Origin of the sequence: Acinetobacter sp. EKM10A, assembly GCF_011075215.1 — a bacterium.
Taxonomy (GTDB): domain Bacteria; phylum Pseudomonadota; class Gammaproteobacteria; order Pseudomonadales; family Moraxellaceae; genus Acinetobacter; species Acinetobacter baumannii.
The window spans coordinates 57672-111855 of record NZ_JAALLK010000011.1 but is presented as its reverse complement, the minus strand read 5'-3'; the positions used below and the strand labels follow the sequence as shown (position 1 = coordinate 111855).

Sequence of the window (54184 nt, the reverse complement as noted above, 5' to 3'; positions counted from 1 at the left end):
TAACTGTTTTTCAACAAGTTTCTATCTGCATCACCGCCGATGGATGTGCATTATAGACCATTAATAACCCTTTGCAACCCCTTTTTATAGCAATTCATATTAAGCGGTCGTTTTTTACCCAAAAATGATAAAAATATTCATTTTTTATATAAACACGGCTGTAAAAGCAGCAATTTATCGAGCATTTTTTCGTTTTGATTCTTTTCTTGCCATCTTAAAGGTCGACAATCAATGTATTCACAATATCCACCTTCTCCTTGAAGACATTGATCATTCCAACTTAATTGATAACGAAAACTTCCTATGTATCCAGCAGCTAACCCAAATTTGTAATCACCACGACTTTCACCATAGAGTTCAAAAATAACTTTTTCATTTTTTTTACATTGCCAAGAAAACTCTCTTGGTAAATACATTTCTCGCCCATGCGGTGTTTCAACTTTTGGATAAACCCGGTGGATGTGGAAATTAACATCTTCGGTAAACGTGACGGGCTGCTTTCCTAGTTCTTGAATATCTAAACGTGAAAATAGAATGATATTCCACTGATTTCTTATTTGAGAAAGTGTAACTTGAGTTGTTTCATTCAAATTAATAATTTGGCAGGTATAAAAACATAAAGATAAAAAAGGTAAATGTAAGGCCCGAGCATGTTTAAAACGGCCTAATCCATTGACCTCATATTTCTGTCCTTTATATAAAATCTCACCTTCACAGTGGCACAAAATAGACCAATAGTCAGATATTCCCCACTGCAATGCTGATGAATTCGAAATATCGGAAGGAGTTTGGACGATTAAATCACAACTCATTTCAGAATCGATTCGTCTAAGCTGAACTCTTGGGATTTGCCACTCAATAAGATCAGTTTTATCGAATTGATACCGACTAGGATTAAGCTGACATTGGCGTCGAATGGAATAAGTTTTTAAGTGCCCTACACTATGTAAGCTATTGCTAACCAGTACGGTTGCTGTATCAACTGCAGAAGTCACAATACTATTTGCATTATAGCAAAGAGGGATTCTAGGCTGACCGATTAGACTAATGTAATTAAAGTAACGAAGTGGTGCAGGCAGGTTAGGGAGAATTAAACCTTGATAGACAACTTTAAAAAAACCTCTAGCGGGCTGATAGACAACTCCCCCATTTGAGTTGAGGCTCAGTTGCTGTAATTGATTTTTTTCACTTATCAACTTAGGCATACCGAACCTCATCTAATTTTATGTTTTGATGGTCTCGTTATTTTTTTTAGCTAAAAGTGTGGTAACAAAACCTGATAGAGCATAGATGATTGATACAATCAAAATACCCATTGGAATATTATAAGTGATTGCTGCAAAAATCAGTACTACTGGCAACATAACTACAAAAGGAACACGCTTACGATCCATTTGCTTAAATGAGTAATATTTAATATTAGAAATCATAAGTAGTCCCACAACCACCATGATAACCGCATTAATGGTTTGAATAGCAATATCGCGTAAATCAAAAATGAACGGATAATCACGAGCTACCCATACGAGTGAAATAATGATAATCGCGGCGAGTGGGCTAGCAATACCAATAAAATAACGCTTATCAACCACTCCAATCTGAACATTAAATCGTGCTAAACGGAACGCGGCACAAGCGGTATAAACAAAACAGCATGCCAAACCGATACGGCCTAAGTCATGTAGACTCCAGCTATACATTAGCATTGCTGGCGCTACACCAAATGCTAACAAATCTGATAAAGAGTCATATTGCTCACCAAAAGCACTTTGGGCACCAATAGCTCTGGCAACGCGTCCATCTAACCCATCAAATAATGCTGCAAGAAAAATGGCATAAATCGCTTGAGCAAATTCGCCATTCATACTTGCAATAATGGAATAGAAACCAGACAACAAAGCGGCTGTCGTGATTAAGTTAGGCCAAAGGTAAATACCTCTGCGCTTCACTTTTTGTCCTTCCGGATTATCTTCTTCTTCAACCACTTCGAACGTAATCCCATCAAAAGAATGTTCATTATGAGTTAAATCTTGCTCTGGTTTAGGCGCATTTGTCATTATTTTCTATTCCAAACATGTGCATTGATTTAGATTAATTATTACTCACCCACTAACCAACGTACAGCGGCATGACCACCTGTTTCTTGCATACGTAAGTGAGGGAATAACCATTGTAGGGCTTGATCTGCTTGTTCGGAGAACTGCCAAGGTGGGTTAATTACTAATAATCCACAACCATTCAAACCTACAGGTGTGTCATCTGGCCAAACACAAATTTCACAGATTAATTGACGGCGAATTCCAGTTTTAAACATTTTCTTTTCAAAACGTTCAATCATTGCGCGATCTTTAATTGGATACCAAACCGCGAAGACACCTGTTGGCCATTTTTTATAAGCGCTTTGTAAAAGTTCAACCAATTGCGGGAAATCCTTACGCTCTAATTCGTAAGGTGGATCAATCATCACTAAACCGCGCTTTTCCTTTGGTGGAATTACGGCAAGCAAGCCTTCATATGCATCACGCTCATGCAAACCTGCACGTTTATCATGAATGTTATGGCGTAATTGTTGAAATACATCACGCTGCATTTCAAATATTGTAGCCTTATCAATTTCACGCATACCTTGCAAAGCAAACCACGGAGAGCCCGGATAACTTCCCTTACCTTCTTGAGCACGTAATTCTTCTACAAGTTTTAGGTATTGCTGGATGGCTTCAGGAGCTTGGCGCTTTTCCATGTCAGAAAGCTGTACAAGACGATGAATACCTGTTAGGAATTCTCCTGACTTTTGTGCAGGTGCCTGAGATAGATCATATTTTCCTGCACCTCCATGCGTATCGATATAACGATAAGGTTTATCTTTAGCATTTAAACGGTTGAGAAGCTGTAGCAAAAGCACATGCTTCATAACATCTGCAAAGTTGCCCGCATGGAAATGGTGACGGTAATTCATGTTGACTTTAATTCCTCAATTCAACGATTAGTTTAACATGAAAAAAATATTCTTTCGTAAGGTTGTGATCATCTAAAATAAGGCTGCTTGATTTTCTTACGATCGATATGAGGTTATATGCACTCTCAACCGCTTCCTGACTGCTGGAATCTGGACCAGATTTTAGATGACTTAAACGCCCATGGTTTCGCAATTGTGAACCACGCTTATTCTGCTGAATATCATACTCATGTTGCCAAAGAGTGTAGCCATCACTTTGATGAGTTTCGAGAAGCGGGTATTCAAAATGGTGTGGTGAGTACGATCCGAAGCGATCATATTTTATGGATTAACGAATCTCTTCCTGTGGCTGAGCAGCATGTAGAAACATTAACTTCATTTTGCCAGCATCTAAATCAAGCTTTCTTTTTAGGGATTAAAGAAGTAGAAGCACATTTTGCCTGTTATAACCCGGGTGAATTCTACGCATTACATCGAGATAATCCTCAGCAAAAAAATGATCGTATTATGTCTACCGTTTATTATTTACACCCTCAATGGCAAGATGACTGGGGTGGACAATTACGCTTACAAGATAAAAACAATATTTGGCACATTATCACACCAGAGCCTAATCGCTTAGTTATATTCCAGAGCAATTTGCTTCATGAAGTTTTAGTTTCTAAACAGCAGCGCCTCTCTATTACTGCTTGGCTTCGTAGCGGAAACTCAATTTGGGTTTAAAATAAAGCTCTTTAAATTTCTTAAACGGACCCGATATAAAAGATATTGATTAAAAAGGCGAAGGCGTATGTCTATTGAAACAAAAGCGATTGTGTCCAGAATTGGTGAAACAGACCAACTCTATTTAACTGAGAATACGCCCGAGCTTGCTTTGGAGCGTGCAGAATTACGTATGCAGCTCGTTACGTTAAGCCGTGTTCGCCAAGAACAAATACACTTCTTGCAAGAAGCCATTGTTTTGCTGGAACAAGCTCGTATGGAATATGAAGAGATGCCAATGAGTTTGTATTTAAACCTATCGCTGCATTTAGCTAAAGCTTATATGCTTTATTTTGAGTTAAATAAGGAAAAACGTTTTGCGCTGATTGCTCAGCAAATTTTGAAACCTCTAGCTCATCATCAACATGGCGATATATATTTTTTCTTGGCTTATGCGTCAGCAGCACAGCAAGAGTCTGCACTAACTCGTCATTGGCTCACAAAATATTTATCAACTGCTCAATGTGATCTTGAGTTGCTTCATGAACATCCTATATTTAATCCGGTACGTCATGAACCATGGTATAAAAATTTAATTAAGTTAAGAACTCACTAACTTATTAATGAAAAAGGCCTGTTAACTATAACAGGCCTTTTTCATTTGTTATTTTTTCACACTATCTTCATGTAATTGCTCATTCAGCTCATCAATAACTACAATCCACTCATCATCTTTTTCCCAATGACTTTTTAAAAAATCACTTTGACCTTGGGACCAGAAAGAGGCCTCATGTAACTTCTGTTCAGCCGGCAATTGATGCGTTCTGATAAAATTTTCAATACTTGCATCATCAGAATCTAAACCCAATTGCTCAAATAAAAGTTGTAATGTCGGTTGTTGTTCAAACATTGTTATTCTCCCATGGCTTCTTTTCAATAATCTAACAACAATAGATGTGAGTTGCATATCTATGCCTATATTTTCTTGTTGTTTTTTGTGTGTTCTTATTAAATTTCACATATAAAAAAGCACCCTACAAGAGAGTGCTTTCCAACTCATCAAACTGATGAATTATTTTACCATGTCAGCAATTGCTGCACGTTCTTCTTCAAGCTCGTTTAGAGTGAAGTTGATACGCTCACGGCTGAATTCATCGATTTCTAAACCTTGAACGATTTTGTATTCACCGTTTTCAGTTGTTACAGGGAAACCGAACATAACGCCTTCAGGAATACCATAAGAACCGTCAGAAGGAACACCCATAGTTACCCACTTGCCGTTTGTACCAAGTGCCCAATCACGCATATGGTCGATTGCAGCGTTAGCAGCAGAAGCAGCAGAAGACAAACCACGCGCTTCGATAATCGCAGCACCACGTTTACCAACAGTTGGAAGGAATACGTCTTTGTTCCAAGCTGGATCGTTGATCTTGTCTTTTAAGCTTTCACCATTTGCAGTTGCAAAACGGTAGTCAGCATACATAGTTGGAGAGTGGTTACCCCAAACTGTTAATTTTTCGATGTCAGCTACAGCAACACCAGCTTTTTGAGCAACTTGAGTCAACGCACGGTTGTGGTCAAGACGCAACATTGCTGTGAAGTTTTTCGCTGGAAGATCTGGAGCAGATTTCATCGCAATGTAAGCATTCGTGTTTGCAGGATTACCTACAACTAATACTTTAACGTCACGGCTAGCAACTTCGTTTAATGCTTGACCTTGGCCAATGAAGATTTCGCCGTTAACTTTTAACAAGTCAGCACGTTCCATACCAGGACCACGTGGACGAGAACCTACCAATAACGCATAGTCAGCATCTTTAAATGCAACTTTAGGATCATCAGTCCCGATCATGCCAGCCAATAAAGGGAAAGCACAGTCATCAAGTTCCATCATTACGCCTTTAAGCGCTTGTTGTGCTTTTTCAACTGGAACTTCAAGCAATTGTAAAATAACAGGTTGATCTTTACCTAGCATTTCACCGCTTGCGATACGGAATAATAAGCTGTAACCAATTTGACCTGCAGCGCCAGTCACGGCAACACGAACGGGTTGCTTCATGTAATTGTCTCCAATGAGTGTCCTTAATCGGGTTAAGTAGCGATTCTACTTAACCAAATCATCATAAACGGCAAAGATTGTACTCTAAAGAAGTGGCAGATGCATGTAAAAGCGACTCATTTTCACCAAAAGTCTGATAGAAAATACAAATTAATCTTTACAAATAGATTCAATGTATGGTCAGCATTTTTTTATGAAATGATCATTGCTCTTAATAACTGCCTTTAATGGTAATTTCACTTGGGCAATTAGAGACAACGTGATTTGAGCATTGCTTATATTGACCATTTACCGTGTAACAAACTTTAACTTCTGTTAGTACGACATCAGAGCGTGAGAGCTGACAAGTGAAGCGAATACCATTTTGAGGTAAGCTCGGATTAAGCTTGGTAAATTGTTGACGTAATGTAGATTGCTGCATTTCCACATTAGTAGAGCTGGTTAGATTAGCAGGTATTTTTAAACGTTCAGCAAAGTTAATAATCGTACGGAAATATTGACTTGCATTCATAGGCACACAGCCACCCACACTTCTCCAGAGTTGCACACGAGCATTATTGTCGGGCATCACCCGAGCGACCACCTTAGCTTGCAGTGGTGACAGTGTAGCTGAGCTTTGTGTTGAACAGTCAGTTCTGGTGGTTTCAGGCATTAAACCAGTAATCGTAAGCGAATATCCTTCAAGACATTTACGCTGCTTTTGTTTAGAAGGATCTAGCGCACAAATAGCAGGCGTCATCTGTACATGCATAACATAACCTTGCACGTTAACAGGTTCCGCATGTAAAACAGAACTCAACAAACCAACGCTTGCACAGATGATCCACCATGCAAGTTGCGATATTGATTGAAGTCCTAGGTCTCTATATTTCATTTAATTAAAACTTGGTTATGCCAATTAAAAGAATGTTCCATCATTCATCATCTAAAACTAAGGTGATGATCGCGTTGGAATGACTTTCATACGTTGTATTAATGATTGAGCACCTTGACCTAATATCACTCCATAATGCGTCGCATTCGTCATGACATGCTTGACATAATCTCTGGTCTCAAGCAATGGAATGGTTTCTGTATATTGATCAGCCTCAATCGGTTGATAATCAGGTTGCCAACGTCTTGCCCGATTCGGCCCAGCATTATAACCTGCCGTTGCTAAAACAGGGTTATTACTTAATTGCCCTTGAATCATCGATAAATAAAATGTCCCATAACGAATATTGGTGTTCATTTCACTTAACGCTGCCGGATTATATGTTTCTCCCATCTGGCGAGCAATCAACTTTGCCGTATCTGGCATAATTTGCATAAGTCCACCAGCACCTACATGAGAGCGTGCCGAGGTAACAAATCGGCTTTCTTGACGCATTAAACCATAAGCCCAAGCAGGATCAATTCCAGCATTGTAACTATGGCTTACGACATTGGTCTTATGCGGGGTCACATAACGATACGTATCATTATGTTTATTCGTTGTACGATCTGCCGCATAAATCGCGCGGTCATACCATCCCATATCATGAGCACGTTTTGCCGCCGCTAATAGTAATCCATCATCATGCTGAAGATATGCTTGACGAACAGCCCAGTTCCACTCTCGGTTAGTATAGGTTGGGTTGGCATTAATCCGTCTTAAAGTAAATGCACGATTAAAGTGAATATTTTGATCTAGACGGCGTAAATCACTTGCAGTTGGCTCATCATTATACGGCTGATGATTATATCGTACGCCTAAACGGTCTTTTGCAAGAAGGTTGTGATAATCATCCCCACTTTCAGCTAATTTTTTATAAATACGTTGTGCCGTGTTTTTAGAATTACTATCGCCACGTTGCTCTGTCGCACGCGCTAACCAATATTGCCAGCGATCTTCTTGTTTTTGTGAAACCGACATACTATCAATTGCACGAATTAAACTTTCCCAGGCACTAAAACGAATAGCTTGTCGTGCATAAATTTCAGCTTCTTCAGGACTTAACGGATAGCCATAACTTGCGTCAAAATATTGAAGGACTTCACGGTTAAAGTTGTTTTTCATTACCGTAGTTCCACCAATATAGGCTACGGTTCGATAGAGATACTTTTGCACGCTCTCTGGAGTACCTTGCGCTACACGCTGTACATTTGCAAAAGCATTACCTAAATCATTATTTGCTAAACGACCTAGTGCAAAAATTAAATAGGCATAATCTACATCATTGGTTTTTGGTGCTGACCACAAGTAATTCAGTGGATTCGCCTGAATCTGATTGAGCTGAGCCAAAGACAAATTCAAACTCAAAGTCTGCGCTGTAGCAAGCGCCTGTCCAGATAAACCTGCACGTAACTGTACCCAAAGACGCTGCTGCTTGTCTTGTGTACTCATTAATGGACTAGACAGCATCATACGGCCAAGTCCAATACATGATTCTGGTTGCGATTCAGTGGCTAACCATACATCTTTATATTCAGCAAAAACTAATGCATCACCACTTTTAGCTCTCACCTGCGCTAAAGCACAATTTTCGGCTTGGTCAGGATTCGAAACATAAGGCAAGATTGGTTGTGCAGATGCAAAGTCAGCTTGTTTAACTTTTTCTTCAACATAATCCGCGGCCAGCTTTTCTGCCATAGCAGACTGTGGATAGCGCTGTGCGAAGCTTACAATTGATGTCGGCGATTGAAAGCCTAAATTTGTGTTTAATTTCCAATATTCAGGATAGTAGCCCAACACATCATTTTGCATTGCAAGCTGATATTGATCTAACAATGCAGTATTACCACTATTGGCGGCATTTAGTGCATCGTTAAATTGTTCTTCTGCAGCATAAGATAATGAACAACCAAGTAAACACACAGCTCCTAACCAGCTACGATGTGCATATTTATTTTTCATCACACGACTCTTGTTTGATGAGCTCTTTTTACCTGGTCTCATAAATGCGTTAAATCCTGACTATCCACCTTTAGGCATAGTTTAATTATTCTTCATGCTTTCTTTTGTTGTGTTATGTAACTATCTGATTCAACATCATTAAAATTCATGTCATTTGTCTCCATAAATCATGTGTAGCTTATGGGAGTTTATTGTTATCTGTTCTGCTCAAAATACTGCTATAATGATTGGTTTGACCCGTTTTGGGTCATTTTATTATTTAACTAGATCGATCTGTTAGGAGCCTGCATGACGGTTCAAACCTTCATTCCCAATGGTGCCAAAGCTGCCTCAGAAAACACTGTTACCCAGCCAACGCACACCACTGATGTTTCAATAAAGAAACTATATATTGAAACTCAAGGGTGTCAGATGAATGAGTATGACAGTCACCGTATGGCAGACCTTTTGGGGGATTCTCATGGTTATGTGTTAACGAATAACCCTAATGAAGCAGACATTCTGCTCATGAATACTTGCTCTATTCGTGAAAAAGCACAAGAGAAAGTATTTAGTGAATTAGGCCGTTGGCGTAAACTAAAAGAACAAAATCCTGATCTTGTTATTGGAGTGGGTGGATGTGTTGCTTCTCAAGAAGGTGACAATATTCAAAAACGTGCACCTTATGTCGACATGATTTTTGGTCCACAAACCTTACACCGTTTACCGCAAATGCTTGATCAACATCACGCACAAGTGGAAAAGCCAAAAAAAGAAAAAATTAAGCTCGTTGACATTTCATTCCCTGATATTGAAAAATTCGACTTCTTACCTGAACCACGCGTAGAAGGTTTTAAAGCATTCGTTTCTATTATGGAAGGTTGCTCTAAATACTGCTCTTTCTGTGTTGTTCCATACACTCGTGGTGAAGAAGTTTCACGTCCACTTGATGATGTTCTTGCAGAAATCGCAGGTCTTGCTGAAAAAGGTGTCCGTGAAATCAGCTTACTTGGTCAAAATGTAAACGGATATCGTGGCGAAACATTCGAAGGTGGCATTTGTACCTTCCCTGAATTGTTACGACTCGTTGCAGAAATTCCAGGTATTGGCCGTTTACGTTATACAACTTCACATCCACTTGAGTTCTCTGATGAACTTATTCAGTGTTATGAAGATTTACCTCAAATGGTTTCACACTTACATTTGCCAGTACAAAGTGGATCTAACGATGTACTCAAAGCAATGAAGCGAAATCACACGATTGATGTATACATCGATAAGATTGCCAAGTTACGCAAAATACGCCCTGATATGCATTTATCGAGCGATTTCATCATTGGTTTCCCTGGTGAAACGGATGAAAATTTTGCAGAAACATTGCAATTTATCAAAGACTTAGACTTTGATCATTCTTATAGCTTTGTTTACTCAAAACGCCCAGGTACACCAGCATCTGACTTACCAGATACAACCCCTGAACACGTTAAAAAAGAACGTTTAGCACAAGTTCAACAAGTCATTAAGCAATCTAGTATTGAAAAAACTGACGCAATGCTTGGCAAAATTGAACGTGTACTTATTGAAAAAGTATCTGATCAAGACCCTAATATTTTAGTAGGTACAGCAGACAATACACGTTTAGTGACTTTTGTAGGCGATGCATCGTGGGTTGGTCGTTTTGCAGAGATTGAGATTACTGAAATTAAAACTTTAAATTTAGTTTACGGCGAACTCTTGAATCTTGAGCCTGACGTGGCGTAATGTAGAGGTATTCTAAAGTCTACTGAAAGGTTTTCTCTTGACTGCAGCGATTCGACGTACCGTAACATTTCCTGAAATTTCAATGGAACGTTTAAAGAGCATCTTGGGTGCCTATAATGGGCACCTTAAGCAAATTGAACAGCGTTTAGATGTCAAAATTACTCATCGTGGAGATGTTTTTTACATAGATGGTGAGATAGATGCTGTTGGGAGAGCCGAAGCGTTATTGCAACGACTCTACGAAGAAACAGAGGCGTCCCAACAAATCAGTGCTGACCTGTTACACCTCTTGATTCAATCTTCGCAAACTGAACGAAACTTTGAACTAGTTGGCGAAGAAATGGATGAGCATGATGCGCCCATGGATGTCTATTTCCAGACTCGAAAAGGTCGCATTAATCCACGTGGTGCCAATCAAAAACGCTATGTACAACGTATTTTACAAAGCGATATTTCTTTTGGTGTAGGCCCTGCTGGTACAGGTAAAACTTATTTAGCAGTTGCTGCCGCAGTGGACATGTTAGAACGTAATGAAATCCAGCGCATTTTACTTGTCCGCCCTGCGGTAGAGGCAGGAGAAAAGCTCGGTTTCTTACCTGGTGATTTAACCCAGAAAATCGACCCATATCTACGTCCTCTTTACGATGCCCTTTACGAAATGCTGGGCTTTGAAAAAGTAGCCAAGTTAATCGAACGTCAAGTGATTGAAGTTGCACCACTTGCTTATATGCGTGGTCGTACTCTTAACCATTCATTTGTGATTTTGGATGAAGCTCAAAACACTACACCAGAACAAATGAAAATGTTCTTGACCCGTTTAGGTTTTGGCTCTCGTGCAGTGATTACAGGTGACATTACCCAAGTAGATTTACCTCGAGGCCAACAATCTGGTTTGGCACACGCTCTTCGCGTACTTGAGAACATTAAAGAAATTCATATTACCCGTTTCCATTCCCGCGATGTAGTACGCCATCAACTTGTTCAAAAAATTGTTGAAGCTTATGAGGGGTGGGATGGTGAACAACAGCGTCTTAATGCTGAAGCACGTGCTGAACGTAAAGCACGCCAAGAAGCATTAATTGCTGAAAACGATACAGCAGCAGACTTGCAACATCAGGATGCTTAAGGATTCATTTTGAAAATCAGTTTAAGTTTACAACAAGACTTTCAATCCCCTGAGTTAGAGCTCAAACGAGCTCAACTCAAAAAAATTATTGAGACAACTTTACGCCACGTTGGCTATAAAGAAGATTGCGAAATTGGTATCGCATGTGTTGATTTGGAAGAAAGCCATCAACTTAACTTGCAATATCGAGAGAAAGATAAGCCAACTAACGTTCTGTCTTTTCCAAGTGATATTCCTGAAGAAGTTTTACCAATGCTCGACGCATTACCGTTGGGTGATTTAGTAATTTGTATTCCAGTGGTATTACAAGAGGCTTTGGAACAAAAGAAAACCGCACAAAATCATTTTGCGCATCTTTTAGTTCATGGGGTTCTACATTTACTTGGTTATGACCATGAAACAAGTGATGAGGATGCTGAAGAAATGGAAGGTTTAGAGATCGAAATCTTAGCTAAACTCAATATTGCCAACCCATATCAGGAATAATCAAATTCCCTCATACGATTAAGAACGCAGTCAGCTTCTTAATACATTTTAAAAATGTGGATATCCTAAAAGTTATCCACATTTTTTCATTAATGAACTTCAAATTCAGCTTCAGCTGGATCAAAACGCCATGTACGAATAATACGAAGTTCCGAAATATCTTTCATATTTGCATCAAAACGGCCAAACGGCGCTCCACGCCGTACCGATGCCTTTGCTGCTTCATCTAGAACTGGATGACCTGAGCTTTCAAGCAAACGAATTGCACGAATTCCCCCTTGAGCATTCAAAATTACCATAAGGCGAACTTCACCTTTTAACTGTTGCTGTTTCGCTTCTTCTGGATAATAACGGTTGCCATAAAGCTCTACTTTTTCACGAAATTTATCTAGATAAGCTGCCGACGCATCTTTCTTGGCTTGAATACCATCTACTGTTTTTATTTTTTGTTGGCGACTAAAATCTTGCTGACGTTGTAAATACTGAGCTTCAAGACTCGCTACCATGGCAGCTTTTGCCTGAAACTGACTTTGTAATTGTTCAAGTGCTTTTTTTCTTTGGCTCTCCTCTGCTTGTTTCTGCCAACTCAATACAGTCATGAGTACTTTTTCTTCAAATTTAAGTTCTCTTTGTTGCTGCACTTTTTCTAAAGTTTCTAGCTGAGCTTCTCCTGTTGAAGCATCACTTGGCATAGGCGCTGGAGAGTTACTCGACATCCGATGAGCTGCCCGAAAAGCTCCTGAACCTTGTTGATCGGCTTGAGCTAAAAAGTCTGCATGCTTGATTACATCTTCAGTAGGATGAATCGATATTGCAATTTCTTTAGTCGATTGTTCTGATGGCGCAGGCATCGCAAAATGGATGAGCAACACAAAAATATGCAGTAAGATTGCTAATATTATTGCAGCGATAAAGACTCGGTCTTGCCACCAATAATAAAAAGGCTCTATGGATAGACTTCTTTTTTTCAACATAATCTTAAAAGCATATAGATGCCTTTTCCCCACGGTATTACCGAATAAAACATAAACTGATATTCAAATATGGATAAAAGTGTGATTCACTTCAAATATTGATATTTATCCATTTTCATTTTGTCAAAATGTATCAATTAAATTTGTTACACTGCAATATCAAAACCTGTTTTTTATCATAATAAAGATTGTGTGGATTCTTTAGTAAATCATCTTCTGGAAGTTCTTTTATGCAAACGCTATTTTCCTCATTAGTCAAACGTCTTCATAAAGTCTACCGAAAAGCTGAAGCCTTCATTGAGGAAGAAAGAGATTTTACATTATCGCAAACTTTTCTAAATGCGACCTTAGAACGCTACGTGACTAATAATGTCGAGTTTTTAGATGATCTACATGCAGATCTTTATCATGACTGGTTAAGACTCTATGCCACAATGCATGTTAAAGGTTTAGAGACCACTTTGTCGGTCGACTTAAAACTTATCCAGATGGAATTTAATAAAGAACAACAACTTATTGTTTTTGAGCAAATTAGTAACACACAAATTGTAGAAGCTAAATATAAAAATTTCTGGCAAAAAATTGCTGTAAAAGCGGCTATTTTTTACTATCACAAAATTCTAAAAAAAGATCCACTAGGCATGATTCTAGAGCGATTTGATGTAGCCCAAGAAAAAGATGACTTGATCTTCTTAGACCTTAACCGTTGGTTTGCTAAAAAGGCCAGTATTATTGAAACTTTAGGCAAGGTTCATATCAACTATGCACGAGTACGTGAAGCAGAATTAGTTGTCTTTGGTAATGTTAATCTCGCTGCTTTACTTTCCCGTGATCAAGATGATGATTCTGAAGATGAACTTGAAGACACTGAAATTACGCCAATACAGCAAAAAGATGTATAACAACAGTATGAACTAAAGAAATTCACTGTTAAAAAACACAAAGAGATTACATATTTAGCATAAATCCTGATTTTTTCTCCATGATCAACAGGCATAATATGCAAAAGTCATAGATGCATCAGCACTGACCTATCAGTCTGTACAAGGATATTTACTTATGGCAACAAAATTTCTGAAATCATTCAGCATCGCAACTGGTATTTCGACAACTTTGCTTATTGCAGGTTTCTCTAGCCATGCACTTGCCATGAGCCCATTTCAGGCAAATTATCAGTTTACCTACAATAATAAAGGTATGGGTTCAGCGACACGTGCATTGAGTCAACAAGGCAATAATTGGACTTATCAATTCACAGCAAAAGCAGGTGGAATCGCTTCTGCAAGTGAAACAAGTAAATTTAGTTTTGCAAACGGTAAAATTGGTTCACAAAGCTTTAGTCGTACCAGTAAAATTTTGATTCATAACAACACAATGAATATTAATTTTAATCCTGGCAATAAGACTATTAGCACGAAAAAAGACGATAAAGCGCGCTCATTCGCTTGGCAGGCAGGTGTACTTGATGAGCTAAATGCAGAATTACAGATTCGTGAAGATTTAAAAAATGGTTCACTTAAATCGTCTTACCCTCTAGCCGATGCAAAAGAAGTTGAAAATCGTCGTTTTGTTAAACAAGGCAACGAGAAAATTAAAACCTCTTATGGCACATTTGATACCGTGAAAGTTGTTTTACAACATAAGAAACCTGAGCGCAGCACAATTTTCTGGCTAGCTCCGAAATTAGACTACCTTCCAGTCAAGGTTAGTCATATTGATGGCAAAACATCTTATGGTTTGTTATTAACAAGTTATACAGGTAAAACGAATTAAAGCTTGCATTTTTTCGGATGCTTTTTAAAATACGCATTTGCTTTAAAAAGCATCCGTCTAGAGGATTCTCCCGTGCACGCACTAGAACAGAAAATCTTAACAGAAGGTATCGTTCTATCTGATCAAGTGTTGAAAGTCGACGCTTTCTTAAATCACCAAATTGACCCTGTACTCATGCAGCAGATTGGTAAAGAATTTGCCGCTCGCTTTAAAGATGCAGGGATTACCAAGATTATTACCATTGAAGCTTCAGGTATTGCGCCAGCAATCATGGCAGGTTTAGAACTTGGTGTACCTGTGATTTTTGCTCGCAAATATCAATCGCTTACTTTAAAAGACGATTTATACCGCGCTAAAGTGTTTAGTTTCACTAAACAGACAGAAAGTACCATTGCCATTTCAAATAAGCACATCAACTCAAGCGACAAAGCCTTAGTAATTGATGACTTCTTAGCAAATGGTCAAGCTGCGCTTGGTTTGATTGACTTAATTCATCAAGCAAATGCAGAAGTTGTAGGTGTGGGTATTGTGATTGAAAAATCATTCCAACCAGGCCGTGATTTATTACTTGAAAAAGGTTACCGCGTTGAGTCATTAGCGCGCGTTCAATCACTTGCTGATGGCACAGTAACTTTTGTAAAAGAATAAAATAGTTTAAATAAAAAAGAGCGGAAACCCGCTCTTTTTTATTGCCATAAATTTAAGAATAAAGTTTTTTTACGATTTCGCCTAAACGCTTCCCTTGAGCTTCACATAAAATTTTTTCATCTTGGCTTAAACTTTGATCATGTCTTGGACCGCTCACGTGGCTTGCGCCATAGGGAGTCCCACCTGTTTTAGTATTCGACAAAGCCGGAATAGAGTTTGGTAATCCTAAAATCATCATACCATGATGAAATAATGGAGGTAACATCGTTAATAACGTACTTTCTTGCCCACCATGCATTGAACCAGAAGAAGTAAAAACGCATGCTGGCTTATTATGTAAAGCACCATTTAACCAAAGGCTTGTAGTCTGATCCCAAAAATATTTCATTTCGCTCGCCATATTACCAAAGCGAGTTGGAGACCCTAGCGCTAGGCCTGCACAATTGGCCAGTTCCTCTAAAGTACAATAAATATCACCTTCTTCAGGAATGATTGGCTCAGCTTCTGTTACCACTGTTGCAATATTAGGTACTGTGCGAATTTTTACATTCATACCTGCCGATTCAACACCATTCGCAATAAGGTGCGCCATTTCTTTAGTTGAACCATATTTACTGTAATAAAGCACAAGAATGTAAGGTTGCATCGGTTTCACGAATTTTGTTAAAAAGAACACTATACGGTATTTTTTGTTTTTTTGACGTAGCCAATTTTATGAAATTCTAGAGGTGATTGATTTTTAAGGGCACAGTAACAAATATCGGTAAAAGCTTTTTACTACCTTTTGTTACGATGATACATACAGAACTTTCAGAATACTTTTTTATTCTTTAGGTTAAAGTTTACCCACATCAACGATAGTGTTCTCAACCGAATACACTGGTGAATATCAATCACCCACATCATGATTAAAAAAATCGGGATAGATGACGCATGTTAGAACGTTTTTTGAAGAAGCTTCCTTTTTATAACAAGACCTGGTTTCAATTTATTTTATTCGTAATTAAGCGTTTTGAAGCGGATCGTTGCCGTGAACAAGCCGGCTCCCTCACCTATACGACTCTTTTTGCCGTTGTACCTATGTTAACGGTATTTTTAGTTATTATTTCTTCAATTAAGGCATTGGAACCTGCCAGACAACAGTTACAGCACTTAATCTACAGTAATTTTTTGCCTAAAAGTACGATTGCTTTTGATAAAGCTCTTAATGCTTTTACCGAAAAGTCCAGTAATTTAACTGTAATTGGTGTGCTATTCCTCTTTGTCACAACAGTTTTAATGCTTACTTCAATTGAAACCGTTTTTAACCGAATATGGCGAGTAAAAGAAACCCGTAGCGGTATTGTAGGCTTTATGCGTTACTGGACCATTATTTCGCTTGGTCCAATTATTTTAGGCAGTGCATTTGTTATTTCATCAACTGTTGCTTCCATGAATTTATTGAGCAATAACTTCACAGGTTATCAACTTGATGGCGCCTTTTTACTCTGGCTTATTTCTTTTGTTCTCACAATTTTAGGTTTTTTTATTTTATATTGGACTATTCCCAACCGCACAGTTCCCCTATATGCAGCAGCAATTGCTGCATGCTTAAGTGCTGCATTATTTGAGACACTCAAAAATTTATTTAGCTTTGTTATGTCAAATTTCACCAGTTATGAAATCATATATGGTGCGTTTGCAGCAGTACCTATTTTCCTATTATGGGTCTTCTTATCTTGGAATATTGTATTGCTTGGTGTCGAGGTAAGTTTTGCTCTTACCGCTTTTCATTCAGGCAAAGAGCAAAAAAGACATCCGGTTTTAATGCTGCTCGATATCTTGGAATTATTCTATAAAAAGCAAAAACTTGGTGAAAGCGTAAGTGATAAAGAAGCATTAGAAATTTTAGGTCGTGGTGAAGTTGGTCGCTGGCCTGCTTATGTTCTCTTACTAGAAGAGCAAAATCTGGTTAAACGTACCGATAAAGATGAATATGTTTTGGTCCGCAATTTATCTCAAGTCGACTTTTGGAGCTTCTTCACTGCACTGCCTTATCCATTACCTTTACGTCAGGATGTATCAAATGTGCATGATGATGACGAATGGATGGAAAAAATTGGCCCAGCTTTAGTAGAGTCTAATGATTATTTAGCTGCAAAGCTCTCTATTCCACTTTCAACAATTTTTGAAGAGAAATAATACTCAACTAAAGTCAGGGCTTAGCTGCTGTTAGCTTTGCCCTGCTTTAGGCTCATGATGACTATTCCTGACAGCACTAAAATACTTCCAAAAATAAATTTAATTTCTAGTTTTTCCTCTAATAACAAAATACTAAATAACACACCAAATAATGGGGTTAAAAAAGAAAATATCCCTAATCGTGATGCAAGATAATTTCTTAATAACCAAAACCATAATAGTAAACTTGCAAAAGATACGATTAAAGTTTGAAAGCTTAAGCTTAGGATCGTTAAAGTGGTGAAATGAATTGTTGTTTGATTTGTTAAAAAAGCGATTAGTAAGAGTAGAACAAAACAGCCAAATAGTTGATAAAACAATGTTTGAGTTGCCGGCGCTTGAGCTAAAGGAGATAAACGAACAATAATTGTACTGAGTGCCCATGCAAGCCCAGCCATAAGTGCATATAAATCGCCTAACAAAACTTGTGCTAGAGCTGGCGCATTTGTAGCTGTGGTTGTTGGGTAAAATGTAAGAATGATCCCCATAAAAGCCAGAGTAATGCCACCCCATTGCACTCGATTCAGACGTTCAGTAGGAAATTTCCAATGAAGCCCTAATGCAACAAAAATTGGAGCGGTATACAGTAAAACTACTGTATGAGAGGTAGAGGTAAACTTTAAGGCTTGGGTGACGAAATAAAATTCTAATGAAAAAAATAAAGCAACAAGAGCGCCAGCTTTGCATTGTCTATAAGAAAATAGATGAATCGAATGATCTCGCCACAATAAAGGTAAAACTAGAACAGCAGATAAGCCGGAACGTAAAGCGATTTGCATAATCGGCGAAATATCTGGTGCTGCTATTTTCAGAACCACCTGTTGCAGCCCTAAGACCATACATAAAAGCACCATTAAAGCCGAAGCTCTGGTATCCAGATTTTTGCGCTCTTCCATTTAGCACCTTTATTTATAGCGAAAAATCTGACTATAGAACTGTCTTATTTAAATGATATAGTGAAAAACAGACAAGACATAAGTAATTTCAGGCAATTTTCAAAGATGAAAAAATCAGCTCAACGTGTGCAGGATTTTCAGGAAATTCCGGCTCATAACGCAATTCCTGATTTGCTTTGGTTCCGTGTTCGTAATGCACCCGCAGAAACGGTTTATCCTCAACATGCGCATGCATGGGGTGAGTTTATTTATGCGTTTAGTGGTGTACTCGAAGTTAATATTGATCAAATTAATTATTTAACCCCGCCACCTTATGGTATTTGGCTTCCTCCTTATACCAAACACAGTGGTATTAACCGCAACGAAGTGACTCATGCAACTTTATATGTTCATGAAAGTCTGTGCCAAAAGTTACCACAGAAAGCCGGTATCCTATTAACATCCCCACTTGTACCTGCTTTACTCGATCACTTGAGGCAAAACCCACAAGATGAAACCCAAGTCGAATATATACGCCTACTCCAAGTTTTATTAGATCAACTCATACAGGCTGAATTAGTGGGTAGTTATTTACCTACAACAGATCATCCAGCTTTAGCAAAAATTCTAAATGATTTACATCAATGCCCTGCCGATAACAGCACCTTGCAAGAATTAGCTGAACGAATAAATATGACTGAAAGAACATTGGCACGTTACAGTCAAAAAGAGCTGGGAATGTCTTTACATGAATGGAGGCAACGATTATAAGTAATGAAAGCAATGACCATGCTTAATCAAGGAAAAACCATAGAAAGTATCGCTTTTGATTTGGGCTATGCCAGCGCATCGGCATTTATTTATATGTTTAAACGTTGGATGGGTTTTACCCCAGACCAGTTCCGAAAGCTCTATCAATAAATTAATTTTGAGTATAATAAAAAACCCTATTATCCGTTTAATAATAGGGTTTAAAGTTTAATAACTTAAATAAAATTATGCTTTAACAAAAGTTTCCCAAACAAAATCTTGAGTAGCCCCTTTCAAAGTCATTTTTAGCTGATCGCCAGCATTTAATGGCCCTACACCTGCGGGTGTACCCGTCATAATGACATCGCCTGGCTCAAGTGAGAACACCTGATTAATATCTACTAAAAGATAAGCAATATTAAACATGAGCAAAGCAGTATTACCGTCTTGACGTAATTCATCATTAATATGGAAAGTAAATCTAGTCTCTTCCCAGTTCGTAATTTCACTTACATCTACCCAGTCTGCAAGCACACATGAACCATCAAAAGCCTTTGCTCTTTCCCAAGGTTGGCCTTTATCTTTTAACTCATTTTGTAAGTCACGTAATGTTAAATCCAATCCTAAAGTCACTGCACCAATAGCCTGCAATACTTTTTGCGGATCAGTTTCTCCTTTTAGTGGCTGATCAATGCGTAAAACAAATTCACATTCGAAATGACAACTACCCCACGCAGGATCCCATGAAATGCCTTCATCTAAACCAATCAAACTACTTGGTGGTTTGATAAATAAAACCGGACGTCCTGGCATTGCATTGTTCAGTTCTTTTACATGATCAGCATAACTTCTGCCCACACAAACGATTTTTGAAGGACGTGTTTTCATGAAGCTTCCTTTATTGTTGCGGCTAATAATTCCAATAACTTATTTCTTAAATGTATTTTCAAATATAGTTTGATCTGAGGCCTGAGCAAATGCACGTTTCGGTACAATGATGACCGTTTTATTTTTAAGCTCAAGCATATAAGTCAGCTTGCCTTTAGCAAAAGTCTGCACTTCACTATACTGTACAGCTTGTTTACGCCCAGCAGCATAGAGCTCAAAATAATCTTGATATAAATCGATTCCTTGCTCGCTCTTACCAAATTGATAACGTACAAATTGACGTTTAAACATCATAGGTAAAAGCCAGTAGCGCATTAGACCTTGCATAACCAAGAAAAAAACGCCTAAAGCAACATAGTAGCGGCCAACACCTGAAAAGCCTAAATATAAGCCCCAAATAATAATTGCAATACTAATAACAGGTGTCAAAAACCGTGTGAATTGCTTCTTTCCGAATGTCACCAAGCCAAATCCGTCTTGAGACTCTTCTAAATTTAAATAATAACGTAAAGATAAAGCGCTTTTTTGCTCGGTCATCACAATGTATCAATATTGAATAAATCGAAACTATTAGAGCATATTCATCTACGCTTTAAAATGAATCAAAAGTGATTTTTTATTTTTGCTTTAACTGTAAAGCTTTTATTAGTACAAGCTACTTATGCGTTTCATATATAGAACGTAGATTCATATTTATAAGGCTTATTTCATATTTTTAAATTTATAGAATGCTTCTATTGTCTCTTTTCGTGGAATTCGTCATGTCTTTCTTTGCAAAACTATTTGGCTTCAAACAAAAAACAACAGCTCAAGAAGATGTGGCTTTGAAAGCTGCTCAAGAGCTAGAACCTTCAAATGAAACCTCTTTTATAGAACTTATTAAAAACCGCCGCTCTATTTATGCAATTGGCAATAACTTAAGCCAATCAAATGATGAGATTGAAAAGTTAATTCAAGAAGCAATAAGACACAGCCCTTCAGCTTTTAACTCTCAATCATCTCGCGCTGTGATCTTATTTGGACAATCACATCATAAATTCTGGAATACAGTTCTAGAAGTTTTAAAAACCATTATCCCAGCTGAAGCGGTATCTGGAACAGAACAAAAAATTCAAAGCTTTGCAGCAGGTGCAGGTACAGTTCTGTTTTATGAAGACCAGAGCGTTATTAAAAGCTTACAAGAGCAATTTGAACTTTATGCTGATAATTTTCCGATCTGGTCAGAACATTCAACAGCAATTGCTCAATTTGCAGTTTGGAATGTATTAGCTGAACAAAATATTGGTGCTTCATTGCAACACTACAATCCAATTATTGATGAGAAAATTAATACCTCATTTAATATCCCAGCAGAATGGAAACTAAGAGCTCAGCTAGTTTTTGGTTCTATTGAAGGCGCAGCAGGTGAAAAAGCTTTTATTGATGATGAAAGCCGCTTCAAAACATTCGGCTAATAAATAGCTTCGAATTTAGATTTTTTTAAAGCTGGTTATCACAAGTACCAGCTTTCTTTATTAAAAAAATATAAAAAATAGGCACAAAAAAACCGCTATATCTAGCGGTTAATTCTTCAAGTGGTGCGCTCAGAGAGATTCGAACTCCCGACCCCTTAGTTCGTAGCCAAGTGCTCTATCCAGCTGAGCTATGAGCGCGTACTTGATGGAGGGCATTATACGCAGTTTTTTCATTTTAGAAAGACATTTTTCATCTTTTTGTCATCAAGCGTCTAGTTCTTAGCCATAATGAAATATTTAAGTAGATTAGCTTCAAAAAAGTCGAGATGATTGCCTATAAAATGTATTTGAAATATTTTTTTTCAATTAAAGTTCTCTATTTCCCATATCTAATTTGGGCATTTTGGCCAAATTGACAGGAACAAAAGTCTAGTTTTTTAGTCAGGATTATATAAATAAAATATTTCTACTTATGCAAAAGTCTTTTTATAAATAAAATTAGTTAGCTTTAATATTCATAAAAAATAATAAAAAAATAAAGAAAAAATGTATTCATCTATAAAGAATATATTATAAAAAAAATTATTATTTTTATGTCTAAATCTAAAGAATAACTAATTGTCAAAATATTATAAGTATCAATTTATTTGAGTAGAAATATGCATTGACACTTTTTGAGATCTACACAATACTAATTTTTAATTATTGCGATACATATCTCAATAATTGCGTAACGCAATATATAAATACTTACTTAAAAATACATAAATACACAGGAAATAGACCACCATGTTCTTACTGAAAAATCTCGTCTCTTCAATATCAAAAGTTACTCAGGACCTGGGTAATATTGTATCGATAACCCCTGTAGTAAATACAGGTTCCTCTGTTAATGTAAATGTTTCTGATATCAACATTGCTAATGTTTCAACAACAGGCTTACTTTCTAATGTGATTTCAACTGTAACCGATACAGTTTCACATACAACCACAGACTTAGTTTCTAATGTAGTTGGTACCGTAACAGGTACTGTAGGGTCTACAAGCCCAATTGATACTGTAACCAATATTATTGGCGGCGTAACGGGTGGCGTTACAGGCAACCCTCTTGAAGTTGTTACTGACATTATCGGCGGAGTAACGGGTGGTGTTGTCGGCGGAACTTCTCCAATCTCTCCAGTTATTGATGTTGTTCAAGGCGGCATTGATATTCTTCAAGGCATTGAAAGCTTAAAAACTGAAATTATTAATACAGGCATTGAAACTGTAGCTGATGCAGTTATTGGTGTATTACCTCAAGCTGAGCATCCAGTTTCTGAAATTGCAGACCTTGGCACATTAACTTTTGAAACTTCTCGTGACACAGTCAATGGTGCTCTTGAAGTTGTTTCTGATTTAGTCGGTGGTGATATTCAAGGCGCTACTGAATCAGCGACCGGTATTCTCGATACGCTTATTACAAATGGCACAACTGCTACAGGTATTGTTACTGGTGTGGTTGGAAGTGTTACTGATGTTATTGGTGGCGTAACTGGTGGTGTTGATGGCAACCCACTTGAAGTGATTACAGATATTATCGGTGGTGTAACTGGCGGTGTTGATGGCAACCCACTTGAAGTGATTACAGATATTATTGGCGGTGTAACTGGTGGTGTTGGTGGTGATAACCCTCTTGGCGTAGTAACTGATATTATCGGCGGCGTAACCGGTGGCATTATTGGTGGCGATACATCTCCTATTTCTCCAGTTATTGATGTTGTTCAAGGTGGCATCGATATTCTTCAAGGCGTTGAAAGCCTAAAAACTGAAATTATTAACACGGGTATTGATACAGTAGCCGACACTATTATTGGTGTATTACCTCAAGCTGAGCATCCAGTTTCTGAAATTGCAGACCTTGGCACATTAACTTTCGAAACGTCTCGTGACACAGTCAATGGTGCTCTTGAAGTTGTTTCTGATTTAGTCGGTGGCGATATTCAAGGTGCTACTGAAAATGCAACCGGTATTCTAGGAACACTTATTCAGAATGGTTCAACAGCGACTGGAATTGTTACTGATATTCTTGGTGGCGTAACAGGTACTATCGGCGGCGTAACTGGTGGTATCGGTGGTGACAATCCGCTTGGCGTAGTAACTGACATTATCGGCGGCGTTACTGGTGGTATTGGCGGTGACAATCCTCTTGGCGTAGTAACTGACATCATCGGTGGTGTTACTGGCGGTATCGGCGGTGATAATCCGCTTGGTGTAGTGACTGACATTATCGGTGGTGTTACTGGCGGTATTGGCGGTGACAATCCTCTTGGTGTAGTAACTGACATCATCGGTGGTGTTACTGGCGGTATTGGCGGTGACAATCCTCTTGGTGTAGTAACTGACATCATCGGTGGCGTTACTGGTGGCATTATTGGTGGTGGAACATCTCCTATTTCTCCAGTAATCGATGTTGTTCAAGGCGGCATCGATATTCTTCAAGGGGTTGAAAGCCTAAAAACCGAAATTATTAACACTGGTATTGATACAGTTGCGGATACAATTATCGGTATCCTTCCACAAGCAGAACATCCAGTTTCTGAAATTGCAGACCTTGGCACATTAACTTTCGAAACGTCTCGTGACACAGTCAACGGCGCTCTTGAAGTTGTTTCTGATTTAGTCGGCGGTGATATTCAAGGCGCTACTGAATCGGCTACCGGTATTCTCGATACGCTTATTACAAATGGTACAACTGCAACTGGTTTAGTAACTGAAATCATTGGCGGAGTAACAGGAACTATTGGTGGCGTAACTGGCGGAGATAGCCCACTAGGATTAGTAACTGATTTACTTGGTGGTTTAACTGGTAGCGTAGGCGGCGACAGTCCGCTTGGCGTAGTCACTGACCTTCTCGGCGGTTTAACTGGTAGCGTAGGTGGTGACAGTCCACTTGGCGTAGTCACTGATCTACTCGGCGGTTTAACTGGTGGTGTTACTGGCGGTACAGACAACCCTATCGGTATCGTAACGGATATCGTTGGAAGCTTAACGGGTGGTGTTACTGGTGAAGGCAGTTTAGATGTTATTTCTAATTTGCTAGGCGGATTAACTGGTGGTAGCTTACTCGGTGGTGTAACTTCTACAGTATCTAGCGTAACAAATACAACGCATACGATCGTACCGACATCATTACTTACTGATAACTTCCTAGAAAACTCTTTCAATACTGTTTAATAATTACAAAGAAAGCCACTTTATATAAGTGGCTTTCTTTTTTAATATATTTTTAAATATTAATTAATCTCTTGCCATTTATAATATTTTCTATGAGCTAACTCCAACATTGCATAATCATTAGGTGTATCACCATAAGCATAGATTATAGGATATTGAGTTAAGTCATATTTATTTTTTATTCTATTTACTTTTTCTAAATAACCACAATCACCATCAATAAAATAACCTGTCAAAATACCATTATCTATTTCAAGTTGATTACAGATAACATCCAGATCTAAAGATTTACACCAAATTTCCAAGTAAACACTTAATGAAGCAGATACAACAACAACAACCTGATCTCCCTGTTGTTTATGCCAGAGAATGCGTTCTAAAGCATTTTCACGAATACAGGAAGGAATTACTTTTTTAGCAAACTCTTGTCCTTTGTATATCAAAGAAGCTGCATCATAGCCGATATATCCCACTTGGCAGAGCTTAGTACGGATCGTTTTATCCGTTACCCACCCAAGCTTATAACCCGCTATATAAGGTGCAAGACGGATGCCACCTAATATTTGAGTTTTTTTACTCAAAGAAAATTTAAGGAATAAACTGAAGGTATCATTATGGGTGATCGTGCCATCAAAATCGAATAAAGCCAGATTCATTTATCGTTATCTCTAATATAATTAAAAAGTTATAAAATTTAGATTTTTAAAAATTAATAAACAGCAGATACAAAAAAACCGCTATAAAAGCGGTTAATTTTTCAAGTTGGTGCGCTCAGAGAGATTCGAACTCCCGACCCCTTAGTTCGTAGCCAAGTGCTCTATCCAGCTGAGCTATGAGCGCGTAACTTGTGTGCTTTTCAGCGATTTGTTCGATTTTACTTGGTGCGCTCAGAGAGATTCGAACTCCCGACCCCTTAGTTCGTAGCCAAGTGCTCTATCCAGCTGAGCTATGAGCGCATTAAGTAAATGGCGGTGAGAGAGGGATTCGAACCCTCGATACCAGTAATAGGTATGCTTCCTTAGCAGGGAAGTGATTTCAGCCACTCATCCACCTCACCGGAACGAGCCGCCATAATACAAACTAAAACTACATTGTTCAAGTCATGATACTGAAATTTTCTTGTTTTTTCGTTCAATTAAATATTTTTTAAACAATTTTCGTATTCTTTTCGCCTTTTTCAATCAAACGCTTGTTAAGATAGATATTATTTCTTTATTTCAACACAGTAGTGCATAACACATTATTGCAAACCTGAACGTGCAGTTCTGGTCTGCATGTCTTATGCTAAACCTATCTGCCAAGCATGAAACCAAACGACATGACAAAAAACTGGGTTGACCCCGAAGCAAAAGCCGAAGCTGAACGTTATGACAATCCTATTCCAAGCCGTACTCTTATTTTAGATACGTTGGAACAATTGCAAACACCGCAATCTCATGCAGAACTTGTTGACCATTTCCATATTCAAGATCAGAAAAGTATTGAAGCCTTAAGTCATCGCTTAAGTGCTATGGTTCGTGATGGTCAACTTATGAAGGATGGTTTTAAGTTTCAGTTGGTGGCAGACCAACCTACCTATGAAGCAACTGTCTATATTAATAGTAAAGGTTTGGGTACAGCACATATTGATGGTCAAGATGATTTGTTATTACCTGAGCGTGAGTTACGTTTAGTCTTTAATGGTGATCGGGTCCGTGTTCGGCAGACATCGGTAGATCGCAAAGGTAAACCGTGGGGTTTCATTACCGAAGTTATACAGCATCGTGTAAAACAATTAATTGGTAAATTATCAGTACATGACGGCGAATATTTTATTCAGCCCAACAATCCAAATCAGCATCAACCTATCCCACTAGAAAAAGAATTGGTTGAACATGCTAAAGCAAATGTCGGCGATATGCTTCGTGTTGCTATAGACACTTACCCAACCCGGGAAGAATTTGCAACGGCACATATTATTCAGTCTATGGCAGATAAAGCCGATACTGAAATTATTATCCCGCAGACCATTTTAGAGTTTGGTTTGCCTTACGAATTTTCAGATGAAGTTATAAAAGAAGCTGAAAGTTTCAAAGAACCTGCTGAAAAAGATCGCGAAGGTCGAGTTGATTTAAGAGACTTGGCACTTGTCACAATCGATGGTGAAGATGCGCGAGATTTCGATGATGCAGTATATGCGGAAAAACGTCCTGGTGGTGGTTACCGAGTTGTCGTTGCAATTGCCGATGTGAGCCATTATGTACGTTTAGATTCGGCATTAAATGAAGAAGCTGAAGAGCGCGGCACTTCGGTTTATTTCCCACATTTTGTTTTACCAATGCTACCAGAAGCATTATCAAATGGATTGTGCTCACTTAACCCACACGTAGATCGTCTATGCATGGTCTGTGACCTAAAACTTTCTCGTACGGGTCGTGTTACAGGTTATGAATTTTATCCGGCAGTCATGCATTCAAAAGCACGTTTGACCTATACACAAGTAGGACAATATTTTGAAGGTGCAACTGATGCAATTCCAAAAGATCGTGATATTCATAAATCGCTAAATACACTTTTCCAGCTTTACCAGACTTTGAAAAACTTACGTGTTGATCGTCATGCAATGGAGTTTGAAACCATTGAAACTTATATGACCTTTGACGAGTTAGGTGGAATTAAAGAAATTTTACCTCGTACACGTAATGATGCTCATAAGCTTATTGAAGAGTGTATGTTGCTTGCCAATGTAGCAGCAGCAGAATATGCCTTAGAACATGATATTCCGATGTTGTATCGTGTACATGAGGCACCTGAATTCTCACGTATTCAAAAAGTAAAAGATTTTGTAAAACTATTGGGTTTACCTTTCCCTGACCAACCAACTCAGGCAGATTATCAAAAAGTTATTGAGGCAACTAAAGACCGTATTGATGCGCCAAGCATTCACGCCGTGTTATTACGCTCAATGATGCAAGCTTACTATGGTGCCAAAAATGCAGGTCACTATGGTCTAGCTTATGAAGCTTATACACATTTCACTTCACCAATTCGCCGCTACCCGGACTTATTGTTACATCGTGCAATTAAAGCTCATCTAAAACAAAAGCCTTACCCACTTTCCGGTGCAGCTTTAGATGATGCAGGTGAACATTTCTCTCAAACAGAACGCCGTGCCGATGAAGCATCCCGCAGCGTAACGACTTGGTTGAAATGCCACTATATGCAACAACATTTAGGTGATGAGTTTATTGGTATTGTGAGTGCTGTCACTGAATTTGGCCTATTTGTTACTCTTAAAGATCTTTATGTTGATGGCATGATTCACATTAGCCAACTTGGCGATGATTTCTTTATTTACGATCAAGCCAGTCAAAACCTCATTGGACAAAATCGTGGTCAAGTCTTCGGTTTAGGCGACGAAGTTAAAATTCAAGTTGCTGGTGTAAATCTAGAAGAGCGTAAAATCGATTTCCAACTCATTAAACAAGTTACTCATGCTGGACGTGTAGTTCGTAGTCGTGCTCCACGCACAACCAAAACAAGCACCCAAGCAACAGAAGAAGTTTTTGGTAAACCGTCTGTATCAACTGATGGTGAAAAACCTGTCCGTAAAAAGAAGGAAAAAGGTAAACCAAGCTCATATAGTAAAAAGTCTGGTAAGAAAACCTCTACAAAAGCAGAGGCCAAACCAGAAAAAGTAAAGAAAAAAGCGAAACCTAAAAAGAAAAAGTCAAACGCCAAGTCTAAGGCTGACTAATTTATAGGTATTTGCATTAATTATGATTAAGCTCCCAAAATGGGGGCTTAATGTTTTTAAAACGTTTATTTTTAAAATTAAGCTTGATTTCCTGCCTAACAATACCTACATCTAATACTATGTTTAAAAAATAATGTGGCTATTAGCAATGACTTTACAGCAAGCGACTCTACCTACTCCCCGCTTTGATCAAATTACATTAGATAATTTAAAACAAGATATTCAACAGGCGATCCAAGCAGGACAAGAGTTTTTAAACACCCTTACGGCTGCACCATCCGAGACAGACCAGCAACTTGCCGTGCTTGAACAAATTGATGCACTTGAAAATAACCTCAGTGAATCGTGGGGAGTGTTGTCACATTTAAATGCTGTGATGAACAATGCTGAAACTAGGGAAGTCTATCAATCACTATTACCCGCTTTAAGTGAATATTACACTCAGCTTGGCCAACACACGGCGTTATATCAGACCTATCAACTCATTCATGATGGTCAGAGCTATCCAACGCTAAGTCCTGCGCAACAAAGTGCCATCCGTCTCGCTTTACGTGATTTTAAACTTTCTGGTGTTGCTTTAGAGGGTGAAGAGAAAAAACGTTACGCTGAAATTTCTGCACGTCTTTCACAGCTTTCTTCTGACTTCTCAAACCATGTACTTGATGCGACACAGGCTTATTTTAAACCACTGGCAGAAGATCAATTAAAAGGTCTTCCAGAAAGTAATGTTGAGTTATTAAAACAGTACGGCAAACAGCGTGAGCTTGACCAAGCAGTCGCAACTTTAGATTTCCCAGCTTATTTTGCCATCATGACCTATGCCGATGATCGTGCCTTGCGAGAAGAGCTTTATAAAGCTTATGTCACACGTGCATCAGATCAGTCTGAGCAAACAGAATTTGACAACAGCAAAATTATGGAAGAAATCCTGAGTCTTCGCCAAGAGATGGCAAAACTACTCGGTTTTAATAACTATGCTGAATATTCTCTTGCCAGCAAAATGGCTCCTGATGTCAAAACAGTTCATGACTTTTTGGTCGACCTAGCTGAGCATGCACGTACCCCTGCACTTCAAGAAGTTGCCGAACTCCAAGCTATTGCCAAACAAGATGGTATTGATGAGCTTAAACCTTGGGATACCACTTACTATTCTGAAAAGCTTAAACAACAACAATTCAACTTATCACAAGAAGCTTTAAAACCTTACTTCCCTGCACCAAAAGTGATTCAGGGATTATTCCAGATCGTACAGCGTCTATATGGTATTAACATCGTTGAACGTGAAGCTCCGGTTTGGCATCCAGATGCACGTTATTTTGAGTTAGAAGACCAAGGTGAAGTTGTTGGTGGCTTCTTCTTTGATTTATATGCGCGCACAGGGAAACGTGGTGGAGCATGGATGAGTGGTTTCCGCTCACGTATGCAAACTGTTCATGGTTTACAAAAACCAATTTGCTATATGGTGTGTAACTTCACTCCACCTGTAGGCAACCAGCCAGCCTTACTCACCCATGATGAAGTCATTACCTTATTCCACGAGTTTGGTCATGGCTTACACCATATGCTTACCGAAGTAGATAATATCTCAGTTGCAGGTACTCACGGCGTTGCTTGGGATGCAGTCGAGTTACCAAGTCAGTTTATGGAATTCTGGTCATGGGATAAAGAAAGTCTTGATGTTTTAAGTGAGCATATTGAGAGCAAGCAGACTTTACCTCAGGAGTTACTTGATGCTTTATTAAATGCACGTTTCTTCCAGTCTGGTATGCAAACTTTACGTCAGCTTGAATTTGCCTTATTTGACTTAACTATTCACACCAAAACTCCTGCGTTGAATAGTGAGCAAATTCAGCAGACCTTAAATGATATTCGCAAACAATATGCAGTAGTTCCAACCGTCGATTACAACCGTTTCCAGCATAGCTTTAGTCATATTTTTGCAGGCGGCTATGCAGCAGGTTACTACTCTTACAAATGGGCAGAAGTGTTAGCAAGTGATGCCTTTGACCGTTTTGAAAATGAAGGTATTTTCAATACTCAAACGGGTAAAGAATTCCGTCAGGCAATTTTAGCGGTGGGTGGGAAAGATACTGCTCTTGAAGCATTTGTGAATTTCCGCGGTCGTGAGCCAAAAATTGATGCATTGTTACGTCATCAAGGTTGGACGAACGATAACAAAACCGCTTAAACTATGGGCCTAAATTGATCGTGTGGTTAGGGTGATAAAGATGAAGAAACGTTTCATTGCTGGGGCTAAATGTCCAAAATGTGAAGCCATAGATCGGATTGTCATGCTAACCACCGCTGAAGACGAATGGATTGAATGTATCGAATGCGGTTATAGCGAAAATCGTCCGACTCATATTGATGAGCCTGAAACGCCTGCTATACCTGATGAAATTGGGGTAATACAGTTCAAGCCTCGTCGTTCTGACTAAAGGTCTTAGACATGCCACTACAAAGAAAACAAAACTCAAAACTATTGTGGATTTTAATTGGGGGCTTAAGCATTCTCGTCGTGCTTTTTTTCGCAGCACAATGGTTTTTCAAAAAAACTGAAACATCAGCGCCAATGGTTGATCCACAACCAGCCTCGGTACCAGCTCCTGAAAAAACTACAAAACCCTCTGAAAGCTCGGAACCTATGGTTCAAACACAAACTGCCAACTCACAGCAACTTGTGAATGAAGATGTGCTCAAACAACCAATCCCTGCTCAAGAATCTTTAGCTAAAGAAGAAGTATCTAAACTCAATGACATTCATCGTCAATTGCAAGATCAGGAAGCGACACTAAAAGCTCAACATGCTGATGCAGATCAACTTATTAAGCTAAAAGAAGAGCAAGTGAAGCTTCTTGAGGCCCAAGTTAAACAACAATAGTATTTGTTTAACTCTAGATATGATGCAAAAAGCTAGTTCACTCTGAGCTAGCTTTTTTATTTACTAAAAATTTATATGTTCAAAATAACTACCACATAAAAAAACACCCTCTTAAAGAGAGTGTTTTTGATCGGCTTATATATTTAAATTACTTATACCAACCAAATAATTTCAGTATTAGTGGTGCATAAGTTACCAATACCAATGATGAGAACAAGACAATAATTGGTAATAACCAACGTTCATATCGATAGTAGAAACTTGTGTACTTCTCTTTGGCTTCTGCATCGGCAGCATTCACCTCATCATCACCAACGGATAACCGCGTTAATAGATGGTTCAAGGCAACTGGCGGCGTTACATAACCAAATTCGAATGCGACCAATACAATCATCCAGAAGTGAATTGGATGAATACCATTTTCGTAAGCTACAGGAGCAATAGTTGCTGCCACTAAAATTACGGCACCAAATGGATCTGTACACATACCAATAATTGCAAGTAACAGTGCAATACATGCCAGTGATATATAGATACTGCCTAAATGAGTTGGTAATAATTCAACCACTTCAGAGCGTTCAATTAAGCCGCCTACACTTGCAGACAATGCCATCAAAATAATTAAGGCACCGATATGTCCCACTGTTTCTGATGTCGCAAAACGTAATGCACCACCAAAACCAAGACGGAATTGTGAACTATGCGGATCATGAGTCTGTAAGAACGGTGATTTCTTTTCATGCTCACGAACAATCGCCTCATGAATATTTAAAGCTGGTGCCTCTTTAGGCATAACCATTTTATCGTACAGAATCATCGCAATAAGCACGAGTGGCAGAATCACTGGTGCAGTAAATTCATTCATTCCTGTATCTAATGCATATTTATAAAATGCAAGGACAACTACAGTAATTAGGATATATGGAATAACCGGTACGAAAGCTCGTGCCATACCTGGTAGTGCCACTTTTGGCGAGTTCACACGGAACTTTTCTTCTGCCAATAAAAGAGATACACCCAAGAAAATAAATGCTGTTAGCCAGAAGACATAAATACCATGTCCGAATAATTCATCAGATGTAACATGACGACTATCCAACATCGCAATTAGAACGACCAATAGACATGGACGTACAACCACCCCTAGGGAGCCGGACATTGCAGATACAGCTAATGCATATTGACGGCGAGCGCCTGCGTTCCAAACTTCCTTATAAATAATCGCACCAGCTGCGATAACGAAAATCCCCGAAGCACCGGTATAAGCAGTCGGTACAGCAGCAGCAATCAGAATTAACCAAGTTAAGGTTTCCGGCGCCAAGTTCCATGGACGAAGTACATTTAAGAACAAGTCCATAACACGGGTTTGCGTGAGTAACATACCCGCCCAAATAAATAAGGCAAGATTTAAGAAGATACCCGAGAACTCAACCAATAAACCAAGGTAAATCCCTTGCCCCATTGGATAATCCATAAAGAACGTAAATACAATACCTGTAATTAGTGCCATATAGGCATATAAAGGTACAGAAAGTAAGGCTAAACCTATATTACCGCCTTCACGTTTTGGTGGAGGTGAAACAAATAGTTGATACAGACTAATTAAGGTCAGAACAACAAAAAGAATCATCCATATCCAGTAAATCGTTACTGTTTCATAAGTAGGTGTTACCCCGGAATTAATGACTGAACGATACTGACTAATGACCGAGAAGCTCAGTAGCGCATTACCAATCAACATAAATAGAGAATACACTTTGTAATCTATTTTTGTTGCTGGATTACGCAAGCCAATATGGTGATATTTCAATGATGCAGTAATCGCTGAAATCAGTACCATAAAGACCAGTAAAATGGCACGGTTCTCTGTACCGAATTTAAAAATACCAAAGAAACCTGTTTCGATCGCACGATAAGTACGTACTCCCGGGTTTGCTTCGATATATTTAATAGTTTTGTCGTAAGCCTGATATTTTTCTTCACATTGCTGCTGTGCTGCCAGTAAGGATGCACGGACATCACTTTCCGATGCAGCACCAAAGAAGCTCGCAAAATCATCAGATGCATTTGCTTTCATTTGCTCTTTTACTTGAGCATCAATATTCGGATGTCGGTCACAAGTCGGCTTTTCAGGCTCAGCACGCAAGAATGAATATTGCATGCCTGTAGCAGGGTCACCATAAAGACGTTCCCCGATACGTAATAATTGACCGTGGATCATTTCCCCGGTACCAATTATGAGCGTCATCAATAGTAAAATGAGGATAATGAATGTTGAGATCCATTCATTCCAGATATAACCCAGCAGACCTAATCCAGATCTTTTTTCTTGATATTCTTGCATAAATATTCCAATTTTGTTCTCTCAAATCCCTCATAACAAAGGCTTTGAGTCATGCAATTTCCTTGGTCAGGGGTATCGTCCATCCCCCTTCTACCAATCCCTTTATTCAACGATCAAATTTGCATCAAACTTTATCAATAAAGAATGACTAAAATCACTTTTTTAACAGTTTGTATTGTCAATCTTTCTATTTGAATCTTTGTATGAGCCAATAGCATCCTCCAAAGATTGCACCACCAATCGCCCCATATAGATGAGCTTCAGTTAAAACTGGACTACCAATGAGCTGGGCTGTTCCTGTTTGCCCAAATGTATTTTCCCAAATCAACTTTGCAACAATTAAACCTAAGACCAGAAATGCAAAATTCCTTTCTTTACGGTATTGCAAGTAAACCAAAGCAACTGCGGTATATAACCCATGGAGTACCCCAGAAAGGCCTGCATATGCATCGATATTGGGCAAATAAAAATAGAACACCAAGCTAATAAAAGGTGGTAAAAGAAAAAGAAGACTTAAAATGTGCCACACTTTGGTATGGGGAAATATGAAAGGCAAACACGCAAATGCCATCATATTTAAAAGAAAGTGAATCCATCCGACATGTACCCAGTGTGCTGTCCATAAACGCCAGAACTCGCCGAGTAAGCTTTCACGCCAATAGATAAAATAATCCGGAAACACTTGTAAACATGCAGAAACAGAAATGCACCCTGCGACCAAAAGCACTTTTTTATTGAGTACATGATCTTTCATAGCACACTCCTTTTAAACCAGGCTCCTTACGATTACTAGAGTTAGTAACCGTAAGGAGTGAGTTCCTTCAGATCTATTTACTGTGCAGGTGCAGTTTTTGTGTCAGCTGGGGCTTCCGATGCAGCTCCACCATCAAACAACTCATCCAATTCAGCTGAGCCTTCGTTTTTCTCATCCCAGAAATGAGACATACCGTCATCACCAGTACGAACACCAGTATGCTCAGTCCAGTAACGATCAGAAATACCGCGCACAATTAAACCAGCCATACTATCGATTAATTTAAAGTTCGGATTGACTGGTTTGTCATCTGCTTGAGATGCAGCATAAGTTTTTAATGCATCACGGATTTTGGCATCGTCACCACTCGCTTGAGCAGCTACGGCATATAACGCATGAGATAAACGAACACCTTTTTGTTCACCAATTTGTACGGACTGTTTTAAAGTCTCATATGGATCAGGCTTCCCTTCATTAGCGCCTGGTAATAAAGTCCAGATCACTGCTCGCGTTGCATTTGGTGCGCCCCAGAATTTTTGGTTATCAAGGCAGACCATACCGCGCTCTACAATAGCAGCAATATCTTTCGGAACATTGACAGAACCGCCAGAGTTAATGTCGTTGGTCACAGCTTGAAGACCACTAATCATCCCAAGTAAATATACAGTTTGGTCAATATCACTACGCATTGTCGGACAAGAGTCACCTAAATGATATTTATATTTAGATTCCCAACGATCAGCAAAGAGCTTATAGCCTGCGTATTGTCGCTCAGCAGCAATTGCAGCCCAACGCTTCTGTGCAATACGTGCATCTTGAGCTTCTGTTACCTGCCCTGCTTTTGAAGCGCGCAAATAACGTAACTCCTGTTCTAATGCTTGGTTTTCCGCGCAGACACCTGAAGCAGCATACATTAAGACAGCAACACGAGTAGGATCTGCCCCCATACCTTTAGTCGACATGATTGCAGGAGTTAAGGCACTACCAGTATTACAGACCATTTCAGCATCTTGCATTGCCAAAATAGGTGGAACGACGTGCTTTTCCGTAAAACCTAAAGCAACATTTGCTCCGCTTTTCACGACGTATGAACAACCTGATAAAACTGAAGCTGCAAGAAAACTTACCGCCAAACCTTGGCATATTTTTTGGACTTTAGACATCTTCCTGTCCTCGATGTAATTTGTTTTTTCCTTTTCAGATGTACATTAGCAGATGCATATCTTGAATAAAAGAGTAATTACTCTAATTGTAGCGCTTATACTTTGACACACTTCACAGCAGATAAAATTGACAGTTTTTCAGGGAAACAAAAATTTTAGGCAAAAAAAAGTAGCATTGCGACGGTTCAGCACATGCTACTTATTAACTGGGATAAGCTTTTAACGGCTTATATTATTGTTGTTCTAGATAATCCTTAAGTAAAGTTCCTGCTCTTCCTACTACTACAGCCATAATTACTGCAATCAACAGAAACATCCACATTGAAATCTCCATGAGAGACCTCCTTACTACGTTCGCACCCAGTTAAAAACTGGACACTTGATGAAATTAATCGATTAACCAATTAGATTATTGACTGATCGATGACCTTTGCATCCTCTGTCTCTTAACTTTGCTAAGATTAACTCGGTTAAGATGTTCCCTGAGTAAAGTTCCTGCTCTTCCTATCACCACCGCCATAATTATGGCAATGACCAAGAACGACCATGTTGGCATCTCCATTTGAGACCTCCGACACACTTTACGTTGGTGTTTGTACTTTAACCGATAGAATAGTAACCATATTGAGAAATTGTCCGACAATTAACTTTCTTGCTGTTTTTTCTGTATTTTAACTAGACAATTTCAATTTCCCAAAAAGAAATAAAAGATAAGATATTGATTAATAATAATTTTAAATAAATATACAAATGTAGAATTGTCTAACAATTAATAGAGTTTTTCTAAAGTTTTAAGCTTTTTCCACTCTACTAATGACATTTGATCAAACCAAATGATAGAAGTTAGTGTTTTATGACCTTCAAAATAGATCACTATGAAAATCTGATAATCAATTATTTTTAAAATTTTGACGCGTGAAATGGTGTTCTGTGAGTGATAAGCAAGCGACCATAGTTTTTTATCTAAATAAGCAATTTGTGCAAGCTGCGGACGCTTTAAAAAGAAAATAAAGCTGATAAATAGTAAGCTGATTACAACTAACCACCATAGTAACGGCATTAATTGATAAAATAGAATTGCTAAGCTTAAGCCAATAAAAAACTGAAATATAATCGAAAAACGACTATATTTCAGCTTAAAATTCAAATGGTTGATCAAAATAAATTAACCATGAACATAGTATTTTAATTTATAGATAAAGTCACGTAATTCGGTACGTGGTGGTTCTGATACTTCCATAAACCAATCGAGTAAATCAGGATCTTCCTGTTCTACCAACTCAGCAAACAACGCTTTTTCTGCCAGGTCTGCCTTTAAATAATAATTTTTCACATAAGGGTCAAAATAGACATCAATTTCCTTTAAACCACGACGTGCGCGATAGATTACTTTACGTTCTTCCAAGGTCATTTCTTCAGACATTTATTTCCCCATCTGCGTTGATAGTGCGCTTAGTTTACCTGATCGCATGAGAAAGTTCGCTAAAAATATCAAATTGACCAAACTTATCACTTCACCGCCATAAATGAGCATTCATCACATTGTTAGACCTAGTCGCTTCCCTTATGTTTAGCTCATAACATCAAGCCCAAACCAAGGAAGAAATACAATGCAATCTGGTGCTATTCGTCCCATTCCAAATATGTTACCTCGCCATTTATTTAATGAAGAACATGAAGCTTTTCGGGAAACGGTACGTAAATTCTACGAGAAAGAAGTTGTACCTAATATTGAAAAATATGAAAAACAACAACATGTTGACCGAGATCTTTGGAATAAAGCTGGTGCATTAGGTTTACTCTGTACCACCATGCCAGAACAATATGGTGGTTCAGGTGTCGATCGCCTATACAGCATGATTCTTATTGAAGAACAAGCCTATGCGATGGACTCAAGTACAGGTTTCTCACTGCATTCCGACATTGTAGCCAACTATATTAATAACTTCGGTAATGAAGAGCAAAAACAGAAATGGCTCCCTAAAATGGCTACTGGTGAGACGGTTACCGCAATTGCCATGACCGAGCCGGGAACAGGTTCAGACTTGCAAGCGGTTCGTACAACAGCCGTTCTTGATGGCGATGAATATGTCATTAATGGTTCAAAAATATTTATTACCAATGGCTATTTATGCGATATGGCGATTGTCGTTTGTAAAACGGGGAATAGCGATAAAGGATCTGCCAATTTATCACTCATTATTGTCGAAGCTGACCGTACTGGTTTTACTAAAGGCAAACCACTTAACAAAATTGGTATGAAAGGCCAAGATACCTGTGAACTCTTCTTTGATAACGTTCGTGTTCCTAAAGAAAATCTTTTAGGCATGGAAGGTATGGGCTTTATCATGCTCATGAAAGAATTAGCGTGGGAGCGTATGCTAGTTGCTATTATCTGCCAAGCCGGGGCAGAAGCGGCATTTGCACATACTGTTCAATATACAAAAGATCGTAAAGCATTTGGCAAACCAATTGGAGCATTCCAAAATACTCGTTTTAAACTTGCTGAACTTAGAACAGAGATAGATTTCTGCCGTACCTATTTAGATCGTTGTATGGAATTACAACTCGATGAAAAATTGAGTGTTGAAGCAGCAGCTGCTGCAAAATATAAAATTTCAGATATGTTTTCAAAAGTTGTAGATGAATGTCTTCAATTACATGGTGGTTATGGCTATATGATGGAATATCCAATTGCACGCGCTTATATCGATCACCGAGCAAACCGTATTTATGCAGGCACCAATGAAATTATGAAAGAATTAATCTCTAGAACTCTTTAATCTTCATTATAAAAAGGAGGCTTATAGCCTCCTTTTTATTTTCGAATATCAAGACACTAATTTTGGTTTACGTGTAGAAACTTCTGAATGCTTATGAAAACGTAGAACACCATCATCAAATTTTGCATTTTTTAATGATTTTCGGTCTTCAAGATAATTATTGGTTACCTGCCATGGTGCTTGTTTGCCTTGTTTAGGAATCACGTCGGCAGCACGACTAATATAACCAGATGATAAGCTACCCATGACTGTGTCTTCTTCCATCACGCTCTTATCACCAGATGGAATGACTTCATCATAATTATTCTTATCCATGTAGTTTAATAAACGGCAGATATAATCTGCTGCAATATCAACTTTTAATGTCCATGAAGCATTTACATAGCCAATAATCATCGCCATGTTTGGTACATCGCTGAGCATCACGCCGTTATAAAGCATGTGTTCAGATGATTTAACTGGCTCTCCATCAATAGTTGCCTGCACACCGCCCATGATTTGAACCTGCAAACCTGTTGCAGATACGATAATATCGGCATCAAGATGCTTGCCTGATTTTAATTGAATACCAGTCTCAGTAAATTTTTCAATTTGATCAGTTTCAACACTCGCCTTACCCTCACGAAGAATTTTGAATAAATCACCATCAGGAACTACGCAAAGACGCTGATCCCAAGGGTTATATGAAGGTGTAAAATGTTTCATATCAACTTTACCCTTAAGTTGCATTTCAATTGCTTTTAAGAGTAAACGACGAACTGTTTTAGGATGCTTTTGAGACAATGCATAAATTGCTCGTTGCATACCAATATTACGAGCACGCGTAAATTTATAGGCTGCTTCTTCAGACATAAATCTACGAGTTTTTTCATAGATGAAATCAATAGACGGAACAGAAGCAATATAAGTTGGTGAACGTTGTAACATCGTTACATGACCTGCTCCACCTTTTGACATTGCAGGCACCAGTGTAATTGCTGTAGCTCCACTACCAATAATTACTACTTTTTTACCCTTATAATCCAAGTTTTCAGGCCAATGTTGTGGATGAATGAGTTGACCTTTGAAAGCTTCTTGATTTGGGAAAGTCGGCGCGTAACCTTGGTCATAATTATAATAACCAGTACAACCTACAACGAAGTTAGCAACCCAAGTCTGCTGTTTTTTCTTATTGTCCTCGACAATAACATGCCACTTTTTCGAGGCAGAATCATAATTCGCAGAAAGGACACGATGGCCAAAATGAATTTTTTCTTTTAACTTAAACTCATCAATCACTTCCCCTAGATATCCTTTAATAGAGGCACCATCAGCGAGAACATTGGCTTTGCGCCATGGTTTAAAGTTAAAACCAAAAGTAGACATATCTGAATCAGAACGGATACCAGGATAGCGGAAAAGATCCCAAGTTCCACCAAACGATTCACGACGCTCCAAAATTTCAAACTGACGTTGTGGAGAGTTTTTAGATAAATGGGCAGCAACACCTATTCCTGATATGCCTGCACCAATGATTAATACATCAACTTGCTTTTCCATTTTATTTTTATACCCATTGTTGAGAATATGACTTTATTAAATCACAATTTTGACAATACACAATGTCAAGTTTGACCGTTTATCCGTTTTTTTATGTCACTTGGGGACAAATTTTTTAATTTTATTTTTTTAGAAAATAAAAAAGACCGGCATAAAGCCGGTCTTTTTTGAATAATATCAATTATTCAGCTGAAGTGTTCACTTCACGATCTACAAGCTCAACGTAAGCCATCGGTGCTGCATCACCAGCACGGAAGCCCGCTTTAAGAACACGTAGATAACCGCCGTTACGTTCTTTGTAACGAGGGCCGAGTACGGTAAATAATTTACCAACAGTTGCAGCATTACGAGTACGAGCAAATGCTAAACGACGATTTGCTACAGTATCGTTTTTTGCTAGAGTGATTAAAGGCTCAGCAACACGACGTAATTCTTTAGCTTTAGGCAAAGTTGTTTTGATCAACTCATGTTCAAATAAAGAATTAGCCAAGTTTTGGAACATCGCTTTACGATGGCTGCTTGTACGGCCTAATTTCACACCACTATTACGATGACGCATGGTGATAGTCCTACTTAATTAACGGCTACGATAGGCAAAACGGTCGTCCATACGAAGACTAGCTGGTGGCCAGTTCTCAAGACGCATACCGAGTTGTAAACCTTTCGATGCCAAAACATCTTTGATCTCTGTTAACGATTTTTTACCAAGGTTAGGAGTTTTTAACAACTCAACTTCAGTACGTTGAACAAGATCACCAATGTAGTAAATATTTTCTGCTTTCAAACAGTTAGCAGAACGAACAGTAAGCTCTAGATCATCTACTGGGCGAAGCAAGATTGGGTCAACTTCTTCACGAGGTTCTTGAGCAACAGGAGTTTGGTCTTTCTGAAGATCAACAAAAATTGCAATTTGTTGTTGCAAGATTGTTGCCGCTTTGCGGATTGCTTCTTCAGGATCAACCGTACCATTGGTCTCAAGATCGATTACCAGTTTATCTAAATCGGTACGTTGTTCTACACGCGCATTTTCTACGGTGTAAGAAACACGTTTAATTGGGCTATAAGAAGCATCTAACTGTAAACGACCTACAGGACGTGTTTCGCCTTCAGGGAAACGAGAATCAGATGTTTCATAACCACGACCTTGAGAAACTTTCAAGCGCATTTTTAATGAGCCTGTAGCACTCAAAGTACCAATTAAATGTTCTGGGTTAACCACTTCAACATTATGAGGTAAACGAAGGTCGGCAGCAGTAATGTCACCAGGACCTTGTTTTTCTAATGTTAAATAAGCTTCATTTTGATCGAACAGCTTAATAGACAATCCTTTTAGGTTCAGCAAGAGCTCGACGATGTCCTGCTGCAAGCCTTCTAAAGTACTGTACTCGTGCTCGACACCTTCTATCTCTACTTCAACCACAGCAGCGCCTGGCAAAGAAGACAATAGAATGCGACGTAAAGCATTACCTAGAGTATGGCCAAAACCACGCTCTAAAGGTTCCAGAATCACTTTTGCCGAGGTCCCGCTTACCGCTTCGACCTTGATCGCTTGCGGAGTTAGAAACTCGTTTGCAGTACGCGTCATTATTGCTACCTCAAGGATTATTTAGAATACAATTCTACAATCAAGCTTTCGTTGATTTCAGCAGGTAAATCAGAACGATCTGGTGCAGCTTTAAACGTACCTTCAAGCTTAGAGTGATCAACTTCGATCCAAGCTGGAATACCACGTTGAGCAGCCAATTCAATCGCGTTTTTAATACGCAATTGTTGTTTAGCACCTTCGTGAACCGCAATTACATCACCAGCTTTAACTTGAATAGATGCGATGTTTACACGACGACCATTCAAAGTAATGCTACGGTGACTTACTAACTGACGAGCTTCTGCACGTGTAGAACCAAAACCCATGCGATAAACAACGTTATCAAGACGGCTTTCAAGCAATTTCAACAAGTTCTCACCAGTTGCGCCTTTAACACGAGCTGCTTCTTTATAGTAGTTACTAAATTGACGCTCTAACACACCGTAAATACGACGGACTTTTTGTTTTTCACGTAATTGTAGTGAATACTCAGATTGCTTACCACCGCGAGCCTGACCATGTTGACCAGGTGCTTTGTTAGCTTTTTTAGTTTTGACGTCAAATGGTTTAACGCCAGATTTAAGTTGCAGGTCTGTCCCTTCGCGGCGAGAGAGTTTGCATTTTGGACCAATATAACGAGCCATGAATGTTTCTCCTTACACGCGACGTTTTTTAGGTGGACGGCAACCGTTGTGAGGAATTGGAGTCACATCGGTAATGCTGTTAATCTTATAACCCACTGCGCCTAATGCACGAACCGCAGACTCACGACCTGGACCAGGACCTTTTACAAGGACGTCAAGGTTTTTCAAACCGTAATCTAAAGCTGCTTTACCAGCAACTTCAGCAGCTACCTGAGCAGCAAACGGAGTTGATTTACGTGAACCACGGAAGCCTTGTCCACCTGAGGTGGCCCAAGCCAATGCATTACCTTGACGATCGGTAATCGTAACAATGGTGTTATTAAAAGACGCGTGAATGTGTGCAACACCTTCAGAGACGGTACGAGTGACCTTCTTGCGTGTGCGAGTATCTTTAGCCATCTTTTAGCTTCCAGAAATCTTACTTTTTAATCGGTTTGCGCGGACCTTTACGGGTACGTGCGTTAGTTTTGGTGCGTTGACCACGGACAGGCAAGCTGCGACGATGACGAAGGCCACGATAGCAACCTAAATCCATTAAACGTTTAATGTTCATGGAAATTTCGCGACGTAAGTCACCTTCGGTAGGAACCTTAGCAACTTCTGCACGAATCGCATCAAGCTGTGCATCGTCCAACTCACGGATCTTAGTAGTCTCAGTAATACCAACTGCAGCTAAGATGTTCTTAGCAGTGTGGCGACCGATACCAAAGATGTAAGTGAGGGAGATAACAGCATGCTTGTTATCCGGAATGTTTACACCGGCAATACGAGCCATTCACTTTTCTCCAAAAAGGCAGTAGAGATAATCAACCGCCCCACAAAAATCTTGAGGGGCGGATATTAACCCAATTCGCCTACTGAAATCAACAGGTCTTGATTAGATTAACCTTGACGCTGCTTATGACGAGGTTCTGCGCTACAAATCACGCGAATAACCCCATTACGACGGATAACTTTACAGCTACCACAAATTTTCTTTACAGAAGCTTGTACTTTCATGATGAAACCTCTAAGTGCGCTTATCCCTTAGGATGAGCAGTCGTTTTTCTCATTAATGTTTGATTGTCATATTGATGAGAAGTTAAATGCGCTTGTAGCTGAGCCATAAAGTCCATAACAACAACGACTACAATGAGTAATGAGGTACCACCCAAATAGAATGGAATACCAAAAGAACTTTGTAGAATCATTGGCATCAAACAAATGACTGTAATATAAATCGCACCAATAAACGTCAAACGATTAAGAATATGATCTAAGTAACGAGCAGTTTGCTCACCTGGGCGAATACCAGGCACATAAGCTCCGCTGCGTTTTAGATTTTCTGATACTTCCTTAGGGCTAAATACTAAAGCCGTATAAAAGTAACAGAAAAAGATAATTAACGCACCAAAGAGCACCAAATACAAAGGCTGTCCAGGCGACAATACTAAAGCTAAATCTTGTAAACTACGTTTAATTAAACCAGCATTCGGATCTGCACTTCCTACCCATTGCCCCAAACTAGCTGGGAACAAGAGTAAAGAGCTCGCAAAAATTGCAGGAATCACACCAGCCATATTAATTTTCAACGGTAGATGTGTTTGCTGAGCTGTAAATATACGACGCCCTTGCTGCTTCTGTGCATAGTTTACTGGAATACGACGCTGTGCTTTTTCAATAAACACAATCGCTGCCAATACACCAAGAGACAAAAGACCAAAGATAACAAGACCAATTAAACTTGTTTGACCATTATCGACAGATGATACTGATTGCATAATTAATTTAGGCAAACCAGCAACAATACCTGCAAAAATAATCATTGAGATACCATTACCGATACCTCTTTCAGTGATTTGTTCACCTAGCCACATTAAGAACATAGTTCCTGCGACAAGTGATGTAACTGCAGGTATATAAAAAGCAAGACCACTAGATAGAGTAATACCCTGTCCAATAAGACCTGCACACATACCCACTGCCTGAACCACTGCAAGTAATAATGTACCCTGACGCGTATATTGATTAATTTTACGTTTACCTTGCTCCCCTTCCTTTTTCAAGGCTTCGAGAGAAGGAATCACTGTAGACATTAACTGCACAATAATTGATGCAGAAATATAAGGCATGATCCCTAAAGCAAGAATCGACATTCGCTCTAAAGCACCGCCAGAAAACATATTGAATAGCCCAAGAATAGTTCCTTGGTTTGCATGAAATAAATTTTCTAACGCAGCATTATTAATGCCTGGTACTGGAATATGCGCTCCTAGTCGAAAGACCAGCAATGCACCGATTAGAAAACTCATCCGGCGAATAATTTCACGATATTTCACGTGAAATGGCTGACCTTTCATCATGTTGACATGACCTGAAGAACTAGGAGACATAGACACTCGAGATTACTCCTCGACTTTGCCGCCAGCTGCTTCAATTGCAGCTTTAGCGCCTTTAGTCAATGCAACACCTTGAACAGTGAATGCACGAGTGATTTCACCAGAAAGCACGATACGAGCGCGAATTTGATCGCGACGAACAACATTCGCAGCTTTTAAAGTTTCAAGGCTAACGATGTCGCCTTCCACTTTACTTAACTCAGACAAACGTACTTCAGCAGTTTTTAAAGCGATTTGGCTAGTGAAACCGAATTTAGGTAAACGACGATAAATCGCTGTTTGACCGCCTTCGAAACCTGGACGAACGCCACCACTTTTACGTGATTTTTGACCTTTGATACCACGACCACCAGTCTTACCAACGCCAGAACCGATACCACGGCCTAAACGACGGTGTTCACGTTTTGCACCTTCTGCAGGTGCAAGCTCATTTAAACGCAGAGTCATGGCTTATTCCTCTACACTAACCATATAGTAGACTTTGTTGATCATACCACGGTTAGAAGGCGTATCTTGCACTTCTACAGTATGACCAATACGACGCAGACCTAAACCTTGTAAGCAAAGCTTGTGATTTTTCAAGCGATGTGAAGAAGATTTAGTCTGGGTAACTTTAATCGTTTTCATGATTGATTACCCTTGAATTTCTTCTACTGATTTACCACGTTTCGCAGCGACTTTCTCAGGAGAAGTCATATCACGCAAACCTTTAAAAGTTGCGTTTACTACGTTAGCAGCGTTAGTAGAACCATAACATTTAGCAAGTACGTTATGTACACCTGCAGCTTCAAGAACGGCACGCATTGCACCACCAGCGATTACGCCAGTACCTTCTGAAGCAGGTTGCATGTATACACGGCTTGCACCATGACGAGCATTCACAGGGTGTTGTAAAGTAGTACCAGCAAGGTCTACAGTGATCATGTTACGACGTGCAGCTTCAAGTGCTTTAGAAATAGCAGCTGGAACTTCACGAGCTTTACCACGACCAAAACCTACGCGACCATTACCATCGCCCACAACAGTTAATGCTGTGAAAGAGAAGATACGACCACCCTTAACAACCTTGGCTACACGATCAACGGCAACCAGCTTTTCAACGAGACCTTCGTTTTGTTCAACTTTTGCCATGATTAGAACTCCAAGCCGCCTTCACGAGCAGCATCAGCCAAGGCTTTGATACGACCATGATATTTAAAACCAGAACGGTCAAATGCAACTTTAGTAACGCCAGCTGCTTTAGCACGTTCTGCGATTAAAGCACCAACTTTCGTCGCAGCTTCAATATTACCAGTAGTACCACTACGTAAAGATGCATCTAAAGTTGAAGCTTGCGCTAAAACTTTGCCACCATCTGCTGAAATAACTTGAGCATAGATGTGACGCGGAGTGCGGTTTACACACAAACGAGTCGCACCCAATGCACGGATGTGCAAGCGTGTGCTTTTCGCACGACGCAAACGGGATTGTTTCTTTTCGTTCATAAGAACCTCGCGCCTTATTTCTTCTTAGCTTCTTTACGAAGAATGACTTCATCCGAATAACGAACACCTTTACCTTTATATGGTTCAGGAGAACGGTATGCACGGATTTCTGCCGCTACTTGACCTAACAACTGCTTGTTTGCTGATTTCAAAATGATTTCAGTAGCAGTTGGAGTTTCCGCTGTTACACCTTCTGGTAAAGCGTAGTCAATTGGGTGTGAGTAACCAAGGTTAAGGTTTACAACTGTACCTTTAACCGCAGCTTTATAACCAACACCAACTAGCTGCAACTTACGTTCGAAGCCTTCGCTAACACCTTTAACAAGGTTGTTCAATACAGCGCGAGCAGTACCAGCTTGCATCCAAGCATCTTTCGATTCTTTAGCTGGAGCAAGTTGAAGTTTACCTTCTTCCTGTTTTAGCTCGACCAGCGCATGCAGGTTGAAAGACAATGTACCTTTGCTGCCTTTCACTTCGACCTGCCGGCCGTTCTGAGTAACTGTTACACCATTTGGTACAGTTACTGGGGCTTTAGCCACACGAGACATGAGGAATCACCTATTAAGAAACAAAAGCAATAACTTCACCACCGATGCCCGCAGCACGTGCAGCGCGATCAGTCATGATGCCTTTGCTTGTAGAAACAATTGCAATACCTAAACCTTGCTTAACGCTTGGAAGTTTATCTTTGCCACGGTATTGGCGAAGGCCTGGACGGCTTACGCGCTTAACCATTTCGATAACTGGTTTGCCTTCGAAATATTTTAAAGTAATAGTCAAAGTAGATTTTGTCTCTTCTTGAGCAACTTCTACGTTTGAAATATAACCTTCTTGTTGAAGTACGTTTGCAATAGCAACTTTCAACTTAGAAGACGGCATAGAAACAGTTTGTTTCTTAGCCATTTGTGCGTTACGAACACGTGTTAGCATGTCGGCAACGGTATCTTGCATACTCATTTAGTCGCTCCTTACCAGCTTGCCTTAACAACGCCTGGTACATCACCTTGCATTACTGTGTCACGTAATTTGTTACGGCTTAAACCGAACTTACGGAAGTAACCATGAGGACGACCAGTTAAACCACAACGGTTACGAAGACGTACCGGAGATGCATTACGTGGCAATGCTTGTAACTTTAACATCGCTTCGAAACGTTCTTCGTCGCTCGCATTTACATTTGCAATAGTAGCTTTTAATTCAGCACGTTTTGCAGCGTATTTAGCAACAGTTTTTTCGCGTTTCAATTCGCGATTAATCATACCTTTCTTAGCCATATCGACCTCTTATTTGAACGGGAAGCCGAATGCACGCATAAGCGCACGGCCTTCGTCATCGGTGCGAGCAGTCGTAGTAATAGTAATATCCATACCACGAATACGATCAATCTTGTCGAAATCGATTTCAGGGAAAACGATTTGCTCTTTCAAACCCATTGAGTAGTTACCACGACCGTCGAAAGATTTCGCTGAGAAACCACGGAAGTCACGGATACGAGGGATTGCAATAGAGATCAAACGGTCCAAGAATTCGTACATTTGGTCGCCACGTAAAGTAACTTTACAACCAATTGGCCAACCATCACGGATTTTGAAACCAGCGATAGATTTACGTGCAAGAGTAACTACTGGTTTTTGACCAGCAATTAATTGCATGTCAGCTACAGCGCCGTCTAATAATTTCTTATCAGTAGCTGCTGCGCCTACACCCATGTTAAGAGTGATTTTTGTGATGCGAGGAATTTCCATCACATTCTTAATGCTAAGTTCTTCTTGTAACTTCGCTTTAAGTTCGTCGTTGTAACGTGCTTTAAGTCTGGCCATTGCCTTTTCAACCTATTACTTCGCTACCGCCACTGATTCACCAGTTGATTTGTAAACGCGAGTTTTCACGCCATCAATCACTTGGTAACCAACACGGTCAGCCTTCTGGGTTGTAGCATTTAAAATTGCCACGTTTGAGATATGAAGCGAAGCTTCTTGAGTAACGATACCGCCTTCAGCGCCAGTTACACGATTCGGCTTTTGATGCTTCTTCACTAAGTTAAGGCCTTCAACCTTAACGCGGTCTTCAGAAACAGACAAAACAGTACCCTGTTTGCCTTTTTCTTTACCTGCGATCACGATAACCTGATCGCCTTTTTTAATCTTAGCCATGATTGCCTCTTATAGAACTTCAGGAGCCAATGAAATGATTTTCATGAACTGTTCAGTACGAAGTTCACGAGTCACTGGTCCGAAGATACGAGTCGCAATCGGAGCTTTGTTGTTGTTCAAAATAACTGCAGCGTTATCATCAAAACGGATCACAGAACCATCTGGACGACGAATGCCGAACTTAGTACGAACTACAACTGCATTCATCACGTCACCTTTTTTAACACGTGCGCGTGGAATAGCTTCTTTTACAGTAACTTTAATAATGTCGCCAACAGAAGCATAACGACGATGTGAACCACCAAGTACTTTAATACATTGTACGCGGCGAGCACCACTGTTGTCTGCTACGTCGAGCATAGTTTCGGTTTGAATCATTGCCCTACTCCAAAACCGAGCATCACCGGTCACAATTTCGAAAGGCTCAAAGAGTACTCGAAATTGACCGATGATGCAACAAGAACGTCGAATTACTCAGCAGCTGCTTCAACTACTTCCACTAAAGTCCAAGCTTTAGTTTTAGAAATTGGGCGGCTTTCTTTAATGGTTACAACATCGCCAATTTTAGCAACGTTGTTCTCATCATGAGCGTGTAACTTAGTTGAACGGCGAATTGATTTGCCATACAACGGGTGTTGAACGCGGCGTTCGATAAGGACAACAATAGATTTGTCCATTTTGTCGCTTACTACTTTGCCGGTTAACGTGCGGACTGTTTTTTCACTCATTGTCCGTTCCCCTGTTTTTCGGTAAGGAGTGTCTTAATACGAGCAATTGTCTTACGAGCAACTTGCACTTCGTGCGATTTACCCAACTGACCAGTTGCTTTCGCCATACGAAGACGGAATTGGTTAAGCTGTTGCTCATCAAGCAAAGCTTTCAACTCTTCTACCGATTTTTCACGTAGATCTTTAGTTTTCATTACATTACCGTCCGAGTCACGATAGTGGTTTTAAACGGAAGTTTAGCAGCAGCTAAAGCAAAAGCTTCACGTGCCAAGTCTTCGTTCACACCTTCAATTTCGTACAGGATCTTACCTGGTTTGATCTCACAAACCCAATATTCCACGTTACCTTTACCGTTACCCATACGAACTTCTAATGGTTTTTCGGTAATTGGTTTGTCCGGGAATACGCGAATGAAGATTTTACCACCACGTTTAATACGACGGCTAATGGTACGACGTGCAGCTTCAATCTGACGTGCAGTCATACGACCACGCTCAGTTGCTTTAATTGCAATCGAACCAAATGATACTGTACTACCACGATGTGCTAGACCAGTGTTACGGCCTTTATGCACTTTACGGAATTTGGTACGTTTAGGTTGCAACATGGATTATTCTCCCTTGTCAGCAGCACGGTCACCGCGACGACCACGACGCTCTTGACCTTCACCACGACCACGACCGCGTTTAGCTGGACGTTCTTCAGCAGGAGCAGGGTTCATGACTTGTTTCATGCCACCTAAAATCTCACCACGGAAAATCCAAACTTTAACACCAATCGTACCGTAAGTAGTTTCAGCACGCATAGTTGCATAGTCGATGTCCGCACGAAGAGTGTGCAAAGGTACACGACCTTCACGATACCATTCTGTACGAGCGATCTCTGCACCACCTAAACGGCCAGAAACTTCAACTTTGATACCTTTAGCACCAGCACGCATAGTGTTTTGAACCGCACGCTTCATAGCACGACGGAACATTACACGTTTTTCTAATTGAGAAGCGATTGCTTCAGCAACTAAACGCGCGTCCAAGTCTGGGCGATCAATCTCGTTGATGCTTACTTGCGCTGGAACACCCATGATGTTGGTAAGTTCGCGCTGTAATTTTTCAATGTCTTCGCCTTTTTTACCGATTACGATACCAGGACGAGCTGTGCTAATTGTTACTTTAGCAGCACCTGATGGACGTTCGATAAGAATATTGCTAACCATCGCATTCTTAAGTTTTTTAGTTAAAAACTCACGAACTTGAAGATCTTTAAGCAAGTATTCAGCGTATTGTTTCGGATTCGCATACCAGTTAGCGTTATGACGTTTCACAACACCTAGGCGGATACCGATTGGATGAACCTTCTGACCCATATCAAACCCCTACCTTAACGGTGATGTGACAAGTACGCTTAGTAATACGATCTGCACGGCCTTTAGCACGTGGCATAATACGTTTAAGGCTCATGCCTTCGTCAACGTAAATCGTAGAAACTTTAAGGTCGTCAACATCTAAACTGTTATTGTGTTCAGCGTTTGCAATTGCAGATTCCAATGCTTTTTTAACTAAAACTGCAGCTTTTTTGTTGCTGAAGTTCAAGATGTTTAAAGCATGTGCAACAGACTTGCCACGGATTAAGTCCGCAACCAAACGTGCTTTTTGTGCCGAGATAGCGGCACCGCGTAATTTAGCAGTTACTTCCATCATGACACCTATTAACGTTTAGACTTCTTGTCAACACCGTGACCACGATAGGTACGAGTTGGCGCGAATTCACCGAGTTTATGACCAACCATATGCTCAGTAACAATTACTGGAACGTGGTTACGGCCATTGTGAACAGAAATTGTTAAACCAACAAAGTCTGGAAGGATCATCGAACGACGAGACCAAGTTTTGATCGGCTTGCGAGAGTTACTAGCAACAGCCGCTTCAACCTTAGCGAACAAGTGCGCATCGACGAATGGGCCTTTTTTCAGAGAACGAGGCATTAGTCAGATTCCTTTACTTGACGCGACGGTCGCGAATAATCATCTTAGTCGTACGCTTGTTGGTACGTGTCTTGTACCCTTTAGCTTTTTGACCCCATGGGCTTACAGGTTGAATACCTTTGTTACGCCCTTCACCACCACCGTGTGGGTGATCAATCGGGTTCATCGCCATACCACGTACGGTAGGACGAACACCACGCCAGCGTGCAGCACCAGCTTTACCTAATGAGCGAAGGTTGTTTTCTTGGTTAGAAACTTCACCAATTACAGCGCGGCATTCAACGTGTACTTTACGCATTTCGCCTGAACGAAGACGAATGATTGCGTAAGAACCATCACGACCCAACAACTGAACAGAAGCACCAGCAGAACGTGCTAATTGAGCACCTTTACCGATTTTAAGTTCAACGTTATGAAGTGTAGAACCGATTGGCATGTTACGAAGTTGTAAACAGTTACCTGGACGAATTGGAGCATCGTTACCAGATTGTACTTTATCACCAGCACGCAAGCCTTTAGGCGCAATGATATAACGACGCTCACCGTCAGCATATTTCAATAATGCAATATGCGCTGTACGGTTTGGATCGTATTCAATACGTTCTACAACAGCAGGTACGCCATCTTTGTTACGTTTGAAGTCAACGATACGGTAATGTTGCTTATGACCACCACCAACGTGACGAGTAGTAATGTGACCGTTGTTATTACGACCACCAGTACGTTTTTTTGCTTCTACCAACGGTGCATAAGGCGCGCCTTTGTGAAGATGGTCATGAACCACTTTCTCTACAAAGCGACGTCCTGGAGACGTTGGCTTACATTTTTGAATCGGCATAATTTTCGTCCTTATTCCGCTGCGCTTTCAGCGGTATCGCCCAAGTCAGCCATTTCAACATCTTGGCCGGCTTTCAGGGTGACGTATGCTTTTTTAACATCAGAACGACGTCCTAATGTACGACCAAAGCGCTTAGTCTTACCTTTAGTAATAGTTGTGTTAACTTTAACAACTTCTACACCAAAAAGTTTTTCAACTGCTTTTTTGATTTCAAGTTTAGTAGCGTTGATATCTACTTTAAATACTTGAACACCAGCAGTATCACCTAAAACTTGTGCCTTTTCTGAGAAGACTGGTCCTTTTAGGACTTGATAGATACGTTCGTTGTTCATCCGAGTTCTACCTCAATTTTCTTAGCAGCAGCTACAGACATCACAACTTTATCAAACGCGATCAAGCTTACAGGATCGATTGCAGTTGCATCTACCACATCAACGTGTGGAAGGTTGCGCGCTGCAAGATATAAGTTCTCATCTACAGCATCTGTAACGATCAAAGCACGAGCTGCATTTAAATCGTTAAGTTTTGCAAGCAATTCTTTAGTTTTTGGAGCAGCAACAGCGAACTCTTCAACTAAAACAAGGCGATCTTGGCGAACAAGTTCAGCTAAGATACATTGCATTGCACCGCGATACATTTTACGGTTTACTTTTTGAGACCAATCTTGTGGACGAGCAGCAAAAGTTTTACCACCACCAACCCAGATTGGGCTACGAATAGAACCCGCACGAGCGCGACCAGTACCTTTTTGACGGAATGGTTTTTTACCACCGCCAGAAACGTCTGCACGTGATTTGTGAGCACGAGTACCTTGACGACCACCTGCTAAGTAAGCAGTAACAACTTGGTGTACAAGAGCTTCGTTAAATTCACGTCCGAAAGCTACTTCAGACAATTCAACAGCAGAGCCGGAAACAGTTTTTAAATTCACGGTATTTCCCCTCAGGCCTTGATGGTAGGACGTACGATAACGTCACCGCCAGTTGCACCAGGAATTGCACCCTTAACAACCAAAACTGAACGTTCAGTGTCAACAGATACGATTTCAAGACCTTGTACTGTTACGCGTTCATCACCTAAGTGACCAGCCATTTTTTTGCCTTTGAACACGCGTCCAGGAGTTTGGTTTTGACCTGTAGAACCTAAAACACGGTGAGAAACAGAGTTACCGTGAGTAGCATCTTGGGTACGGAAATTCCAACGTTTAACACCACCTTGGAAACCTTTACCTTTTGATTGACCAGTTACGTCAACAATTTGACCAACTGTGAACAAATCAACGCCAATAGTACCGCCAACTTCACGGCCTTCAAGCTCAGCTTCAGTAACACGAAACTCTTTAACTAAACGACCAGCAGCAACACCCGCTTTAGCGAAGTGTCCTTTTTGAGCGTTAGTTACGCGAGACTCGCGACGTTCACCAGTAGTTACTTGAACAGCTTGATAACCATCAGTTTCAAGTGTTTTGATTTGCGTAATGCGGTTTGGATCGACTTCGATGACTGTAACAGGTACAGAAACACCAGCATCTGTAAAGATGCGAGTCATACCACATTTGCGACCGACTAAACCAATAGCCATGTGCATAAACCTCTAAAAAAGCGGCCTAATTAACTAATCGTTAATTAACCGAAAGCCTTAACCCAAAGCGATCTGAACATCAACACCAGCTGCAAGATCTAACTTCATCAATGCATCAACAGTTTTATCTGTAGGTTGAACGATGTCGATCAAACGTTTGTAGGTGCGGATTTCGTACTGGTCACGCGCATCTTTGTTAACGTGCGGTGAAGTAAGAACGTTGAAGCGTTCGATGCGAGTAGGCATCGGAATTGGACCACACACTTGTGCGCCGGTACGCTTAGCGGTTTCTACGATCTCTTGAGCAGATTGATCAATCAGACGATGATCAAAAGACTTAAGACGGATACGAATTCTCTGGTTAGACATACCAGTAAACTCCAAGCCAAATATATAAAGAATCACCTTTGACGCATCTCACCTATCTGGTAAGTGTCAAAGGCAGTGATAATCACCAAGGTCGTGATCGATGCCACGACTGTAATGCACATTTACTACTTTCTTCGCAATAAATGCCCTCTTCTTGAGGGTCGCTCATTATAACGATTGTTTAAGTCTTATGCAATTCTCTTTTTCTATTTTCTGCTCAATTCATCCTTTTTCTCATCAACTCTATATTTTTATTGATTGACCACGAACTCTATTGCCCTGTTTAAAAGTTGATTGCCTTGTTCAAACTTTTGGATGTCGCAATGATGTAGTTCATCTAAAGATTGGACATACTCACCTTTAAAAATAGAAAGCTCTTGTTCGTTCTCTAAAAGAAGATTTAATACCTTCGGTGTCATTTCTGGATGAAATTGAAAACCAAGAACATTTGAACCAATTTGGTACATCTGGTTACGACAAACTGAGTTCTCTGCTAAATGAATC

62 protein-coding genes, 4 tRNA genes and 3 pseudogenes (1 of these 69 running past the window's edge) are annotated in these 54184 nt (G+C 39.7%); 17 read left to right on the top strand and 52 right to left on the bottom strand.

Annotated features, from left to right (window positions below; translation table 11 throughout):
- Positions 1-94: 94 nt before the first annotated feature.
- The 3 genes and pseudogenes from G9371_RS14035 to G9371_RS14025 all read right to left on the bottom strand — a co-directional run bounded on the left by G9371_RS14035 (position 95) and on the right by G9371_RS14025 (position 2956).
- Positions 95-1205: pseudogene (locus G9371_RS14035) on the bottom strand (DUF6670 family protein).
- Between the two features lie 18 nt (positions 1206-1223).
- Positions 1224-2057, bottom strand: a complete 834-nt coding sequence (gene pssA / locus G9371_RS14030) for a CDP-diacylglycerol--serine O-phosphatidyltransferase (protein ID WP_000180205.1) — start codon at positions 2055-2057, stop codon at positions 1224-1226.
- 41 nt (positions 2058-2098) lie between these two features.
- Complete coding sequence (locus G9371_RS14025; protein ID WP_001109438.1) at positions 2099-2956, bottom strand: 23S rRNA (adenine(2030)-N(6))-methyltransferase RlmJ; 858 nt, start codon at positions 2954-2956, stop codon at positions 2099-2101.
- 117 nt (positions 2957-3073) lie between these two features.
- On the opposite strand from G9371_RS14025, the gene G9371_RS14020 reads away from it, so the two are divergent.
- On the top strand, positions 3074-3679 hold the full coding sequence (locus tag G9371_RS14020) for a 2OG-Fe(II) oxygenase (protein ID WP_165471283.1): 606 nt from the start codon (positions 3074-3076) through the stop codon (positions 3677-3679).
- A gap of 67 nt (positions 3680-3746) precedes the next feature.
- Positions 3747-4274 carry a hypothetical protein gene (locus G9371_RS14015; protein WP_000021434.1) on the top strand — a complete coding sequence of 176 codons (528 nt, stop codon included), beginning with the start codon at positions 3747-3749 and terminating at the stop codon, positions 4272-4274.
- A 48-nt stretch (positions 4275-4322) separates the two neighbouring features.
- On the opposite strand, the gene G9371_RS14010 is transcribed toward G9371_RS14015, so the two are convergent.
- The 4 genes from G9371_RS14010 to G9371_RS13995 form a co-directional block, all read right to left on the bottom strand.
- Positions 4323-4568 (bottom strand): DUF2789 family protein, encoded by a 246-nt coding sequence (locus tag G9371_RS14010; protein WP_000462894.1) that lies wholly within the window; start codon positions 4566-4568, stop codon positions 4323-4325.
- 162 nt (positions 4569-4730) lie between these two features.
- Positions 4731-5717: a malate dehydrogenase gene (locus G9371_RS14005; RefSeq protein ID WP_000813006.1), complete on the bottom strand. Its 987-nt coding sequence runs from the start codon at positions 5715-5717 to the stop codon at positions 4731-4733.
- A gap of 211 nt (positions 5718-5928) precedes the next feature.
- Positions 5929-6591, bottom strand: coding sequence for a hypothetical protein (locus G9371_RS14000; RefSeq protein ID WP_000877279.1), 663 nt, complete (start codon positions 6589-6591; stop codon positions 5929-5931).
- Positions 6592-6648: 57 nt separating this feature from the next.
- Positions 6649-8592, bottom strand: a complete 1944-nt coding sequence (locus G9371_RS13995; RefSeq protein WP_029424145.1) for a lytic transglycosylase domain-containing protein — start codon at positions 8590-8592, stop codon at positions 6649-6651.
- A gap of 288 nt (positions 8593-8880) precedes the next feature.
- Between G9371_RS13995 and miaB the strand changes: the two genes are divergently transcribed.
- The 3 genes from miaB to ybeY are packed head-to-tail and all read left to right on the top strand — an operon-like array spanning position 8881 to position 11944.
- On the top strand, positions 8881-10332 hold the full coding sequence (gene miaB, locus G9371_RS13990; protein WP_000218141.1) for a tRNA (N6-isopentenyl adenosine(37)-C2)-methylthiotransferase MiaB: 1452 nt from the start codon (positions 8881-8883) through the stop codon (positions 10330-10332).
- 37 nt (positions 10333-10369) lie between these two features.
- A complete protein-coding gene (locus G9371_RS13985) occupies positions 10370-11458 on the top strand; it encodes a PhoH family protein (protein WP_000122983.1) in 1089 nt (362 codons plus the stop codon).
- A gap of 9 nt (positions 11459-11467) precedes the next feature.
- Positions 11468-11944, top strand: a complete 477-nt coding sequence (ybeY, locus tag G9371_RS13980) for an rRNA maturation RNase YbeY (RefSeq protein ID WP_000703571.1) — start codon at positions 11468-11470, stop codon at positions 11942-11944.
- Between the two features lie 89 nt (positions 11945-12033).
- Here the strand turns inward: ybeY and G9371_RS13975 are convergent, their stop codons facing one another.
- The gene (locus G9371_RS13975; protein WP_029424144.1) at positions 12034-12918 is read right to left on the bottom strand and encodes an energy transducer TonB; all 885 of its coding nucleotides are present in this window, start codon (positions 12916-12918) and stop codon (positions 12034-12036) included.
- A 230-nt stretch (positions 12919-13148) separates the two neighbouring features.
- On the opposite strand from G9371_RS13975, the gene G9371_RS13970 reads away from it, so the two are divergent.
- The 3 genes from G9371_RS13970 to G9371_RS13960 all read left to right on the top strand — a co-directional run bounded on the left by G9371_RS13970 (position 13149) and on the right by G9371_RS13960 (position 15339).
- A complete protein-coding gene (locus G9371_RS13970) occupies positions 13149-13820 on the top strand; it encodes a hypothetical protein (protein WP_001193961.1) in 672 nt (223 codons plus the stop codon).
- A 157-nt stretch (positions 13821-13977) separates the two neighbouring features.
- The gene (locus G9371_RS13965; protein ID WP_029424143.1) at positions 13978-14691 is read left to right on the top strand and encodes a DUF3108 domain-containing protein; all 714 of its coding nucleotides are present in this window, start codon (positions 13978-13980) and stop codon (positions 14689-14691) included.
- A 72-nt stretch (positions 14692-14763) separates the two neighbouring features.
- Positions 14764-15339, top strand: a complete 576-nt coding sequence (locus G9371_RS13960; protein ID WP_000543071.1) for a xanthine phosphoribosyltransferase — start codon at positions 14764-14766, stop codon at positions 15337-15339.
- A gap of 52 nt (positions 15340-15391) precedes the next feature.
- Here G9371_RS13960 and wrbA read toward each other — a convergent pair whose 3' ends face one another.
- Positions 15392-15985 carry an NAD(P)H:quinone oxidoreductase gene (gene wrbA / locus G9371_RS13955; RefSeq protein WP_029424142.1) on the bottom strand — a complete coding sequence of 198 codons (594 nt, stop codon included), beginning with the start codon at positions 15983-15985 and terminating at the stop codon, positions 15392-15394.
- A 287-nt stretch (positions 15986-16272) separates the two neighbouring features.
- Here wrbA and G9371_RS13950 point away from each other — a divergent pair, with 287 nt between their 5' ends.
- Positions 16273-17520: a YihY family inner membrane protein gene (locus tag G9371_RS13950; RefSeq protein ID WP_000893466.1), complete on the top strand. Its 1248-nt coding sequence runs from the start codon at positions 16273-16275 to the stop codon at positions 17518-17520.
- A gap of 20 nt (positions 17521-17540) precedes the next feature.
- Here G9371_RS13950 and G9371_RS13945 read toward each other — a convergent pair whose 3' ends face one another.
- Positions 17541-18455: a DMT family transporter gene (locus G9371_RS13945; protein ID WP_017725593.1), complete on the bottom strand. Its 915-nt coding sequence runs from the start codon at positions 18453-18455 to the stop codon at positions 17541-17543.
- Positions 18456-18560: 105 nt separating this feature from the next.
- Here G9371_RS13945 and G9371_RS13940 point away from each other — a divergent pair.
- Positions 18561-19355 (top strand): annotated as a pseudogene (locus G9371_RS13940) (AraC family transcriptional regulator).
- Between the two features lie 75 nt (positions 19356-19430).
- Here G9371_RS13940 and G9371_RS13935 read toward each other — a convergent pair.
- Together G9371_RS13935 and G9371_RS13930 are read right to left on the bottom strand one after the other, a co-directional pair.
- A complete protein-coding gene (locus G9371_RS13935) occupies positions 19431-20072 on the bottom strand; it encodes a fumarylacetoacetate hydrolase family protein (RefSeq protein WP_029424141.1) in 642 nt (213 codons plus the stop codon).
- A 39-nt stretch (positions 20073-20111) separates the two neighbouring features.
- The gene (locus G9371_RS13930; protein ID WP_000139385.1) at positions 20112-20609 is read right to left on the bottom strand and encodes a YcxB family protein; all 498 of its coding nucleotides are present in this window, start codon (positions 20607-20609) and stop codon (positions 20112-20114) included.
- A 224-nt stretch (positions 20610-20833) separates the two neighbouring features.
- On the opposite strand from G9371_RS13930, the gene G9371_RS13925 reads away from it, so the two are divergent.
- Positions 20834-21526, top strand: a complete 693-nt coding sequence (locus tag G9371_RS13925) for a nitroreductase family protein (protein WP_000007414.1) — start codon at positions 20834-20836, stop codon at positions 21524-21526.
- Between the two features lie 121 nt (positions 21527-21647).
- Here the strand turns inward: G9371_RS13925 and G9371_RS13920 are convergent.
- Positions 21648-21724: transfer RNA gene (locus tag G9371_RS13920), tRNA-Arg, on the bottom strand.
- A 591-nt stretch (positions 21725-22315) separates the two neighbouring features.
- On the opposite strand from G9371_RS13920, the gene G9371_RS13915 reads away from it, so the two are divergent.
- Positions 22316-24739 (top strand): beta strand repeat-containing protein, encoded by a 2424-nt coding sequence (locus tag G9371_RS13915; protein ID WP_029424140.1) that lies wholly within the window; start codon positions 22316-22318, stop codon positions 24737-24739.
- A gap of 59 nt (positions 24740-24798) precedes the next feature.
- Here the strand turns inward: G9371_RS13915 and G9371_RS13910 are convergent, their stop codons facing one another.
- The 4 genes from G9371_RS13910 to G9371_RS13895 form a co-directional block, all read right to left on the bottom strand.
- Positions 24799-25395: an HAD-IB family hydrolase gene (locus tag G9371_RS13910; RefSeq protein WP_029424139.1), complete on the bottom strand. Its 597-nt coding sequence runs from the start codon at positions 25393-25395 to the stop codon at positions 24799-24801.
- Positions 25396-25502: 107 nt separating this feature from the next.
- A tRNA-Arg gene (locus tag G9371_RS13905) sits at positions 25503-25579 on the bottom strand.
- Between the two features lie 39 nt (positions 25580-25618).
- Positions 25619-25695: transfer RNA gene (locus tag G9371_RS13900), tRNA-Arg, on the bottom strand.
- A gap of 10 nt (positions 25696-25705) precedes the next feature.
- Positions 25706-25796 (bottom strand) — tRNA-Ser (locus tag G9371_RS13895).
- A 261-nt stretch (positions 25797-26057) separates the two neighbouring features.
- On the opposite strand from G9371_RS13895, the gene rnr reads away from it, so the two are divergent.
- From rnr to G9371_RS13875, 4 genes are all read left to right on the top strand, one after another.
- On the top strand, positions 26058-28475 hold the full coding sequence (gene rnr / locus G9371_RS13890) for a ribonuclease R (protein ID WP_029424138.1): 2418 nt from the start codon (positions 26058-26060) through the stop codon (positions 28473-28475).
- A gap of 133 nt (positions 28476-28608) precedes the next feature.
- A complete protein-coding gene (locus G9371_RS13885; protein WP_029424137.1) occupies positions 28609-30663 on the top strand; it encodes a M3 family metallopeptidase in 2055 nt (684 codons plus the stop codon).
- Between the two features lie 40 nt (positions 30664-30703).
- Positions 30704-30913 carry a YheV family putative zinc ribbon protein gene (locus G9371_RS13880; RefSeq protein ID WP_000745518.1) on the top strand — a complete coding sequence of 70 codons (210 nt, stop codon included), beginning with the start codon at positions 30704-30706 and terminating at the stop codon, positions 30911-30913.
- A gap of 11 nt (positions 30914-30924) precedes the next feature.
- Entirely contained in the window at positions 30925-31356 is a 432-nt protein-coding gene (locus G9371_RS13875; protein WP_001130986.1) for a hypothetical protein, read from the top strand.
- Between the two features lie 148 nt (positions 31357-31504).
- Here G9371_RS13875 and G9371_RS13870 read toward each other — a convergent pair whose 3' ends face one another.
- From G9371_RS13870 to G9371_RS13850, 5 genes are all read right to left on the bottom strand, one after another.
- The gene (locus G9371_RS13870) at positions 31505-33700 is read right to left on the bottom strand and encodes a TRAP transporter large permease subunit (RefSeq protein WP_001158905.1); all 2196 of its coding nucleotides are present in this window, start codon (positions 33698-33700) and stop codon (positions 31505-31507) included.
- Positions 33701-33887: 187 nt separating this feature from the next.
- Entirely contained in the window at positions 33888-34454 is a 567-nt protein-coding gene (gene rrtA / locus G9371_RS13865; protein WP_000651536.1) for a rhombosortase, read from the bottom strand.
- Between the two features lie 77 nt (positions 34455-34531).
- The gene (locus G9371_RS13860) at positions 34532-35617 is read right to left on the bottom strand and encodes a hypothetical protein (RefSeq protein WP_000049106.1); all 1086 of its coding nucleotides are present in this window, start codon (positions 35615-35617) and stop codon (positions 34532-34534) included.
- Between the two features lie 769 nt (positions 35618-36386).
- Complete coding sequence (locus tag G9371_RS13855; RefSeq protein ID WP_002096593.1) at positions 36387-36776, bottom strand: hypothetical protein; 390 nt, start codon at positions 36774-36776, stop codon at positions 36387-36389.
- 6 nt (positions 36777-36782) lie between these two features.
- The gene (locus G9371_RS13850) at positions 36783-37040 is read right to left on the bottom strand and encodes a succinate dehydrogenase assembly factor 2 (protein ID WP_029424136.1); all 258 of its coding nucleotides are present in this window, start codon (positions 37038-37040) and stop codon (positions 36783-36785) included.
- A gap of 187 nt (positions 37041-37227) precedes the next feature.
- Between G9371_RS13850 and G9371_RS13845 the strand changes: the two genes are divergently transcribed.
- Positions 37228-38400 (top strand): acyl-CoA dehydrogenase family protein, encoded by a 1173-nt coding sequence (locus tag G9371_RS13845; RefSeq protein WP_001190550.1) that lies wholly within the window; start codon positions 37228-37230, stop codon positions 38398-38400.
- 48 nt (positions 38401-38448) lie between these two features.
- Here G9371_RS13845 and G9371_RS13840 read toward each other — a convergent pair whose 3' ends face one another.
- From G9371_RS13840 to G9371_RS13695, 30 genes and pseudogenes are all read right to left on the bottom strand, one after another.
- Entirely contained in the window at positions 38449-39939 is a 1491-nt protein-coding gene (locus G9371_RS13840) for a flavin-containing monooxygenase (RefSeq protein ID WP_000415132.1), read from the bottom strand.
- 181 nt (positions 39940-40120) lie between these two features.
- Positions 40121-40498 (bottom strand): 50S ribosomal protein L17, encoded by a 378-nt coding sequence (gene rplQ / locus G9371_RS13835; protein WP_001216380.1) that lies wholly within the window; start codon positions 40496-40498, stop codon positions 40121-40123.
- Between the two features lie 18 nt (positions 40499-40516).
- Positions 40517-41524, bottom strand: a complete 1008-nt coding sequence (locus tag G9371_RS13830) for a DNA-directed RNA polymerase subunit alpha (RefSeq protein WP_000198631.1) — start codon at positions 41522-41524, stop codon at positions 40517-40519.
- Between the two features lie 17 nt (positions 41525-41541).
- Positions 41542-42168, bottom strand: a complete 627-nt coding sequence (gene rpsD, locus G9371_RS13825; protein WP_000135204.1) for a 30S ribosomal protein S4 — start codon at positions 42166-42168, stop codon at positions 41542-41544.
- Positions 42169-42180: 12 nt separating this feature from the next.
- Positions 42181-42567, bottom strand: a complete 387-nt coding sequence (gene rpsK / locus G9371_RS13820; protein ID WP_001040166.1) for a 30S ribosomal protein S11 — start codon at positions 42565-42567, stop codon at positions 42181-42183.
- 19 nt (positions 42568-42586) lie between these two features.
- The gene (gene rpsM / locus G9371_RS13815; protein WP_000090815.1) at positions 42587-42943 is read right to left on the bottom strand and encodes a 30S ribosomal protein S13; all 357 of its coding nucleotides are present in this window, start codon (positions 42941-42943) and stop codon (positions 42587-42589) included.
- 107 nt (positions 42944-43050) lie between these two features.
- Positions 43051-43167: a 50S ribosomal protein L36 gene (rpmJ, locus tag G9371_RS13810; protein WP_000867907.1), complete on the bottom strand. Its 117-nt coding sequence runs from the start codon at positions 43165-43167 to the stop codon at positions 43051-43053.
- 20 nt (positions 43168-43187) lie between these two features.
- Entirely contained in the window at positions 43188-44507 is a 1320-nt protein-coding gene (gene secY, locus G9371_RS13805) for a preprotein translocase subunit SecY (RefSeq protein WP_002000592.1), read from the bottom strand.
- A 45-nt stretch (positions 44508-44552) separates the two neighbouring features.
- Complete coding sequence (gene rplO, locus G9371_RS13800) at positions 44553-44993, bottom strand: 50S ribosomal protein L15 (RefSeq protein WP_000175340.1); 441 nt, start codon at positions 44991-44993, stop codon at positions 44553-44555.
- A 3-nt stretch (positions 44994-44996) separates the two neighbouring features.
- Positions 44997-45173 (bottom strand): 50S ribosomal protein L30, encoded by a 177-nt coding sequence (gene rpmD / locus G9371_RS13795; RefSeq protein ID WP_000849088.1) that lies wholly within the window; start codon positions 45171-45173, stop codon positions 44997-44999.
- A gap of 6 nt (positions 45174-45179) precedes the next feature.
- Positions 45180-45677: a 30S ribosomal protein S5 gene (gene rpsE / locus G9371_RS13790; RefSeq protein WP_001141025.1), complete on the bottom strand. Its 498-nt coding sequence runs from the start codon at positions 45675-45677 to the stop codon at positions 45180-45182.
- A 2-nt stretch (positions 45678-45679) separates the two neighbouring features.
- The gene (gene rplR / locus G9371_RS13785) at positions 45680-46030 is read right to left on the bottom strand and encodes a 50S ribosomal protein L18 (protein ID WP_001003194.1); all 351 of its coding nucleotides are present in this window, start codon (positions 46028-46030) and stop codon (positions 45680-45682) included.
- 14 nt (positions 46031-46044) lie between these two features.
- On the bottom strand, positions 46045-46578 hold the full coding sequence (gene rplF, locus G9371_RS13780) for a 50S ribosomal protein L6 (RefSeq protein WP_000091932.1): 534 nt from the start codon (positions 46576-46578) through the stop codon (positions 46045-46047).
- Between the two features lie 13 nt (positions 46579-46591).
- The gene (gene rpsH, locus G9371_RS13775; RefSeq protein ID WP_000062616.1) at positions 46592-46987 is read right to left on the bottom strand and encodes a 30S ribosomal protein S8; all 396 of its coding nucleotides are present in this window, start codon (positions 46985-46987) and stop codon (positions 46592-46594) included.
- Positions 46988-46998: 11 nt separating this feature from the next.
- Complete coding sequence (rpsN, locus tag G9371_RS13770) at positions 46999-47304, bottom strand: 30S ribosomal protein S14 (protein WP_001074624.1); 306 nt, start codon at positions 47302-47304, stop codon at positions 46999-47001.
- A 9-nt stretch (positions 47305-47313) separates the two neighbouring features.
- On the bottom strand, positions 47314-47850 hold the full coding sequence (gene rplE / locus G9371_RS13765; RefSeq protein ID WP_000113197.1) for a 50S ribosomal protein L5: 537 nt from the start codon (positions 47848-47850) through the stop codon (positions 47314-47316).
- A 15-nt stretch (positions 47851-47865) separates the two neighbouring features.
- Positions 47866-48183, bottom strand: a complete 318-nt coding sequence (gene rplX / locus G9371_RS13760) for a 50S ribosomal protein L24 (protein WP_001062685.1) — start codon at positions 48181-48183, stop codon at positions 47866-47868.
- A gap of 9 nt (positions 48184-48192) precedes the next feature.
- Entirely contained in the window at positions 48193-48561 is a 369-nt protein-coding gene (gene rplN / locus G9371_RS13755; protein ID WP_001982634.1) for a 50S ribosomal protein L14, read from the bottom strand.
- A 92-nt stretch (positions 48562-48653) separates the two neighbouring features.
- Entirely contained in the window at positions 48654-48911 is a 258-nt protein-coding gene (rpsQ, locus tag G9371_RS13750; RefSeq protein ID WP_001291845.1) for a 30S ribosomal protein S17, read from the bottom strand.
- On the bottom strand, positions 48908-49105 hold the full coding sequence (rpmC, locus tag G9371_RS13745; RefSeq protein WP_000849928.1) for a 50S ribosomal protein L29: 198 nt from the start codon (positions 49103-49105) through the stop codon (positions 48908-48910). The genes rpsQ and rpmC overlap by 4 nt, the downstream gene beginning before the upstream one ends.
- Positions 49105-49518 carry a 50S ribosomal protein L16 gene (gene rplP / locus G9371_RS13740; RefSeq protein ID WP_000941215.1) on the bottom strand — a complete coding sequence of 138 codons (414 nt, stop codon included), beginning with the start codon at positions 49516-49518 and terminating at the stop codon, positions 49105-49107. Before rplP ends, rpmC begins: the two co-directional genes overlap by 1 nt.
- Positions 49458-50274, bottom strand: a pseudogene (gene rpsC, locus G9371_RS13735) (30S ribosomal protein S3). The gene rplP and the pseudogene rpsC overlap by 61 nt, the downstream one beginning before the upstream one ends.
- A 1-nt stretch (position 50275) precedes the next feature.
- Complete coding sequence (gene rplV, locus G9371_RS13730) at positions 50276-50605, bottom strand: 50S ribosomal protein L22 (RefSeq protein WP_001982638.1); 330 nt, start codon at positions 50603-50605, stop codon at positions 50276-50278.
- A gap of 11 nt (positions 50606-50616) precedes the next feature.
- Positions 50617-50892: a 30S ribosomal protein S19 gene (gene rpsS, locus G9371_RS13725; protein ID WP_001138119.1), complete on the bottom strand. Its 276-nt coding sequence runs from the start codon at positions 50890-50892 to the stop codon at positions 50617-50619.
- Between the two features lie 13 nt (positions 50893-50905).
- Positions 50906-51730 (bottom strand): 50S ribosomal protein L2, encoded by an 825-nt coding sequence (gene rplB / locus G9371_RS13720; protein WP_165471282.1) that lies wholly within the window; start codon positions 51728-51730, stop codon positions 50906-50908.
- Positions 51731-51741: 11 nt separating this feature from the next.
- The gene (gene rplW / locus G9371_RS13715) at positions 51742-52062 is read right to left on the bottom strand and encodes a 50S ribosomal protein L23 (RefSeq protein ID WP_001058538.1); all 321 of its coding nucleotides are present in this window, start codon (positions 52060-52062) and stop codon (positions 51742-51744) included.
- A complete protein-coding gene (gene rplD / locus G9371_RS13710) occupies positions 52059-52661 on the bottom strand; it encodes a 50S ribosomal protein L4 (RefSeq protein WP_001050255.1) in 603 nt (200 codons plus the stop codon). The genes rplW and rplD overlap by 4 nt, the downstream gene beginning before the upstream one ends.
- Positions 52662-52672: 11 nt before the next feature.
- On the bottom strand, positions 52673-53311 hold the full coding sequence (gene rplC, locus G9371_RS13705) for a 50S ribosomal protein L3 (RefSeq protein ID WP_001982642.1): 639 nt from the start codon (positions 53309-53311) through the stop codon (positions 52673-52675).
- A gap of 57 nt (positions 53312-53368) precedes the next feature.
- Positions 53369-53680 (bottom strand): 30S ribosomal protein S10, encoded by a 312-nt coding sequence (gene rpsJ / locus G9371_RS13700; protein ID WP_000070912.1) that lies wholly within the window; start codon positions 53678-53680, stop codon positions 53369-53371.
- A 251-nt stretch (positions 53681-53931) separates the two neighbouring features.
- Positions 53932-54184 carry the 3' portion of a type 1 glutamine amidotransferase gene (locus G9371_RS13695; protein ID WP_000835293.1) on the bottom strand. It continues 476 nt past the right edge of the window, so the window shows 253 of its 729 coding nt (coding positions 477-729); the start codon falls outside the window, past its right edge; the stop codon is at positions 53932-53934.

What these genes read in the sequence shown, in the direction of transcription:
- pssA (WP_000180205.1), bottom strand. Translation starts at nt 2,057, where the DNA reads ATGACAAATGCGCCTAAACCAGAGCAAGATTTAACTCATAATGAACAT.
- G9371_RS14025 (WP_001109438.1), bottom strand. Translation starts at nt 2,956, where the DNA reads ATGAATTACCGTCACCATTTCCATGCGGGCAACTTTGCAGATGTTATG.
- G9371_RS14020 (WP_165471283.1), top strand. Translation starts at nt 3,074, where the DNA reads ATGCACTCTCAACCGCTTCCTGACTGCTGGAATCTGGACCAGATTTTA.
- G9371_RS14015 (WP_000021434.1), top strand. Translation starts at nt 3,747, where the DNA reads ATGTCTATTGAAACAAAAGCGATTGTGTCCAGAATTGGTGAAACAGAC.
- G9371_RS14010 (WP_000462894.1), bottom strand. Translation starts at nt 4,568, where the DNA reads ATGTTTGAACAACAACCGACATTACAACTTTTATTTGAGCAATTGGGT.
- G9371_RS14005 (WP_000813006.1), bottom strand. Translation starts at nt 5,717, where the DNA reads ATGAAGCAACCCGTTCGTGTTGCCGTGACTGGCGCTGCAGGTCAAATT.
- G9371_RS14000 (WP_000877279.1), bottom strand. Translation starts at nt 6,591, where the DNA reads ATGAAATATAGAGACCTAGGACTTCAATCAATATCGCAACTTGCATGG.
- G9371_RS13995 (WP_029424145.1), bottom strand. Translation starts at nt 8,592, where the DNA reads ATGAAAAATAAATATGCACATCGTAGCTGGTTAGGAGCTGTGTGTTTA.
- miaB (WP_000218141.1), top strand. Translation starts at nt 8,881, where the DNA reads ATGACGGTTCAAACCTTCATTCCCAATGGTGCCAAAGCTGCCTCAGAA.
- G9371_RS13975 (WP_029424144.1), bottom strand. Translation starts at nt 12,918, where the DNA reads ATGTTGAAAAAAAGAAGTCTATCCATAGAGCCTTTTTATTATTGGTGG.
- G9371_RS13970 (WP_001193961.1), top strand. Translation starts at nt 13,149, where the DNA reads ATGCAAACGCTATTTTCCTCATTAGTCAAACGTCTTCATAAAGTCTAC.
- G9371_RS13965 (WP_029424143.1), top strand. Translation starts at nt 13,978, where the DNA reads ATGGCAACAAAATTTCTGAAATCATTCAGCATCGCAACTGGTATTTCG.
- wrbA (WP_029424142.1), bottom strand. Translation starts at nt 15,985, where the DNA reads ATGCAACCTTACATTCTTGTGCTTTATTACAGTAAATATGGTTCAACT.
- G9371_RS13950 (WP_000893466.1), top strand. Translation starts at nt 16,273, where the DNA reads ATGTTAGAACGTTTTTTGAAGAAGCTTCCTTTTTATAACAAGACCTGG.
- G9371_RS13945 (WP_017725593.1), bottom strand. Translation starts at nt 18,455, where the DNA reads ATGGAAGAGCGCAAAAATCTGGATACCAGAGCTTCGGCTTTAATGGTG.
- G9371_RS13935 (WP_029424141.1), bottom strand. Translation starts at nt 20,072, where the DNA reads ATGAAAACACGTCCTTCAAAAATCGTTTGTGTGGGCAGAAGTTATGCT.
- G9371_RS13930 (WP_000139385.1), bottom strand. Translation starts at nt 20,609, where the DNA reads ATGACCGAGCAAAAAAGCGCTTTATCTTTACGTTATTATTTAAATTTA.
- G9371_RS13925 (WP_000007414.1), top strand. Translation starts at nt 20,834, where the DNA reads ATGTCTTTCTTTGCAAAACTATTTGGCTTCAAACAAAAAACAACAGCT.
- G9371_RS13915 (WP_029424140.1), top strand. Translation starts at nt 22,316, where the DNA reads ATGTTCTTACTGAAAAATCTCGTCTCTTCAATATCAAAAGTTACTCAG.
- G9371_RS13910 (WP_029424139.1), bottom strand. Translation starts at nt 25,395, where the DNA reads ATGAATCTGGCTTTATTCGATTTTGATGGCACGATCACCCATAATGAT.
- rnr (WP_029424138.1), top strand. Translation starts at nt 26,058, where the DNA reads ATGACAAAAAACTGGGTTGACCCCGAAGCAAAAGCCGAAGCTGAACGT.
- G9371_RS13885 (WP_029424137.1), top strand. Translation starts at nt 28,609, where the DNA reads ATGTGGCTATTAGCAATGACTTTACAGCAAGCGACTCTACCTACTCCC.
- G9371_RS13880 (WP_000745518.1), top strand. Translation starts at nt 30,704, where the DNA reads ATGAAGAAACGTTTCATTGCTGGGGCTAAATGTCCAAAATGTGAAGCC.
- G9371_RS13875 (WP_001130986.1), top strand. Translation starts at nt 30,925, where the DNA reads ATGCCACTACAAAGAAAACAAAACTCAAAACTATTGTGGATTTTAATT.
- G9371_RS13870 (WP_001158905.1), bottom strand. Translation starts at nt 33,700, where the DNA reads ATGCAAGAATATCAAGAAAAAAGATCTGGATTAGGTCTGCTGGGTTAT.
- rrtA (WP_000651536.1), bottom strand. Translation starts at nt 34,454, where the DNA reads ATGAAAGATCATGTACTCAATAAAAAAGTGCTTTTGGTCGCAGGGTGC.
- G9371_RS13860 (WP_000049106.1), bottom strand. Translation starts at nt 35,617, where the DNA reads ATGTCTAAAGTCCAAAAAATATGCCAAGGTTTGGCGGTAAGTTTTCTT.
- G9371_RS13850 (WP_029424136.1), bottom strand. Translation starts at nt 37,040, where the DNA reads ATGTCTGAAGAAATGACCTTGGAAGAACGTAAAGTAATCTATCGCGCA.
- G9371_RS13845 (WP_001190550.1), top strand. Translation starts at nt 37,228, where the DNA reads ATGCAATCTGGTGCTATTCGTCCCATTCCAAATATGTTACCTCGCCAT.
- G9371_RS13840 (WP_000415132.1), bottom strand. Translation starts at nt 39,939, where the DNA reads ATGGAAAAGCAAGTTGATGTATTAATCATTGGTGCAGGCATATCAGGA.
- rplQ (WP_001216380.1), bottom strand. Translation starts at nt 40,498, where the DNA reads ATGCGTCATCGTAATAGTGGTGTGAAATTAGGCCGTACAAGCAGCCAT.
- G9371_RS13830 (WP_000198631.1), bottom strand. Translation starts at nt 41,524, where the DNA reads ATGACGCGTACTGCAAACGAGTTTCTAACTCCGCAAGCGATCAAGGTC.
- rpsD (WP_000135204.1), bottom strand. Translation starts at nt 42,168, where the DNA reads ATGGCTCGTTATATTGGTCCAAAATGCAAACTCTCTCGCCGCGAAGGG.
- rpsK (WP_001040166.1), bottom strand. Translation starts at nt 42,567, where the DNA reads ATGGCTAAAGATACTCGCACACGCAAGAAGGTCACTCGTACCGTCTCT.
- rpsM (WP_000090815.1), bottom strand. Translation starts at nt 42,943, where the DNA reads ATGGCTCGTATTGCCGGTGTAAACATTCCGGATAACAAGCATGCTGTT.
- rpmJ (WP_000867907.1), bottom strand. Translation starts at nt 43,167, where the DNA reads ATGAAAGTACAAGCTTCTGTAAAGAAAATTTGTGGTAGCTGTAAAGTT.
- secY (WP_002000592.1), bottom strand. Translation starts at nt 44,507, where the DNA reads ATGAAAGGTCAGCCATTTCACGTGAAATATCGTGAAATTATTCGCCGG.
- rplO (WP_000175340.1), bottom strand. Translation starts at nt 44,993, where the DNA reads ATGACTCTGCGTTTAAATGAGCTTGCACCTGCAGAAGGTGCAAAACGT.
- rpmD (WP_000849088.1), bottom strand. Translation starts at nt 45,173, where the DNA reads ATGAAAACGATTAAAGTTACCCAGACTAAATCTTCTTCACATCGCTTG.
- rpsE (WP_001141025.1), bottom strand. Translation starts at nt 45,677, where the DNA reads ATGGCAAAAGTTGAACAAAACGAAGGTCTCGTTGAAAAGCTGGTTGCC.
- rplR (WP_001003194.1), bottom strand. Translation starts at nt 46,030, where the DNA reads ATGAACGAAAAGAAACAATCCCGTTTGCGTCGTGCGAAAAGCACACGC.
- rplF (WP_000091932.1), bottom strand. Translation starts at nt 46,578, where the DNA reads ATGTCTCGTGTGGCTAAAGCCCCAGTAACTGTACCAAATGGTGTAACA.
- rpsH (WP_000062616.1), bottom strand. Translation starts at nt 46,987, where the DNA reads ATGAGTATGCAAGATACCGTTGCCGACATGCTAACACGTGTTCGTAAC.
- rpsN (WP_001074624.1), bottom strand. Translation starts at nt 47,304, where the DNA reads ATGGCTAAGAAAGGTATGATTAATCGCGAATTGAAACGCGAAAAAACT.
- rplE (WP_000113197.1), bottom strand. Translation starts at nt 47,850, where the DNA reads ATGGCCAGACTTAAAGCACGTTACAACGACGAACTTAAAGCGAAGTTA.
- rplX (WP_001062685.1), bottom strand. Translation starts at nt 48,183, where the DNA reads ATGGCTAAGATTAAAAAAGGCGATCAGGTTATCGTGATCGCAGGTAAA.
- rplN (WP_001982634.1), bottom strand. Translation starts at nt 48,561, where the DNA reads ATGATTCAAACCGAAACTATGCTCGACGTAGCAGACAACAGTGGTGCT.
- rpsQ (WP_001291845.1), bottom strand. Translation starts at nt 48,911, where the DNA reads ATGAGTGAAAAAACAGTCCGCACGTTAACCGGCAAAGTAGTAAGCGAC.
- rpmC (WP_000849928.1), bottom strand. Translation starts at nt 49,105, where the DNA reads ATGAAAACTAAAGATCTACGTGAAAAATCGGTAGAAGAGTTGAAAGCT.
- rplP (WP_000941215.1), bottom strand. Translation starts at nt 49,518, where the DNA reads ATGTTGCAACCTAAACGTACCAAATTCCGTAAAGTGCATAAAGGCCGT.
- rplV (WP_001982638.1), bottom strand. Translation starts at nt 50,605, where the DNA reads ATGGAAGTAACTGCTAAATTACGCGGTGCCGCTATCTCGGCACAAAAA.
- rpsS (WP_001138119.1), bottom strand. Translation starts at nt 50,892, where the DNA reads ATGCCTCGTTCTCTGAAAAAAGGCCCATTCGTCGATGCGCACTTGTTC.
- rplB (WP_165471282.1), bottom strand. Translation starts at nt 51,730, where the DNA reads ATGCCGATTCAAAAATGTAAGCCAACGTCTCCAGGACGTCGCTTTGTA.
- rplW (WP_001058538.1), bottom strand. Translation starts at nt 52,062, where the DNA reads ATGAACAACGAACGTATCTATCAAGTCCTAAAAGGACCAGTCTTCTCA.
- rplC (WP_001982642.1), bottom strand. Translation starts at nt 53,311, where the DNA reads ATGGCTATTGGTTTAGTCGGTCGCAAATGTGGTATGACTCGCATCTTT.
- rpsJ (WP_000070912.1), bottom strand. Translation starts at nt 53,680, where the DNA reads ATGTCTAACCAGAGAATTCGTATCCGTCTTAAGTCTTTTGATCATCGT.